This window comes from Streptomyces sp. NPDC037301, from assembly GCF_055602785.1.
Genome location: NZ_JBVJWD010000019.1, coordinates 105,207 through 153,946 on the forward strand (window position 1 = coordinate 105,207; position 48,740 = coordinate 153,946).

General features: G+C 68.1%; 33 protein-coding genes and 5 pseudogenes. 18 read left to right on the plus strand and 20 right to left on the minus strand.

The annotated features are described in order from the left end of the window. Nucleotides 1-142: 142 nt before the first annotated feature. The 3 genes and pseudogenes from ACZ7IB_RS27855 to ACZ7IB_RS27865 form a co-directional block, all read right to left on the minus strand. Nucleotides 143-832 carry a DUF6882 domain-containing protein gene (locus ACZ7IB_RS27855; RefSeq protein ID WP_470916552.1) on the minus strand — a complete coding sequence of 230 codons (690 nt, stop codon included), beginning with the start codon at nt 830-832 and terminating at the stop codon, nt 143-145. A gap of 319 nt (nt 833-1,151) precedes the next feature. Further along, nucleotides 1,152-1,535 (minus strand): annotated as a pseudogene (locus ACZ7IB_RS27860) (transposase family protein); the annotation flags it as partial. Beyond that, the gene (locus ACZ7IB_RS27865) at nt 1,439-1,735 is read right to left on the minus strand and encodes a transposase family protein (RefSeq protein ID WP_470916553.1); all 297 of its coding nucleotides are present in this window, start codon (nt 1,733-1,735) and stop codon (nt 1,439-1,441) included. The gene ACZ7IB_RS27865 and the pseudogene ACZ7IB_RS27860, both read right to left, overlap by 97 nt. On the opposite strand from ACZ7IB_RS27865, the gene ACZ7IB_RS27870 reads away from it, so the two are divergent. Continuing rightward, nucleotides 1,720-2,058 carry a DUF6233 domain-containing protein gene (locus ACZ7IB_RS27870; RefSeq protein ID WP_470916554.1) on the plus strand — a complete coding sequence of 113 codons (339 nt, stop codon included), beginning with the start codon at nt 1,720-1,722 and terminating at the stop codon, nt 2,056-2,058. The genes ACZ7IB_RS27865 and ACZ7IB_RS27870 overlap by 16 nt on opposite strands. Nucleotides 2,059-2,084: 26 nt before the next feature. Next, nucleotides 2,085-2,297 (plus strand): hypothetical protein, encoded by a 213-nt coding sequence (locus ACZ7IB_RS27875; RefSeq protein ID WP_470916555.1) that lies wholly within the window; start codon nt 2,085-2,087, stop codon nt 2,295-2,297. Nucleotides 2,298-2,309: 12 nt separating this feature from the next. Here the strand turns inward: ACZ7IB_RS27875 and ACZ7IB_RS27880 are convergent, their stop codons facing one another. The 3 genes and pseudogenes from ACZ7IB_RS27880 to ACZ7IB_RS27890 all read right to left on the minus strand — a co-directional run. After that, nucleotides 2,310-2,846 carry a hypothetical protein gene (locus tag ACZ7IB_RS27880; RefSeq protein ID WP_470916556.1) on the minus strand — a complete coding sequence of 179 codons (537 nt, stop codon included), beginning with the start codon at nt 2,844-2,846 and terminating at the stop codon, nt 2,310-2,312. Between the two features lie 326 nt (nt 2,847-3,172). Further along, entirely contained in the window at nt 3,173-3,826 is a 654-nt protein-coding gene (locus ACZ7IB_RS27885) for a hypothetical protein (protein ID WP_470916557.1), read from the minus strand. Between the two features lie 381 nt (nt 3,827-4,207). After that, nucleotides 4,208-4,464 (minus strand): annotated as a pseudogene (locus ACZ7IB_RS27890) (GlsB/YeaQ/YmgE family stress response membrane protein); the annotation flags it as partial. 478 nt (nt 4,465-4,942) lie between these two features. Here ACZ7IB_RS27890 and ACZ7IB_RS27895 point away from each other — a divergent pair. Both ACZ7IB_RS27895 and ACZ7IB_RS27900 read left to right on the plus strand, forming a co-directional pair. Beyond that, nucleotides 4,943-5,776 (plus strand): PIG-L family deacetylase, encoded by an 834-nt coding sequence (locus tag ACZ7IB_RS27895; RefSeq protein ID WP_470916558.1) that lies wholly within the window; start codon nt 4,943-4,945, stop codon nt 5,774-5,776. 1,038 nt (nt 5,777-6,814) lie between these two features. Then, entirely contained in the window at nt 6,815-6,955 is a 141-nt protein-coding gene (locus ACZ7IB_RS27900) for a DUF8094 domain-containing protein (RefSeq protein WP_470916559.1), read from the plus strand. Between the two features lie 1,446 nt (nt 6,956-8,401). On the opposite strand, the gene ACZ7IB_RS27905 is transcribed toward ACZ7IB_RS27900, so the two are convergent. Further along, entirely contained in the window at nt 8,402-8,650 is a 249-nt protein-coding gene (locus ACZ7IB_RS27905) for an RHS repeat domain-containing protein (protein ID WP_470916560.1), read from the minus strand. 154 nt (nt 8,651-8,804) lie between these two features. On the opposite strand from ACZ7IB_RS27905, the gene ACZ7IB_RS27910 reads away from it, so the two are divergent. Then, nucleotides 8,805-9,986 (plus strand): PucR family transcriptional regulator, encoded by a 1,182-nt coding sequence (locus tag ACZ7IB_RS27910; RefSeq protein WP_470916561.1) that lies wholly within the window; start codon nt 8,805-8,807, stop codon nt 9,984-9,986. A 39-nt stretch (nt 9,987-10,025) separates the two neighbouring features. Here ACZ7IB_RS27910 and ACZ7IB_RS27915 read toward each other — a convergent pair whose 3' ends face one another. From ACZ7IB_RS27915 to ACZ7IB_RS27925, 3 genes are all read right to left on the minus strand, one after another. Continuing rightward, a complete protein-coding gene (locus tag ACZ7IB_RS27915) occupies nt 10,026-11,426 on the minus strand; it encodes a carboxylesterase/lipase family protein (RefSeq protein ID WP_470916562.1) in 1,401 nt (466 codons plus the stop codon). A 118-nt stretch (nt 11,427-11,544) separates the two neighbouring features. After that, entirely contained in the window at nt 11,545-12,399 is an 855-nt protein-coding gene (locus tag ACZ7IB_RS27920; protein ID WP_470916563.1) for an alpha/beta hydrolase family protein, read from the minus strand. Between the two features lie 1,294 nt (nt 12,400-13,693). Further along, nucleotides 13,694-15,157: an RNA-binding domain-containing protein gene (locus ACZ7IB_RS27925; RefSeq protein WP_470916564.1), complete on the minus strand. Its 1,464-nt coding sequence runs from the start codon at nt 15,155-15,157 to the stop codon at nt 13,694-13,696. Nucleotides 15,158-15,784: 627 nt separating this feature from the next. Between ACZ7IB_RS27925 and ACZ7IB_RS27930 the strand changes: the two are divergent. After that, nucleotides 15,785-16,132, plus strand: a pseudogene (locus tag ACZ7IB_RS27930) (sporulation protein); the annotation flags it as partial. 36 nt (nt 16,133-16,168) lie between these two features. Here the strand turns inward: ACZ7IB_RS27930 and ACZ7IB_RS27935 are convergent. The 3 genes and pseudogenes from ACZ7IB_RS27935 to ACZ7IB_RS27945 form a co-directional block, all read right to left on the minus strand. Further along, nucleotides 16,169-16,849, minus strand: coding sequence for a hypothetical protein (locus tag ACZ7IB_RS27935; protein ID WP_470916565.1), 681 nt, complete (start codon nt 16,847-16,849; stop codon nt 16,169-16,171). Nucleotides 16,850-17,079: 230 nt separating this feature from the next. Then, nucleotides 17,080-17,375, minus strand: a pseudogene (locus ACZ7IB_RS27940) (M56 family peptidase); the annotation flags it as partial. Nucleotides 17,376-17,465: 90 nt separating this feature from the next. Next, nucleotides 17,466-17,612: a twin-arginine translocase TatA/TatE family subunit gene (locus tag ACZ7IB_RS27945; protein WP_470916566.1), complete on the minus strand. Its 147-nt coding sequence runs from the start codon at nt 17,610-17,612 to the stop codon at nt 17,466-17,468. A 164-nt stretch (nt 17,613-17,776) separates the two neighbouring features. Between ACZ7IB_RS27945 and ACZ7IB_RS27950 the strand changes: the two genes are divergently transcribed. Beyond that, nucleotides 17,777-18,715 (plus strand): ion transporter, encoded by a 939-nt coding sequence (locus tag ACZ7IB_RS27950; RefSeq protein ID WP_470916567.1) that lies wholly within the window; start codon nt 17,777-17,779, stop codon nt 18,713-18,715. 284 nt (nt 18,716-18,999) lie between these two features. Here ACZ7IB_RS27950 and ACZ7IB_RS27955 read toward each other — a convergent pair whose 3' ends face one another. The 4 genes from ACZ7IB_RS27955 to ACZ7IB_RS27970 all read right to left on the minus strand — a co-directional run bounded on the left by ACZ7IB_RS27955 (nt 19,000) and on the right by ACZ7IB_RS27970 (nt 26,549). Further along, the gene (locus ACZ7IB_RS27955) at nt 19,000-20,376 is read right to left on the minus strand and encodes an ATP-binding protein (RefSeq protein ID WP_470916568.1); all 1,377 of its coding nucleotides are present in this window, start codon (nt 20,374-20,376) and stop codon (nt 19,000-19,002) included. 12 nt (nt 20,377-20,388) lie between these two features. Continuing rightward, nucleotides 20,389-21,057 carry a response regulator transcription factor gene (locus tag ACZ7IB_RS27960; RefSeq protein WP_329831654.1) on the minus strand — a complete coding sequence of 223 codons (669 nt, stop codon included), beginning with the start codon at nt 21,055-21,057 and terminating at the stop codon, nt 20,389-20,391. A gap of 650 nt (nt 21,058-21,707) precedes the next feature. Continuing rightward, entirely contained in the window at nt 21,708-22,388 is a 681-nt protein-coding gene (locus ACZ7IB_RS27965; protein WP_470916569.1) for a BPL-N domain-containing protein, read from the minus strand. Nucleotides 22,389-22,415: 27 nt separating this feature from the next. Next, entirely contained in the window at nt 22,416-26,549 is a 4,134-nt protein-coding gene (locus ACZ7IB_RS27970) for a Pls/PosA family non-ribosomal peptide synthetase (RefSeq protein ID WP_470916570.1), read from the minus strand. A gap of 524 nt (nt 26,550-27,073) precedes the next feature. Between ACZ7IB_RS27970 and ACZ7IB_RS27975 the strand changes: the two genes are divergently transcribed. Both ACZ7IB_RS27975 and ACZ7IB_RS27980 read left to right on the plus strand, forming a co-directional pair. Beyond that, a complete protein-coding gene (locus ACZ7IB_RS27975; protein ID WP_470916571.1) occupies nt 27,074-31,822 on the plus strand; it encodes a phage tail protein in 4,749 nt (1,582 codons plus the stop codon). Beyond that, a complete protein-coding gene (locus ACZ7IB_RS27980; RefSeq protein ID WP_470916572.1) occupies nt 31,819-32,466 on the plus strand; it encodes a hypothetical protein in 648 nt (215 codons plus the stop codon). The genes ACZ7IB_RS27975 and ACZ7IB_RS27980 overlap by 4 nt, the downstream gene beginning before the upstream one ends. A gap of 165 nt (nt 32,467-32,631) precedes the next feature. On the opposite strand, the gene ACZ7IB_RS27985 is transcribed toward ACZ7IB_RS27980, so the two are convergent. Continuing rightward, complete coding sequence (locus tag ACZ7IB_RS27985; protein WP_470916573.1) at nt 32,632-33,306, minus strand: ScbR family autoregulator-binding transcription factor; 675 nt, start codon at nt 33,304-33,306, stop codon at nt 32,632-32,634. A 549-nt stretch (nt 33,307-33,855) separates the two neighbouring features. Here ACZ7IB_RS27985 and ACZ7IB_RS27990 point away from each other — a divergent pair. From ACZ7IB_RS27990 to ACZ7IB_RS28025, 8 genes are all read left to right on the plus strand, one after another. After that, nucleotides 33,856-34,554: an HAD family hydrolase gene (locus ACZ7IB_RS27990; protein ID WP_470916574.1), complete on the plus strand. Its 699-nt coding sequence runs from the start codon at nt 33,856-33,858 to the stop codon at nt 34,552-34,554. Nucleotides 34,555-35,040: 486 nt separating this feature from the next. After that, nucleotides 35,041-36,030, plus strand: coding sequence for a pyridoxal-phosphate dependent enzyme (locus tag ACZ7IB_RS27995; RefSeq protein WP_470916575.1), 990 nt, complete (start codon nt 35,041-35,043; stop codon nt 36,028-36,030). 367 nt (nt 36,031-36,397) lie between these two features. Next, on the plus strand, nt 36,398-37,138 hold the full coding sequence (locus ACZ7IB_RS28000; protein WP_470916576.1) for a DUF1684 domain-containing protein: 741 nt from the start codon (nt 36,398-36,400) through the stop codon (nt 37,136-37,138). Between the two features lie 47 nt (nt 37,139-37,185). Beyond that, nucleotides 37,186-38,703, plus strand: coding sequence for an ABC transporter substrate-binding protein (locus ACZ7IB_RS28005; RefSeq protein ID WP_470916577.1), 1,518 nt, complete (start codon nt 37,186-37,188; stop codon nt 38,701-38,703). Then, a complete protein-coding gene (locus ACZ7IB_RS28010; RefSeq protein WP_470916578.1) occupies nt 38,703-39,668 on the plus strand; it encodes an ABC transporter permease in 966 nt (321 codons plus the stop codon). Before ACZ7IB_RS28005 ends, ACZ7IB_RS28010 begins: the two co-directional genes overlap by 1 nt. After that, nucleotides 39,665-40,492, plus strand: a complete 828-nt coding sequence (locus ACZ7IB_RS28015; protein WP_266355508.1) for an ABC transporter permease — start codon at nt 39,665-39,667, stop codon at nt 40,490-40,492. Before ACZ7IB_RS28010 ends, ACZ7IB_RS28015 begins: the two co-directional genes overlap by 4 nt. Beyond that, on the plus strand, nt 40,489-41,289 hold the full coding sequence (locus ACZ7IB_RS28020) for an ATP-binding cassette domain-containing protein (protein ID WP_470916579.1): 801 nt from the start codon (nt 40,489-40,491) through the stop codon (nt 41,287-41,289). The genes ACZ7IB_RS28015 and ACZ7IB_RS28020 overlap by 4 nt, the downstream gene beginning before the upstream one ends. Beyond that, on the plus strand, nt 41,286-42,050 hold the full coding sequence (locus tag ACZ7IB_RS28025; protein ID WP_470916580.1) for an ABC transporter ATP-binding protein: 765 nt from the start codon (nt 41,286-41,288) through the stop codon (nt 42,048-42,050). The genes ACZ7IB_RS28020 and ACZ7IB_RS28025 overlap by 4 nt, the downstream gene beginning before the upstream one ends. 270 nt (nt 42,051-42,320) lie before the next feature. On the opposite strand, the gene ACZ7IB_RS28030 is transcribed toward ACZ7IB_RS28025, so the two are convergent. Then, on the minus strand, nt 42,321-43,517 hold the full coding sequence (locus ACZ7IB_RS28030; RefSeq protein ID WP_470916581.1) for a HupE/UreJ family protein: 1,197 nt from the start codon (nt 43,515-43,517) through the stop codon (nt 42,321-42,323). Between the two features lie 117 nt (nt 43,518-43,634). Further along, the gene (locus tag ACZ7IB_RS28035; protein ID WP_470916582.1) at nt 43,635-47,549 is read right to left on the minus strand and encodes a metallophosphoesterase; all 3,915 of its coding nucleotides are present in this window, start codon (nt 47,547-47,549) and stop codon (nt 43,635-43,637) included. Nucleotides 47,550-47,802: 253 nt separating this feature from the next. Between ACZ7IB_RS28035 and ACZ7IB_RS28040 the strand changes: the two are divergent. Further along, nucleotides 47,803-48,452 (plus strand): annotated as a pseudogene (locus tag ACZ7IB_RS28040) (SDR family NAD(P)-dependent oxidoreductase). The last annotated feature ends 288 nt before the right edge of the window (nt 48,453-48,740 follow it).

Sequence of the window (48,740 nt, forward strand, 5' to 3'; positions counted from 1 at the left end):
CGGCGCCGGTTGTGGGGCGTGATGCGCTCGGCTGCCGAGTGCCTTGCGATGGAGCGCGTCATTTGCCTGACGGTCGCCGCCACGGTTGAGGCGATGGTACTGCCGGCGTCCCGAGGAAACGTTCGACGGCACTGCCCCCGGGTCAGCCGCTGACCGTGAGCCGGATGTTGCCGATCCGCCCCATCCGGTCGAAGGAGACAACGGCGGCGTTCCCGGTCGGCAGATCGGCGATCAGCCGGTCGCCTTCCACGCGCTGCGGCACCCCGTGGTGCTCGAAGTACCCCGTGACGGCCTGCCGCGGCGAACGCCCGATGAGTGAGACCCCGGCCATGAGCACGCGCGGCAGGGCGACCGGATCGAGCTCGGCGCTCGGCACCTTCGGGTCGTCGGGCAGGAAGTACACCTGGGTGCCGGGCCCGGCGGGCTGCCCGATGTACCCGGGAGTGTTGGCTACCCCCATCCCCGCGAAGGCCAGCATCTCGGCGGCCCGCCGAGGATCGTCGAACCCGGACAGATCGAGTTCCTCAGTGGTGAACTCAGGAATCCCGTGCGCCCGCCCGTACCGTGCCACGGCAGCGGACAACGCCACGACCTCACTCCCACCGAGCCCCGGATTTGCCCAGCCCCACAGCCAGGACCCCCCCTCCATGTCGTACGTCCCAAGGACACCGACCCGTAGCTGCACCTCCCCCTGCTGGTACGAACACGTCGGCAGGTCCGCGCTCCACGGCGCCTCGGGCAGGAACTCCATGAGCGCCTCGAGCTGAGCGGCGCCCCAGACGGAGTGCCGTTCCGCCTCGAGCAGGAACTGGTCGCTGAATCCGTTTGTCATGATCACGAGCGTAGGGGGCGAGACCCAACGACAGGTAGCCCGGGCTCCGTCCCCCCGTCACCTTTTTCGTGGCTCCGCAATGGGGCCTCCGGCCTTCGGGCCCGGCATGACTTCCCCCTCCTGTTGTTGATGACCCGGAGGGTGGTGTCGCCGGGCGGGGTTTGCCCGCTTTTGTGGAGATCTCTTGAGGACCAGATCGTGGGATCTGGCATGGAGGTGTCGTGGTGGGTGCAGCCCGGTATTCGGAAGAGCGGCGGCCGAGGTGACGGGCCAGTGCCCGCCACCGCCAGTTCTTCAGGTGGGCGATTCCGTGCTCGCCCCGGATTCGTCGGGAGGAGTGTGCCTTGCGCTGACGCTCGCGCATCTCCTCGTACCAGTCCGGGGCATTCTTCTTGAACTTGCGGTGCGGTGGCGTCACGATGCGTCCGCCTGCCTGTGCTCCGAGTCCTTGATAGCGGGCATCGGCAAGGATCTCGACTGCTGGACCATCGGTCAGGAGCCTGACCAGCCCTAACTCTCGGGCGTGGGTGATGTCCGCGCACCTTCCGGGCTTGGTCGGGCTGCAGAACAGCAGCCGCCGGTCCCCGTCGGTGAACACCATTGCCTTCACAGCGTTCTGCTTGTTCTTGCCGGAGATGAAGCGATCCCGATTCTTGCGACCGACGGCCGGGCGGCGGACACGGATCTCGGTGCCGTCGATGATGCCGGTCTTCCCGGTCGCGCCGAGATGGTCAACAACCTCGGCCAGGTTCGCAGCCGCACGTCGAGGCTGATGGTGCATTTTCGCTCGGCGAGCAGGGGCCGCACCTCACCAATGGCCCGGGTGACCGTCGAGCGGTCCACGCCGAACCAGCAGGCCAGCACGTCATGAATGTAGACTCGAACACGTGCCCGAAGAATCATCGACGTCGAGGCCGGAGCGACTCCGCTTCCTGGTGCGGGTGCGCAAGCAGGATTTGGCCCGCGCCCGCAGCTGGTGCTATGCCGAGGAGCGGCGCCTGGCCGAGGTCGCGGCACGCCAGCCGCCATCTCCGCCGCCGGACTGGGTGGTCGAGCAGGGCATCGGCCAGGGGCGGCGGATCGTCGCGGTGCATCAACGGTATTGCCGACCAGCCGGGCCCCGAGTGAAACTGGTGGGGGCGGATGAGGCGCGGCGACTGCTGGCCATGGACACCGGGCTGGCGTGCCAGCTGTGCCGTCCGGACACTGAACTCGGCGTGCTGTGACCGCCGGCGCGTCGGACGATGGATGCATGGCCTCCGCCCCGTTAGTCGTTCACCGCCCTTCCCGGACGGGAGGGCGGCGCGTCACCGCTTACGGGCAGATCCTCGGCCTGGCCTACGACGATCACGACCTGGTCGAGTTCCTTCGGCGGACCGGGCTCCCGGACTCGGAGACCTTGATCGATGATCCGCGGTGGGTGGAGTGGCGGGGCGGCCGCGCCCACCAGTGGGACCCGGCCTGAACCGTCGCGCCCTTACGCACCGTAGTCGTCTCCGCGCACCTTGCCGAGTGCCCTGATCGTCAGATCCACGGCGATGCGAATCCCCACTTCATCACGCAGCGGGCAGTTGACCACGTACTGGTGCCCCGGACGCACATCGCGGAGCTTGATGTGGGTGGGGTCGATGTCTGCGACGTCTTCCTTGGTGAGGCGCAACGTGAGCCCCCCGTTCGCGGGCTTCACGTAGGCCACGGCACCGAAGCGGCGCACGCCGTTGTCGCGGATCATCAGGTAGTCCGTCAGCCCGTCCTTGGTTCGAGCGGACGTGCCGGCGACGATCTCGACGCCGAGTCCATTGACCCCCTTGATGTACTCCAGCACTCGGGCGTTGGTGTCGGCGTTGCGGCCCCTCTCCTCAACGAAGACGGCCACCTCCGCGTAGCCCATAGCGCTGCCGGAGACCAGCGGAACATCAGGGGTTTCGGCATCCGCCTTACCGGCGTCGCCTTCGCTGAGACGCAGGAACTCTGCGATCTCCGCAGGTGTTCCGTGTAGAACCTGAACCTTCATGGCTGCCCCCTTCGTTGCCACTCCCATGAGTGGACGCACACCTAACGTAGCGTCACTCATGCTCGTACACAACAGTTTTCGCGTGAGTGACCTCATACAAGCGCGAGTACACGCCAGTTATGGAGAGGGAGTCGAGAGCTGGAAGCCGAAACACGTCGAGACCGCGGAGGGTCGGATTACCTCGGGCGAGCGCCCCTGGGTCGCCGCCTGACAGGGATATCCACAGGGTCCAACGAGATCGGCGAGCTCGTCGTAGCGTGCTGCTCTGTCGATCACCCGGGGGTACGGGATGCGGAATGTGCGGCTGGAGTGGCTGGCTACGGAGGTCATGGACGGATTGCCGTCCCACGGGGCGAGGGCTGCGGTGCAGGAACTGCTCGTCGACCTCGCGGGGCATCCGGACCGGTGGCCGCAGCCAGGCGGCGAGGAGGTCGCCGCGGTGTTCGGGGCAGGCAGACAGCGTCGAGGAGGGCATGGGTGTAGCCCGCTGACTCGAAGTCGATGAGGCGGGCGTCGGCGGGACCTGACTCGTGGAGCAAGATGTTGTTCGTCTCCGCATCGCCGTTGCTGAGCGCCAAGAACGGGCCAGGCTCGCTCAACTCAGTCAGAACAGCGTTGAGTTCGATCTCAGCTCGTCCGGTGATGGCGGCGCCGTGAACCGCGGTATGTCCGTGCGCCTCGTCCCGAAGCTGGGCGAACCAGCCCACGTGATCGGCTTCCGGGTTGCTCGTCCCGAGAGACGCCCGTCGCGCGCGGTAGGTGTCGGCGAAACCGACAGTGGCGGCGTTGAGTTCGCCGTAGGCACGGGCGAAGACGGCCAGTCGATCGAAATGGGCTGCAGCGCCGTCACGGCGGAGCAGGTGGTCGAGGGCAGTGCGGGGTGCCAGATCTTCCAGAACCATGAGTCCCTCGGAAAGGTCGGCAGCGATAGCGCGAGGGGCAAGCGTCAGACCGAGGTCGTCGGAGAGGAACTGGAGCATGGCCGGCTCGGTACGGAGTCGCCAGGGTTCGGTGCGAGTCTCGCTCGGATGACTCCGCACCCATTTGACGACCACAGTCCTGGGAGCCGCCACGCCGCGGAGTGTCGCACGCGCGACAGCCCAGGGTTCCAGGCGCTCCCAGGCGTCGACCTCGACGGGCGAGGAATAGCGATCCGTCAGGAGGGCTTCGACAGTGGAGCTCCAAGGGCGCGCGTGCGCGGCAGACATCTGGGCACTTTACGGCGTTCGGCGCCTTCTCGTGCCGAGTTGATCAGACATCCCATTCCCAACAGTGAGGATGGGGAACAACGTGAGCAGGGCTGTCCGCCACCTGAGTACGGGGCGGGGAATTTCAAAGAGCGCCATCAGCACTGACGGGCGGCGGTTGCCCATGACGACGCGGTACAGCACGAGAAGAATGAGCGAGCCGACGATGGCGGCGATCCAGGTGGAGAGGTCGAAGAAGCCGTCGATGGAGTCGACGCCGAAGATGACCTTGCCGAGCCAGCCGCCGAGCAGACCGCCCGCGATACCGATGAGCATCGTGATGATGATGCCGCCCGGTCCTTGCCCGGCATGAGCGCCTTGACGAGGAGGCCCGCGAGCAACCCGATGATGATCCAAGCAATGATGCCCATAGCGCCTCTCCTACCTGGTGGTATAAAAACGGTGTCAAGGACCGTCTTTACCGTGCCGGTGCTTTCAAGCGTTGATCACGCAGTCTCTTGTGCGGTGGATGGACGGGGGTGCCGATCAGTGATGGACGGCTCCGCATCCGGGCCGAGCTGGTCGCTGCCCGCGAAGACAGCTGCCGGGGAGTCATCGCCGACCTCGCAGCGCAGGATGTCGGTCCGCAGAGGCCGACGTTGCGCTGAGACGTGCAGATCGCGCCTGTACCTCGTTCGCGTTGAAACTCCGACGCCTGGAAGACCAATGGGCTGCGCCGGGAACAACCGGTCGGGCCGGCACGGTTGCATCGACCGAGGAACCGGCGCCGCACGGGCGGAGAACACGGAGACCACAGGGCCGGCCGCCCCACCAGGGTCCGGACTCCAAGATCGCGGCGCGCCCGCCGCGCACTCGGACCAAGACGTATTTCTGCAGGAGGACTGTTTCATGACTGACCGGCCGTTGACGCTCATGGCAGTGCACGCTCACCCCGACGACGAGGCCACCGGAACCGGAGGGGTCCTCGCGCGGTACGCGGCGGAAGGCATCCGCACCGTTCTCGTGACATGTACCGACGGCGGTTGCGGTGACGGAACGGGGGGCGTCAAGCCGGGCGATCCCGGGCACGATCCGGCGGCCGTCGCCTTGATACGCCGCCAAGAACTCAAGGCGAGCTGTGACGTCCTGAAGGTCAGCGATCTGGAGATGCTGGACTATGCCGACTCCGGGATGACGGGCTGGCCGAGCAACGACGCCCCCGGATCCTTCTGGCAGACCCCCGTGGAAGAAGGCTCTGTCCGACTTGCGGAACTCATGCGGCACTACCGACCCGATGTGGTCGTCACCTACGACGAGAACGGCTTCTACGGCCACCCCGACCACATCCAGGCCAACCGCATCACGATGGCGGCGCTTGAGATGACCGCGCTGACACCGAAGGTGTACTGGACGACGATGCCCCGCTCGATGATGCAGCGGTTCGGGGAGACCTTGCGCGAGTTTCATGAGGACATGCCGGAGCCGGATCCTGCCGAGGCCACCGCGATGGCCGAGATCGGCCTCCCCGACGATGAGATCACCACGTGGGTGGACACCACCGCATTCAGCGGTCAGAAGTTCGATGCGCTGGCCGCGCACGCCAGTCAGGGCGAGAACATCTTCTTCCTCAAGATGGGCAAGGAGAGGTTCGGCGAGTTGATGGGCATGGAGACCTTCGTACGTGTCAAGGACGCCACCGGCGCGGCCGTACCCGAGAACGATCTCTTCGCCGGACTGCGCTGATCCCTTCGTCCGACCGGGGCACGGGAAGCTCATCGGCCGCACGGCGCGATCGAGCGGGTCACGCACGCCTCCGGAACTTTCGGACGATCCAGGTGGTGAGAAGGGCCTGCCTGTGCGAAGCAGTTAGGAGCCAGTCCAAGCTCGATGGCAAGCGGTCCGGATTCCATGTCGGGAGGGAGGAGCAGGTGACGATGGTGCTGCGCCTCGCGACAGGAGCCTTGAGAGCCTGATGGCCATTACTTTCTCGCTGTTGCATGCAGTCGCTGTCGCCAGCGGGCGCCAGTTGGCGAATGGTCGCCGACATCGGTCGGGATTGAATACAGCTTCTAATACGTCATGTTGGGCGGGAGAATTGGTGGGTGCTGTCCTGGGTCCGGGGTCTGACTCATGAGAGGTTTGACTGGGGTGTCTTTCTCACACAGCGTCGGCCGTTGGCCGGGGGTGGTGCGTTGTCGGTGCCGGGCTGGCGGGGTGTGTCTCGATAGGGGCTTGCCGATCAATCAGGCGTCATCACAATTCTGACCGCCCGACGCGGCCCGGTGCCGGCAACGCGATGAGCCATCGGACCGGAAGGCGAACGGGCATGCCCAGACAGAACACGTCCAGTACGTCCCCTGCCCCGCGTGCCCGCCGACGCCGTCCCACGGGGGAGGTGGTTCTGGGGGTGGACACACACCGAGACACTCATGTGGCTGCCGTCCTCTCCCCGCTCGGGGCAGTGTTCGGCACCGAGGAGTTCCCGGCCACCGCGGCGCCGCGTGGTCGACCCGGCCCTGAAGGCTCCCACCAGATCCTTGATCGTCGCATCGGGCTGAGCCGTATTCCTCGTCGCGCAGGGACTCGGTGGTCAAGACGACGGTCAGCTCGTTGAACGGGGGCGCTTCGGTAGGGCGCTCATGGGTCGCGTAGATGACGGCGGTGCCGGAGCCAGCATCGTCAGCTTCGCGAAGAGCCCGTCGTACCCCGGATGAGCTGCTCGGGCCGTGACCCCTTCCACCCCTTGCGCTCCATGCGGGTGATGACCTCGCGGGCGAGCTGGTGCACGACAAGAACGGCAAGCGGTTCGGCGACAAGGGCACCAGCGTCTTCGCCGCCACCAACCGCTACCCGGACGCCTACGCGCTCAAGACCACCGACCGCGGCGCGCTGATCCTCTTCGCATTCGTCTGCCCCATGTAACGACCGCGCCGACGAAGGCCGCTGCCCTCCCACCTGGTCGGCTTCAACTGCGCCGCACCGACGCCTCCGGACCACCAGTGCACTCCGTCCCGCCCACCAACGCATAGCGCGCCTGCCCACCACCGCGCTTCCTGACGGGCACCGCTCAAGTTCGAAGACCCACCATAGATCTGATCAATGTCAGCACCGAGGGATGCGGAAACCCGTCACGAGCCGATAAGAGCGCGACACGGGACCAGCCCTCCGCCTCCGACCATCGCGACGGGTTCGCTGTGTGCCGGCAGGCCACACGTTTGTCCGCTGGAACCCTTGCCGAGCGAGAATAGATCTGATCTACTTCCCGCCACCTTGGACAGGATGCGAAACATCCTCGCATCCCTGGATGCATCGGCGTGAGCAGGAGGGAGGCTGCGATCCCGCGACTTGAGGACGGCTGTGGGGGCGGATGGGCCGCTGATCCCGGCAACCCGCTACGGACGAAGCTCGGGGCGCACATTTCGCGCTCGCCGATATCGCTACAACCCGGACAGCAGACGAGCACTTTACTGAGCGGCGACCTACGGAGCAGCAGCCTCCAGGCCCGTCTGACCTGCACCTAATCGCACATGACGGCCCATCAGAACGAGCGTCAAATGAGCGTCACGAGCGTCGTTTCAGCGGCAAGATATCGCCGGTAACGCCCACAACGCACATAATACCCACCCGAGAAAACGCAGGTCAGACGGCCTTCGCGGCCGGTTCAAGGATCGCCACGCACTCCACGTGGTGCGTCATCGGAAAGACGTCACGTGAATCGACATTCAGAGAACCTGCAGGTCAGACGCGGTGTGACCGCTCCCGAGGAGCTGCCTGCACATGCCCGGAGCGTGCGGAATCACCGGTCGGTGCTCGCCCCTGGGCGCCGGCCACCGTCGAAGCGTGCCCGCACTGCGGGGTCGTCGAGCAGTCGGCACGGGTGACCGTCGGTGCGTACAGATGTGGCCTCGTGACACAGTGGCTCGCCGCAGGTACGGGACATGGGGCTGCGTCCGGTGGAAAACACCCGCACGAAGATGCCCTCCTCACCCACCACCCGTCGTCGTTCGCGACGCCGTCTGCCACGGCATCGACCTGCAGCCTCCGGCCACACTCACGGCGGCCGGCTCCGGCTTACGGACCCGTTCGCCGAGCCGACCAACCTCGACGGTCGCCGGCCTGGAGCATTTCAGCGGTACCCAGTTGTGCGTGAGCCGGAACGCGGTGCCCGGGCCCACCGGCACGCGTGGGCATGCCTTCCGACACCGCTGTTGCATGACTCGCCTCGAAAGAGCTGAAGAACGAGGGGAGCGCCCCCAGGGGGTCGACAACCCGGCGTCTCTGCTCCGGGAGCTCATCGAGCTGGGCTGATGACGCGGCGCACCGACACTGCGATCGACCTGCCCGACGCCCACCGCCTGGCCTTCGGCATCAAACGCGCGGCAGCGTCCCCGCCGACCGACGGCTCCGCGGAGACGTACCACGGGGCGTGGCGAGTCCCTTGCGCCACAGGGCGATCCTCCCGCCAGGAGGCGGGCTTTCGGTCATCCGGTTGGCCGCGTCGTAGGTGTACGTCACGGTGCGACCATCGAAGCCGGACTCGGATATGAGACGTCCGGCCGGATCGTACTCGTAGTGCCACTCCAGGCCCTGGGGATTGATGACACCTGTCATACGCAAGTTGGCATGCTACGGGTGTGCCACGTGACGTCGCCTCTTTCGTCGACGAGTTGGCGGCCGGGAGCGGTTCGGGGACACGCCCGACGCACTGCCCGCGCCGCCGGAGCCGGGGCTCCGATTGACGGCACGGCCGGGGCGGTGTGACGATGCGCCGATGTCGGACCTGCACGCCCGGATGGCCGCCCGGGTCGGTGACCTCACGGCCGTCGTGGTCGCGCGCTGCGCGGCGGAGGCGCCGTTCTACGGGGCGCTGCCCCGCGCCACCCTCCAGGGCGAGGTGGCGCGGTCCATCGCGGCGGTGCACGCACTGTTGCTCAGGGCACTGCGCGACGGCGGCGGGGGCCCGATGGGGCCGGGCGATCTGACCCGGCTCATCGAGTGGTCGGCGCGCCGGGCCGAGGAGCACGTCCCCCTGGAGGCGGTGATCGCCGCGTACCTGATCGGCGCCGAGGTGTGGTGGCAGACGCTGACCGAGGTCGCGGAGCCCGGTGAGCTGGCCGGGGCGGGCGGCAAGCTGCTCGCCTGCCTGCACGCCGCGCTGCCCGCGGTCGTCCTCGCCCACCAGAACGCCCAGGAGGACCTCCACAGCGAGGACAAGCGCGTTCGGCGGGCCCTGCTCGGCGCGCTGCTGGCAGGACGGCCGTACGAGGAGCTGGCGGGCGTGGCGCGGGTGGCCGTGGTGGGTGAGTACGAGGTGGTTGCCTTCGCGTTCGAGTCCGACCCGCCGAGCAGATTGGTGCAGTCCTCGCTCGACGCTTTCACCGGGATCCCTGTGCTGATGGACCACGTCGCTCGGATCGCCTTGTTGCCGGGCAGGTCCGACGTGCCGGGCCTGGTGGCCCGGCTGGAGAAGGACGTGGGGCAGCCCGTGCGCGCCGCCGCCGCCCGCTCCACCGTACCGGCGGCCATCTCCTCGGCGGCGCAGGAGGCCGGCCGCGTGCTGGATCTCGTCCGGCGCCTGGGACGCCCGCCCGGGTGCTACCGCCTCGACGACGTGCTGCTGGAGCACCAGCTCGCGCGCCCCGGGGACGGCCTGGTGCGGCTGGCGGCCAAACTCGACCCCTTGGAGGAGCATCCGTACCTGCTTGAGACGCTGCGCGTGTTCGTGGAGCGGGGGCTCAACCGCCGCCAGACGGCGTTGGAGCTGTGCGTCCACCGCAACACCCTGGACTACCGGTTGCAGCGAGTGAGCGCGCTGACGGGCCTCGACCTCGCGGTTCCCGCGCAGGCGCGGCTGATCCAGGCGGCGCTCGTCGCCAGGGACCTGGCCGGGCCCGCGGATCACCGCGGGGTCACCGGATGGCAGGGATCCGCAGGAGCAGCGGAAAGCGGATGAACCACGGCCGGCGTCGGCGAGCGCTCGGCCTGTCATCTGTCAGAGCCAGGCGCCGAGTTCCTCGTGCCGGGGTGCGAGGACCGGGCCGGCGCCGGGGTGGTCGAAGACCATGACGGGCCGGTCCGCGTTCCAGCCGGACCAGCCCGGCTGTCCGGTAGTGGCGAAGGCGACCCAGGCCCGGTGCATGGCGTCGGCCAGTGGCTGGGGCGCGCCGGGCCCGGTCAGGTCCTCGGCGGCGCGCAGGTTGTCGAAAACGAAGCCGAGTTCCAGCGCATGGCACGCGCCGAGTCCCATCACAGGCGAGCGCCAGCAGAATTCGTAGACGAAGGTGCGGGCGGGCCGGGAGTCGGCGAGGCGGTTGAGCGGCCCCCGCAGCAGCAGGTCGGTGGCCATCTCTCCCAGGATCTCACCGGGTTTGGCGTGCGGCCGGGTGGCTCGGTACAGGCGTGCCACGCGTTGCGGGACACGGATCTTCAGCAGTGCCAGCCGAAGAGTGAGCCGGCTGATCCGGTCCACGGTTCCGCCGGGTACGAACCACAGCCGGTACTCCTCCCGGTTGCAGCCCAGCAGCAGGTCGGCCTCGGGAAGGGGCGGGGCGGCGGGCACCACGTCGCCGTCGACCACGATGTGGAAGCCGGGACCGCCGCCGATGGGGTCGGACCGGTCGACGACGGCGGCCTGCGCGTCCAGCAGCAGGTCTCGGTCCACCGCCGCGAACGCCTCGGCGGTGGCCGGGATCCGCAGTCTCTTCGCCATCGACCGTACGGTCTTCGCGCCCTCTCGACGCGACATCGTGTGCGGCGGGCCGCTCTGCAGGATCGCCCGGTGGAACAGCCCGGCCGCGCCGGGGCTGGTCATGAGGGCCGCGACGCTGATCGCGCCGGCGGACTCCCCGCACACGGTGACGTTCGCCGGATCTCCGCCGAAGGCGGAGATGTTGTCGCGGACCCAGATCAGGGCTGCGATCTGGTCGAGGAGGCCCCGGTTGACGGGGGCGTCGGGGAAGACCCCGAACCCCTCGACGCCGAGCCGGTAGTTGACGGAGACGAGGACCACCCCGTCGCGCGCGAAGGCGCCCCCGTCGTAGAGCGGCAGGTTCGCCGAGCCGTTGCGCAGGGAACCCCCGTGGATCCAGACCATGACAGGCAGCCGGCCCTCGCCGACGGATGGGGTCCAGACGTTGAGGTTGAGACAGTCGTCCCCGGCGATGCTCGGATCGGGTATCAGCCGGTCGAGGGGCGGGCGGTAGGGGCGTTTGGGGGCGGTCGGCCCGTACTCCAGAGCGTCTCGTACCCCTTCCCAGGACTCGACCGGGGCAGGAGCGCGGAAGCGGTGGGCGCCGAAGGGCGGGGCGGCGTAGGGGATGCCGAGGAAGGTGGCGATCCCGTTGTGGAGACGGCCTCGGACCTTGCCCTGCCCGGTGGTCGCGATGAGGTCCATGGCGGTCCTTCCATGTGCGAACGGGGGCCGGCCGCCCCCTGGTCGCGGGAGCGTCAGGGGCGGGCGGCGTGGATCGGGACGGCCGCCGGTCACGGCGGAAGGGATCTCCGGGAGCGGGTCACTGGTTTGCGAGGCCGTTGCGGCGGACGTCGGACCAGGTGCCGCTGTCGGTGCAGATCCCGCAGCCGGCCCCGAAGAACTGTGCCCTCGCCGTCTGGTCACCCATCAGGTGCGCCTTGAACCAGGCGGTGGTGGGCGCGGCGAACGGGCCGGGGTCGCCTACGACCGTGAGGTGATCGGCGCCGCGCAGTTCCCCGTAGATGGCCGGTATGTGGTCGGCGTCGTTGTAGAAGGTCTTGACCAGGAAGGGGAAGACGATGCTGTCCTTCTGCCCGGCCAGGAGGAGCGCGGGTACGTGTACGTCGTCGATGTCGGCGAGCGGCCCGGGCTGGATGGGCAGGATGGTGTCGATGCGCGGGTCCGAGCCGACGACGATGGCGGCGGCGCCGCCCTGCGAGTGACCGGACGCGCCGATGTGCTCCAGGTCGACACGGTCGTGGAAGGGGCTGCCGTGGTCGGCGTTGCGACGGGTGAGCAGGTCGATCCCGGCGCGCATGGAGATGCCGAGGTTGGACTGCGGGGTGTTGGCGGCGGCGACGATGAAGCCCTGACTGGCCCAGTGGAGCAACAGGTCGCGGTAGACGACCGGGAAGGCGAAGGTGCCGTTTCCCCACACGATCACGGGGTGGCGGCGGTCGCTGGTCGCGATGTCACGCGGGTAGTACAGGGTGGTCACCGCCCCGACCTCCACCGCGGTGGCGTAGGGGCCGGGAGCGCCGTAGTCGGCCGCGGCCGCCTCGGCACTGGCACCGGCGGGGGAACCGGTGGACGCCGCTGCCGCTCCCGCGCCGGCAGAAGCCGTCAGCAGGAGCAGGAGCGAGGTCAGGGGGACGAGCAGTTTTCTCCAGAGCACAGCGGACTCCCGATGTCGTCACGGTGAACTGGATGTTTCATCCGGCTCACGCCTTGTCTGATCGCACATCCTGAAGCACGGTTCGAGACCCGTCTCTGCGCAATCGCGGCAAGCAGCGACGCCGGAGTTTGTGCAACATTCCGAGAGGCCTGAGCGCGGTGAGGGTGCCATGCTCGGTTCCGCCGCTACGACAGAGAGCCCGCCGCCCGGTCCCGAGAGGAGAACGCCGGGAACGGAGAAAGCCCCGCGCACCGTCCGCCCCGCATGACCTGCACGGTCAATCAGGTGATGCTCCATCAGAACGAGCGTCACATGAGCCACGGTGCTGCGCACCGAATATCGTCCGGCGGAGCGCGAGCCGCTGGGGCCAATCCGCCAGGCCCGCGGGGTCGGGCTGCCCGCACAGGCACAGGCGACGAGGCCCCCGTCCAGGCAGGTCCTCTTGAGAGGGACTCGGGAGGCCCGGACGGGGGCCGGGCAGCGGGAAGCGGTGCGGGTGGCTGTGAACGACCTTTCTTGGCTCAGAGGAATCGTCGAGGACGGAGTCCATGCCGCTCGCGGCACGATCGGTCGCTGAGCCCTGCCCCGCCGATCTCTTCCGCTGACACCATCTGCCCAGGGGAAAGACGGCATGGGCGGCAGACGACCATGCGGGCCAGAGGGCTACTCGTCTGACGCTCCATCGGGACCAGCGTCAGGACGGTTTCCCATACGCCCTGCGGAGTAGGGGCACCGCGTCCACCGCCTCGCACGACGTTCACGAAGCCGCAGGCCAATCCCTCTCCCTGGTCCCCCGACACGTTCCACGTCGTGCACACGCGGAAACAGGTCAACGACCATCCAGCAGCCTGAAGAACCAGAGGAAACAGCAGGTCAGACGCCCTTGCGGCAAGCTCCAGAATCGCCACGCACTCCACGTGCGAGGTCATCGGTATGACGTCGGTCTGAGCCGGTTACGGAAAAGCGCAGGTCACAGCAACCTCATCGGTTCTCGCCCCGGCTTGCTGGCGTCCAGAGCGCCAAACGAGCGTCACGGCCGACAGCCTGCGCTTGCTGCTTGGGGACCGCCCCGCAGTGCGCGGGCCATTGTGTGTTCAAGCTGGTCGACGAGGAGGCCGAGAAGACGGACCGGACTCCACCGGCGCCATCCGTCGATGTGCCCAAATGTGTAGGCCGCCCACACCGTCTGGTGAGTGCGACTCCCAAGGCTCTCGGCAGCAACCGGACCGTGGTCTAGACCAGTGACAGGCCCGAGGTCATTCCCCTCTGGTCGGAGGGCTAGCCATAAGGACGCTCATCCCCAGTGTTCCTCCTGGTAGCGCAGGAGGTCATCGCCGTGGAGTTGCTTGGTGGCGTTGCCGATCCGGACCCAGAAGTCGGTGGCGCCGTTGCCGCCCTTGGCGGGCTTGGCGAACACCGGCCTACCTGCCGCGGCGACGCTGATCTGACAGACGACGTTGCCGGAAATTTCGGGGAAGCGTACGCGGACGGTGGTCGCTGTCGGGGTCGACAGGCTGCTGTCGAGGAGTTGGCGTACGAAGAGCTCGTACCCGTCGACGCTGGCCTGCGACTCCAGAGTGGTGAGGTCGTTCTCGATGCCGAGGACAGTCCCGTCGTCGGCGACGCCGATGTACAGGTTTCCGCCCTCGCCGTTCAGAAAGCCGCAGACGGCCTTGACGATGTTGTGCCGTAGGGACTTGTCGGCCTGCCGGGTGTGCACGTTCCAGCGGGCGCTGGCCTTGAACTCGGTGCCCTGGGACTCGCCGGCGGCGATCATGTCGGCCGGGGTGGTTGGGACGTACGCAGGGCGTTCCCCCGTGAGGGTTTCGAACGCTTCCCGCACGACCTTGGCGATTAGCTGGCGCCGCCGTTCCAGGAAGGTGAAATAGTCGAGCTGTTCCCAGCCCACCGGGAGCGCGTGCCATCGTACCTGCCGCTCGAGCACCTCCGGGTCCATCGCGTCCGTGATTCTCGGCCAGTAGTCATGTGGTGCGTCGGTGTTGGACAGCTCGCCTGCTGGCCACGTCACGTAGGCCATGTTGGCGATGGCATTGACTTGGCGCCGGTCGGTGATACCCAGTCTGGCGAGCGTCTTGCGGTGGAACAGGTTGTCCCGGTCGACAGCCTTGGCGGGTTTGACTGAGGGGTCCAGCAGATCACGGATTCGTTGGTCGCCGAGGAGCATTTCGGCGTCGAGGATGTTGAGCGCCGCCTGGAAGGCGAACAGCACCGGTGAACGCGACGAGGATGTGTCCAACCGGTTCGGCAGGGAGATGTCCCAGTAGTCGCCGGTGAAGTTCGCTGCGATGATCCGGTCGAGTTCCGCGGTGAAGGCTCGGCCGTCACCTGGCGGCAGACTGCCGATCCGTCCCAGGTCGAACTCCATCTGTGACTCCGGCGAGTTGGAGTACCGGCCGGTGGTGTGCGCCATGAAGAACCACCGTCCGATCACGGGACGGAGTTCATCGGCCGTCAGCCCGAAGTCGTGGCGTCCGATCAGCCAGATCGTGTAGCTGTACAGCAGGGCGTTGTCGGAGGTGATCATCTTGCGGCTGCGGAAGCCGGCCGCCGTGACGCACTGGAAGAACTCGTGCCAGCTGGTCAGGTCCAGGACCTTCGTGTGCGCTTGGGCGAGCCGGTCGAACTGCTCCTGTCGTCGAGCGGCGGTGACCTTGCCGGTTTCGAGGTCCTTTCCTCGTAGGACGCTATATACGTGCTGCAGCCGGGCGCGCCGGAAGGCGAAAGCGACGGCAGTCAAGGAGCGACACAAACGCAACCACGCCCGCGGCTACGACAAGAACCTGGCTAAGAAGGCACGCCGCACTCGGTCCCGAAACCCCGGGGATGGACAGGAGCCACTGTTCGGACCGTGAGACGGTGATGCTGTTCGACTGCCGGCAGTGCTCTACCGCCCGTCGCCGTCGCACTCTCATGGGGCAGGGCGGAATCGTGGTCAACGCACTGCAGACGCGAGGCGAATCCCTTCTCCCTCTCCGCACACCGGGTGCCCCGGGAAACGCCGATGTAGAGATCCGAGACAAGGCCGGCATCCCCTACCCGAACGCCATTCACATACCCGCCCGCGACGGGAAACGCGCACGGACCGCCGACGGCTTCCAAATAGCCGAGGCCGACCGCGGTTGGTTCGGTCAGCTCCTGGCCCGTACCGGAGCTGCCAACCTGACCGCGCTGGCCGGCGGAGGACCCCAAACCGCGCAGTACCTCACCACGCGTCAGGGACGACAGCACTACGACGTGCCCACCTTCGCCGCCACATCAAGCGTTGACGACGCAGACATCCAAGTCGGCGGCACGAAATTCGTCGGCACGGACCATGTCTTCCGTATGGGGTCCGTACGCATCGAGGCATTCTCCGGTCTCCTCCGGCCACGACGCTCTGACCCGCTTCACGGTCGGTCATCACGAAGCCGCCACCCGCGACTGGAACACGCAAGTCGACGGCTGGATCCGCGAGTTGATCGATCACCGCGCGTCGTACGGCACGCACGACACATACGTACACGGTGATCCGTACGGCGGCACCCACCATGAACACCGTCATGACCATCACGACAGCCACCACCGCTCGGGCCCGGGCATCGGCACGGCGGTCGCAGCCGGTGCGGCGGGTCTCGCCGTCGGTGTCGTCGGCGGCATGGTCGCGGCCGAAGTCGTCGACGAGATCGGGGACTTCTTCGAGACCGACGAGGACGAGGGGGACGACGAGGGCTGAGCACACCACCGGGTGTTCAGCGGCTGCCCGCATGGGTCACGCGCCGACGGCGCGCAGAAAGTGGTCGGCGTCCTCGGCCTCGGCCAGGCGTCCCACTTCCAGCCAGGAGCCGTCGCTGAAGCACAGTCGGAACGTGGCGAAGCCGCGTGGCTGACCGGTCTCGCCGTCGACGTGTACCTGGTGGGACGGGAATTCCGCGACGGTCCGGAAGTCGTCCGCCTTCGTGGGCGACAGCCGACGGCGCGGAGACGCGGCCACGCAGACCCGGTCGTGGGCCAGCATGACGAGACGCTTCGGATTGGGTGAGTGCCCGTACCAGCGCAGGAGCAGTCGGCCGGCGGTCAGGTCCCAGTTCCCGTCGAAGATGCCGTTGGTCGGATCCATGGCCGGGTCGTGGCCCCGCGCCGACCCGCGCGCAACGGAAGCCGTCCCCGCCGCGGCCGGCTGCTGTCCCCGCGACCGCCTCGACGACCGCGGTCGGACGAGGCGGTCGCTGAGCTTGTCGATCAGGATCACCGGGACGACCACGAAGAAGAACACCACGGCTCCGGCATACAGCAGCCAGTGGTGTCCCGGCTTGAGCCGCCCCTTGCCTGCGGCTCGGTGAGTCTCCTCGGGCGGCTTGGGTATGGGCTTGTGGACCTCGCACCAGACCAGAGCCACGGGATCCTCCCCCAGGATCTCGCGTGCCCGTCGCCGCACCTTGCGCTTCGCCATCCCGGGAATCATCAAGCTCGTCGGCCGGGCCGAACTTCTGCGTCTCCTCGCTGGTTTCTGCGTTGCTGCAGACACCGGTGCGGCATCGGGGATGGCCTCCTCGGGGACCGGCCCAGCCTTCGACGACGTATGAAGTTCTCATGGCCCTGGGGGACCGCATCAAGGAGTCCGCACCGACGATGCAGACTCGCTCGTGGCGAAGAGAAAGCCCGCTGGGTCCCGCACCAAAACGCGCAGGAGGCAGCCGCTGCGACGCGCGCGCCGATCGCGGTCTTGCCGACGACCTCGTCGTGCGGTACCGCGGCCCGCACCTCCGGGTCAGCCCAGCCGTCCGGGAGCGGATTGCCGGGAAGCCGGGCCGTGCCGGGCCGTGCCGACGCTCACGAGCAGGCCGAGGCAGAGCGCGCTGCACAGTTCGAGGAGGGCCCCGACGGCGGACAGCGGACGGGTGGCGACGCGCGGATGGGGACGGGGTTCGGCGAGACGGGCAATCGGCCGTCAGCGGCAGGAAGACGAAGACTCCCACGGGGCAGTTCGCCCAGCCTTCCTTGAAGCCGTCAGGGTGTCCGGGAGCCACAGCGGGCGCCGGCCCGTCCTCTCCGGGCGGGCCGGCTCGTCACTCGTCACGCTTGAGCACCTTGGTCTCGCTCTTGAAGATCCGGGCCGCCTTGCCCGCCGAACGCGTCAGCTCGGGCAGCTTCTTGATCCCGAGGACCACGACGACGACGAGGAGGATCAGGGCAAGTTCACTCAAGCCGAACATCAGGTCTGCTCTCTGCCGGGTCGGACGGCGGCCGACCGGCGTACCGGTGACACATCGTCCTCTACATTGCTGTAGAAGTCTCTCCTGGAGCGTGATCATTCAACAAGCCCGCCTTCCGGCCCGGTTGGCCGGGAGCAGTGTGCTGCACGGAGGAACAGAGCAGGATGACCGACGGCATCCCCACGACCCGACTGTCCCTGGCGCGGCGCTGCCGCGCCCTCACGGAGGCGCGCTGGTTCGCCGTCACCGTGTTCACCCTGATCCTCGCCAACGCGGCACTGCTCGGGATCGAGACGTACACCGGGGTCGTCGACGACTGGCAGCGCTGGCTACGCCTGGCCGAGCACACCTGCGTGGCAGCCTTCACCGTCGAGATCCTGCTGCGCCTGGCTGCCCACGCGGACCGTCCGAAAGACTTCTTCCGCGACCCGTGGAACCTCTTCGACCTCGCAGTCGTCCTCAGCGCGTTCCTCCCTGTCGTACGCGAGAACACCACCGTGCTACGGCTGTTGCGCCTGGCCCGCGTCCTGCGCACCGCCCGCTTTCTGCCCCAGTTGCGGATCGTCCTGGTGGCGGTCGGACGCAGTCTGCCCGGCACACTCAGCTTCCTGCTCGTCGGAGCACTGCTGCTGTATGTCTACGCGATGGTGGGCTGGGTCTTCTTCGCCCGCCATGACCCGGAGCACTACGGCTCCATCGGCCGCGCCGTGCTCACTCTCTTCCTCCTGATGACTCTGGACGGCATCGGCGACGCAGTTCGCGCGGGCCTGGAGATCTCACGCTGGAGCATCGTCTACTACGCCTCGTACGTCCTGCTCGCCTCGTTCGTCCTCGTGAACGTCCTGATCGGTGTGGTCATCACCTCGCTCGACGAGGCCCGCGACATGGAAAGAGCGGAGGAATCACCCTCCGTGGCCGCAGGGCCGGTGGACGGCGGCTCACTTCACGAGCGCATCGCCTCGGCCCGCCGCGCCCTGGACGACCTGGATGAGGAACTCGCACGTACGGCCTCGCCCCCTCACCGCACAACTCCTGGCGAAGCCCCGGCAGCCGACGCAGCCCTGCCGCAAGCAGGAACGCTATCGGCGGCACAAGCGCCGTGACCCACGCGCCGACCGCGGATGGCCCGCGGTCGGCCAGGTGCCGCTGTGCGGTCCGGGGTCGCCGCAGCCACCTTCCTCGCACGACCGAGGTATCCGCTTTGCGAGCAACAGGAGCAGCGCGCGATGCCCCCGGAGCCCGGCCGACAGCACGGCGTGCAGCCGGTCCCGCACTCCGGCCTCTCGGTTTCGGCCCCGGCTCCGGCTCCGGCTCCGGCAACAACGGATCGATCAGCAGCCACAGTTCGTCCGAACGATCCACGGACGCGCCCCCACTGACTCGGCCGCTACCGATCACCGACGGGAATCCGTACGACGACCCGAGCACCTGGGTGGTTGGCCTCGATGTGGGCGCTGCCGTGATGGGCGGTGACGATGTCGCGGACGATGGCCAGCCCCAGGCCGCTGCCGCCCGTGTCCCGTGCGCGCGCGTGGTCGAGTCGGGTGAAGCGCTCGAAGACGCGTTGCCGGTCGGCGGCAGGGATGCCGGGCCCGTCGTCGGTTACGACCAGGTTTGCGGTGCCGTCCAGGACGTAGAGGCGGATGTCGATGCGGGTGGCGGCATGGCGAAGCGCGTTGTCCAGCAGGTTCCGTACCACGCGGGCGAGGGCATCCCTGTCACCGTGGACTCGTGCGGCGCTGACGGCGCGCTGGTCGATGACGAGTGAAGTACGCTGACGGGCCTCACCCACCTCGGCGAAGACGATCTCGTCCAGGTCGACGGGGCGTTTGCGCAGGCGTGGGCGGGCGTCGAGGCGGGCCAGCTGTACAAGATCGTCGACGAGCCGGGAAAGCCGTTCGGTCTCTTCGAGCAGGGCTGGGGCGAGTGATCGCCAGTCGGCGGCTTCGGGATGGCTGACTGCGACCTCCAGGCGTGTGTGCAAGGTACTCAGAGGGCTGCGCAGTTCGTGGGCGGCGTCGGCGACGAAACCTCGCTGCCGCCGGGTCGAGGCCTCCAGGCGGCCAAGCAGGTCGTTGAAGGTCTTCGCGAGCCGGCCCAGAGCATCCTCGGCGGGGGGCACGTCGAGTCGGCGCCCCAGGTCCGAGGCAGTGATCTCGGCGGTCTGGGTGCGCAGGGAATCCACAGGGCGCAGCGCGCGCCCGGTGAGCAGCCATACGATGCCGGTGAGCAGGGCCACGACCGATGGCACGGTGATGGCGAGGCCGAACGTCAGCTTGGCCTGGCCACGGTCGATGTCCTCGGTGGACATGGCGACGTACACGGTCATCGGGTCGTGGTGGGTACCGGCCGGGACGGCCACAGCACGCCAGGCACCGCTTTCGCCCACTGGGACGTCGTGGACGGTGCGGGCGTGTGGGGTACCGGATGCGTTCGGCGGGAAGTCGAACAACCGGGGTTTGTTGCGCAGATTCGCCGAGCTGGCTCGCACTGTTCCCTTGGCGTCGACCACTTGGACAGCGGATTCGCCGTGGAAGGTGTTGTGCAGTTCGGTGCCGCGCGGTTCGGCCTCAAGGGTTGCCGCAACCACTTGGGCGTCCTGCAGTGCGGTCTGGTCGAGCTCGCTGACGAGACTTGATTGAAGCCACAGAACGAGCAGCACAGCGGCGCCGGCCAGTCCGAACGCGATCATGAGGGCAGCCGCAATGGTCAGCCGCAGCCGCAGTGACCGGCGGGACCACCAAGCCCGGATGTCGACGTGCATCCGCTGTCCTCCTCAGCTCCGCAGCCGGTAGCCCGCTCCGCGGACGGTCTCGATGGTCTGGCGGTCGAACGGGGTGTCGATCTTGCGCCGCAGGTAGCCGACGTAAACCTCGACAATGTTGGTGTCGCCGTCGAAGTTCTCGTCCCACACGTGCGTGAGGATCTCTGTCTTGCTGACCACTTGGCCGGCACGCCGGAGCAGGAATTCCAGGAGGGTGAACTCCCTTGCAGTCAGGTCGATCTCATGGCTCCCGCGACGGCACCGCCGGCGAGCGGGGTCCAGGGTGAGGTCGTTGACCGCGAGCACCGCGGGCCGGGGTGGTGCGCCTCGGCGCAGAAGCGCCCGCAGATGGGCCACAAGTACCACGTACGAGAACGGCTTGCTCAGGTAGTCGTCGGCGCCGAGGTCCAGGGCGTCCGCCTCGTCGTACTCTCCGTCCTTCGCCGTGAGCATCAGCACAGGGGTCCACACATTTGCTGCCCGCATCCGCTTGAGGACCTCGTACCCGGACAGGCCGGGCAGCATGATGTCCAGCACGATGACATCGTGCGGCTCGTGGAGGACCCGCCAGAGCCCGTCCACACCGTCATATGCGGTGTCGGCGACGAAGCCCTCCGAAGCGAGTCCGTCGGCGATCGCCGCGGCAAGTCCACGCTCGTCCTCGATGATCAGCATCCGCATGGCAGCCTCTCCATCCACCCTAGTGCCGCACCGTACGGACTGTCCCCTGAGAAGCCGCTGAGAGCATGGCGGGTTCTCAGGGTCCTCTCAGTGCCCGCAGCACACGCTGGAGGCCACAAGCAGGTGAGGTGAGGAACAATGACAGACAGTCGAGACAGGCGCCCGGCCCGGGAGGTCCGGCGAGGCGAGCGTGATGCACGCGGGATCGACACGGCGCGAGAGCAGGCACGGCGTGGTGACGAGCGGGAGCGCAGGGACAGGATGCCGGATGACGACAGGCGGTCCGCGAATGACCGGGAGAGGGAGATCGAGGACGCGCGTGAGCGCCTGATCCGCACTTCCCGTGTCGCCGACCACCCGGTCGGCTGGTAAGAGCCAGAGCCACCGACTGCTCCTTGGTAACCAGTCGCACGGCGGCCGGTCGGGTTCTCCGGCCGACCGCCGTGCGCAGTCAGCGGGGGCGGACGGCGATCGCCGCAACGCGGCTCCTGCCCGGGGCGATGTCGGCGATCAGCCAGCCCGGCGAGCATTGGACGGGGACGGGCCCTGTTCCGACGCCGTCGACGGAGAACCCGCGTGTCAGACCTGTTGGACGAGCCACAGTCGCACCGCGATCGTCGGATCGAGGCTTGTCGGTGCGGGCACCGCGGTCATCTCTCCATCACCGCATTCACGAGGTCCACAGCGAGGTCCCGGGTGTGGTGGACCGGGAGGCGGTTGTCGGTGTACCAGTCATCGCCGGCCTCCGGGTGCGGTCCGGTGACCCCCACGCGGCCGGCACCGAACCGGGTCACGACCGCGGCGGGGGCGCCATTGGCGTAGGTGGCCAGGACAGTCGCGTCCGCGTCTCCATCGAGCGCGAAGTACGGTCCGTCCTGGAAGAAGACAGTGCGGGCCCGTCCGCGCCACATCACCCCGACCAGCGTGTTGCCGGTGTCGTGGACTGTGCATCCCGGTGAGCGGATGTACTGGTCGGTGTCGCCGGGCAGCAGGGCGAATCCGGGGGTGGCCCCCGCCAGATAGGCGCCCAGGCAGAAGCCCAGGTAGCGTCCGCCGCCATGGACGAAGCCGCGGATCGCGTCACGTTGCCGCCTCAGCTTCCGGTAGGCGGGCCGGAGCGACATGCCACCCGGCTGGGCGTACACAAGGGCCCTGGACAGCGACTCGGCCGACAGCTTCAGGGCCTCGCGCGGGCCGGCGAAGCGGACATCCAGTTCCCACGGGCCGGCGGCGAGCAGGTCCGCGACCGCCTCCGGGCAACCGGGCAGCGATGCCGGTCCCCGGTAGACGAGCGCGAGCGGGCGGGGTCCGGGCGTCTCGGCCTGAATCATGTCTTCCTCCTCACCGCCGCGTTGTGGTCATGCGTCGCGCACCGCAGTCGACCGCGACCGGTCCCCCCGAACCGGTCGGGGACGGCTCGTCACTCCTTCGGCGGGGAGCCCTCGCCAACTCGTCCCCAGCGGCAGGTGTTCCCCCTTCATGACCAGGGACAACGCCCCGAGCCCGACACGTTCGCCCACCACCGCGTCGTACAGCACGATGGCCCGGGTGCCGATATCCGCACCGGACCGAACAGTCACCGTCGACATCTTCATGACACGATCTTCGAACAAATGTGTCTGCAGTGAGACGTTCCTGTCGACCGCGGCGTCGTCGCCCACCTCCACCAGGTCGAACTCGGTGAGGAAGGTGGTGCCGATCCAGGTACGTCGGCCGATGTGGGCACCGAACATTCGGAGTACCACCGGCAGGAACGGAGTCCCTACCAGCACACCCACCCCCGCCGGGACCGCGGCCGCCTCGAAAAGGCCGGTGACGAACTCCGTACGCCGTACGAACAAACTCCACAGCGGCTCGACACGCGGCCGGTACCTGCCGATGACGACGAGCTTGGCCACCACGCAGTAGGCGATGGCCGCGAACGCCGCGCCGATGGCCAGGAAGGGCGACACCAGCACCGGGACCAGCGGGCCGCCACCACGGGCGAGGCCGGACAGTGCCAGCAGGTACAGGTAGGCACTGGTCGCCAGAACCGAGGCGGGCATGGTGACGCGGAAGAACTCGATACCCAGACGAACGAGCACCGCCCTGCGGGTCGGCCGGTACGTCAGCTCCTCCGGGTACGAACCGCTGCTCTGGCGCACCGGCAGCCGCAACGCGGGGGAGCCGAGCCACGTGGTGCCGTCGGGCACACCGTCGGGTGGCGGGACCGTACCCACGCCGACCAGGGAGCTCGCACCCAGCTCCGTGCCGGCCGCCACCAGCGCCGCATTACCGACGAACGCCCGGCTGCCCACCGTGGTGGGTCCCATGGCCACCTGGCCGGCCGCGAAGACGGCGGCACCGATGCTCGCATTGTCCGCGACGAAGCTTCTTTCCTTGAGGTTCAGCAGGCCCGGCTCGACGTACGCGACGGTGGAGACCTCGGCACCCTGGCCCACGCGCGCGCCGAGCAGCCGCAGCCACGGCACGGTGTAGAGGGTGGCGTAGAGAGAGTTGGTGAAAGTGAGGCTGTACTCCATCAGCTTGTCCACGACCCACTTGCGCACGCCGAGCGAGGAGCGCGCCGAGTGGATGCCCACGGGCACCTCAGGCAGGACCACGCGCTTGCCGACGGCGACCACCAAGCACACCGTACCCACGAAGACCGGGCCGGACAGCGCGGTGGCAGCCAGCCCCGAGCCCGCACCCCAGCGCAGCCATGCGAACCAGAACAACGCGATGCCGGGCAGGACCGTCAGCAGCGGAGCCAGCTCCAGGAACACCAGGCCGAGCAGCGCCGCGAACAGATGTCGCGGCCGCCAGTGATCTGCAACGCCACGTGTGCGAAGCATTGTCTCGACAACCGGGGCGAGGGCCTCGACCCGGCGCGCCGGTGATCCGGTCCAGCGCGCTCCGGCAGCCATCGACGCGTCCTGGCCGATCACGGACTGCTCACCGAGCGCGGACCCCGGCCCCATGCACGCACCGGGTTCAAGCACCGCGTTGGCACCGACGAAGGCCCGCTCGCCCACCGTGATCGGAGCGACGGTGACCCATCCGTCCGCGACCTTCCAGGGGCGAAGTGAAACGCCGTAGCCGACCGCCGCGTCGCTGCCGATCCTCAGTAGAGCCGGCAGACCGATCATGCCGGTAGCGATCGTGGTGCGGGCTCCTACACGTGCACCGAGCAGCCGAAGGTAGGGAGCCATCATGGGAGAGCCGCTGAGTACCCGCAACGGGCTGATCTCCAGCAGCAGGTTCAGCGCCCACAGGCGCAGATAGGTCAGCCCCCACAGTGGGTAGCGGCCGGGTGCGATGCCGTTCTCCAGCAGGCGCGCCAGAGCGAGAGGAACGATCCAGCGCACCGCCAGGTAGCCGGCCAGGACGGCGATCGCCGGCTGCACGACCTCCCCGCCCGAGACCTGGCCGTGGCGTGCGGTGTACGAGACGGCCACAGGCAGCGTCAGCAGAAGGAGCACAAGGTAGAAGGCCCCCGCCTGGGCCAGTCCGGCGAGCGCGATCCGGCAGCGGCTGTGACGGATGAACGGGCGGGGCGGACTGGTGGCCATGGTGGCCGCCGAGGCGCGCATCCGCTCTGCGAACTTCTGCACTGTCGGGTGCTCGTACAGGTCGCGCAGAGTCGGGCCGGTTCCGCCGTCGCGGCCGCGCAAAAGCGATACGGCCTGTGCGGCGAGCAACGAGTGGCCGCCGAGGTCGGTGAAGAAGTTCGCCTCGGCCGACACCTCGTCGGGAGCGAGGCCGAGCACCTGTGCCCAGGCGTCCCGCACCCGCGTCTCCAGCTCACCACGGACGGGCACCATGCGGCCGATCCCCATGAGTCGGCGGCCGGTCGGAGCGGGTAGCAGCCGGCGGTCGACCTTGCCGCTCGGCATGGCGGGAAGGCGGTCGAGGATGTCCAGGAACGACGGCACCATGTAGGCGGGCAGAGTACGTTGCAGGCGCTCGTGGAGGCGGGCGGCGAGGTCGCCGTCGGAGGCTGCGTCCGGACCGGGAGATTCTGTGGCACGTACGACGTAGGCGGCGAGCACCGTGGCGCTCCCGGTCTCGATGTGCCCGGCCGGGTCCAGGTCGTGCCGGGTCTGCGGAGACCTGCCCGTGTCCGGCGCCGCGACGAGCGCGGTGACCGCTTGAGCTACGCCGGGGTCCTCCAGCAGCACGTTGTCGATCTCGTCGAGTGCCACCCTGTATCCCCGGATCTTCACCTCGGCGTCGGCCCGGCCCAGGTACTCGATCTCCCCGTCGACGGTCATCCGGCCGAGGTCACCGGTGCGGTAGAGCCGGCCGCCCCGGGGAGCCAAGGGGTGCTCGATGAAACGGTCGGCGGTCAGGTCCGGCCGGCCCACGTAACCGCGGGCCAGGCCGGGACCGCCCAGGCATATCTCGCCGGCCGAACCGTGGGGCACGGGCCGCCGCTGTTCGTCCAGAAGCACCACCGAGTACGTCGGCAGAGGCCGCCCGATGGTGACGGGCCGGTTTGCACGCAGTTCCTGCCAGGTCGCCGTGACCGTGGCCTCTGTCGGTCCGTACGTGTTGAGGATGCGGCGTCCAGGCCTGCTCCACCGCTCGACGAGCCTCTGCGGGCACGCCTCGCCGCCCACGACGACACTGCGAACCCGCGGCAGGTCGCGCGGGATCGTCGCCAGCAGCGTCGGCACGCAGTACAGCACCGTGACGCGACGCGTCTCCAGGAAGTCGGCGAGCTCGTCACCGAGCCGCGCGGGACCGCTCGGCCCGGCGACGAGCGTGGCGCCTGCCGCCCAGGTCGGCCAGATCTCCTCGATGGAGAAGTCGAACGAGATGGTCATGCCCTGGAACACCCGGTCATCGGGGCGTACGGCGTACACGGGAGTCACGACACCGAGGAAGTTACAAATGCTTGATTGGGCGATCTCCACGCCCTTGGGCCTGCCGCTGGAGCCCGAGGTGTACATGATGTACGCGGTGGGATCGCCTTCGTACCGGCCCGCGGCGGACGTGTCGGCAGGCGGCCGTGTCCTGGGAAGACGAGCGAGTTCACCGGCCCAGGCGTCGGTCCGGATCACCCGGCACGCTCCCGGCTGCTCCGTCTCCGCACGCCCGGTGCACGGCATCAGAACGCCCGTGGTCAGCAGGACGCCGGCCCCTGCGTCGCCCAGGATGTACGCGATGCGTTCGGGTGGGGACGCGGGGTCGAGCGGCACGAACGTCGCCCCGGCCTTGCACACGCCCAGAAGCGAGACGTACATGCCCACAGAACGCGGTAGCAGGACAGCCACGCGAGTACCCGTACCGACGCCCACATGGCGCAGGTAGTGAGCCACCTGGTTGGCGCGTGCGTCGAGATCGGCGTACGTCAGACGCTGCTCATCGCATTCCAGGGCGACGGCGCACGGTGTGCGGTCACAGGCGCCTTGAAAGAAGTGGTGCAGCCGACGGGCCGTGCTCGTAGCGCTCGGGTCGGCGAAGTCTCCAGCCGGAACGACAGGCGGGTCCACGGTGTGGGAGGTCATGGGGAACCTCCTCCTCAACTCGGGTGAAGGACACCCGGTGGTCCGGGAGGACGGTTCCAGCCTGTACGGCGCCCGCTGAGAGGAGGCTGAGACAGAACATCACCTGATCGGTCTGTGCGCCTGCCGTGAGAGCGGCTCCCCACCGATTCGCCCTCCTGTCGGCCCGCTGCCTCGACATGGAAGCCCGCCAGGGCCTGAGACCGCCCGGCCCGCACCGGCGGGACCAGGCACGCCGGAGAGACTGAACGGCATCTTGTCCGGCCGCGGCGGCGACTACGGTGCCGCGATCCGCGCACACTCCGCACCCCGGCCCCCTTGCGGAGCCCGGTTGAACGGCGGCGTGCTCCGGACCCCGCCTGCCGCACCACGACGAGGCTGCTGAGGACGACGTGCCGCGTACTCGCCGCTGTCCGAACGGGCAACACTGCCTGCCCCGAGTACTGCTCCGTCGGCCAGGGACTCGGGATTCGCCTCTCGACATGCTGACACGTCGGGTCCGAGGTGATCGCCAGGAGGGCGGACGGATGAAGGCGGCTCCGGAGAAGGACCCCGCCTCGCCCCGGACCGTTCCCCCCGCCACGATGCCGGAACGTGTGTCGCCGGAACGTGCCCCGGCCGACCGCCCTGCCCCGGGTCGGGCGTTCCCGGGCTCGCGCGACCTGCAGCGCCTGCAGCGAGCGGCGGGCAACAGCGCGGTCGCCCGCCTGGTGGCCCAGCGCTACACGGCCCCCGTGAAACCCTCCCCCGCCCAGGCTCCCGGTTTCCGCAAGGTGAAGGCGGATGTGGCGGCGAAGCGGACGAGGATCGCGGTCCATGCACCCGCCGCGGCCGAGTCGAAGTCGGCGCAGGACGCGGCGGTGGCTCCGCCGGACGACAGGGAGGCGCAGGGCAAGGCGGCGAACGCGGAGAAGATGAACGCGGCGAAGCCCGGCGAGTTCAACAAGCAGGCGTTCATCGACGCGGTGAACAAGGCGATCGACGCGCAGGCCCCGAAGAACCTCGACGACGCCGACAAGTTCTCCAAGTCCGGCAAGGCCGACAAGATCAAGTCAGAGGTCGACGGCAAGGTCTCGGACGGCAAGGAGTCCTCCGCCAAGGACATCGACACCGCGACGAAGGCCCCGCCGGACACGTCCGCCGCCAAGGACAAACCCGTCACGCCGCTCACCCCGGACCAACCCCCGGCCAATCCGGGCGCCCCCTCCGCCACGGACGCGATCCCGGAGAAGCAGCCGGCTGCGGTCACGGACTTCTCCCAAGGCCCGGCCGAAAACGACCAGGCCATGGCCGACGCCGAGGTCACCGAGGAGCAGCTCGCCAAGGGCAACGAGCCGGAGTTCGATCAGGCCCTGTCCGCGAAGAAAACCGCCGAGACGGACTCGGCGAAGGCCCCCGCCAAGGGCAAGGCGGCCGAAACCCAGCAACTCACCACGGCGAAGGCCGGAGCGGCGGCCTCCGGCGCCCAGGCCATGAACGCCCTGACCGCGACCCGTACCTCGGCCGGGAAACAGGTCGACGGCGGGAAGGGCGACACCAAGTCGAAGGACGAGAAGAAACGCGCCGAGGTCACGGCGAAGCTGCAGAAGGTCTACGACGGCACGAAGAAGGACGTCGAGGACACCTTGTCCGGCCTGGACAAGAAGGTCGACACCGCGTTCACGACGGGTGAGAAAGCGGCCCGGGACGCGTTCACCGCGGACCACAAGCGCCGGATGAAGGCCTACAAGGACAAGCGGTACTCGGGCTGGACGGGCAAGGCCCGCTGGGTCAAGGACAAGTTCGCCGGCCTGCCCAAGGAGGCCAACAACCTCTACCAGGAGGCCCGCAAGCTCTACGTCGCAAAGATGCAGACGGTCATCTCGTCCGTCGCCGACATCATCGGCGCGGAACTCGGCAAGGCGAAGGCCCGCATCGCCAAGGGCCGCGCCGAGCTCAAGGCGGAGGTGGACCGACTTCCCGCCGACCTGCGCCAGTTCGGCGAGGACGCGGCCAAGGACTTCGCGGGGAAGTTCGACGACCTGGAAGCCACCGTCAACGAGAAGTCCGAACAACTCGTCCAGGACCTCGCGACGAAGTACACGGCAGCCCTGAACAAGATCGACGAGGAGATCAAGAAGCTCCAGGAAGCCAACAAGGGCCTGATCGACAAGGCGAAGGACGCCATCGTCGGCGCGATCAAGACGATCAACGAACTGAAGAACCTCCTCCTCGGCATCCTCGCCAAGGCCGCCTCCGCCATCATGAAGATCATCAAGGACCCGATCGGCTTCCTGGGCAACCTGGTCAAGGCAGTCGGTGCGGGCCTCAACCTCTTCATCACCAACGTCGCCGACCACCTCAAGACCGGCGTCGTGTCCTGGCTGCTGGGCACCGCGGTCAAGGCAGGCCTCGAACTCCCCCAGAAGTTCGACCTCAAGGGCATCATCCAGCTCATCGCCTCCCTCCTCGGCCTGACCTGGGCCAACATCCGCGCCCGCATCACCCGCAAGGGCATCCCCGACCAGGCCATGACCGCCGTCGAACAATCCGTCCCGGTCGCCCAGACCCTCGCCCGCGAAGGCCCCGCGGGCGCCGCCAAGGAAATCACCGAGGAGGCCGGCGACCTCAAGGCCACCATCCTCGAAAAACTCACCAGCTACCTGATCCCCACCGTCATCATCGCGGGCATCACCTGGATCATCTCCCTCCTCAACCCCGCCTCCGCCTTCGTCCGCGCCGTCAAAGGCATCATCGACATCGTCACGTTCATCGTGAACCAGGGCGCCCAGATCGTTGAATTCGTCAACGCCGTCCTCGACGCCGTCATCGCCATCGCCAACGGCGGCACCGCAGGCGTCCCCAAAATGGTCGAGGCCGCACTCGCCGCCAGCGTCCCCCTCCTCATCGGCTTCCTCGCCTCACTCCTCGGCATCGGCTCCCTCGCCAACAAGGTCAAATCCGTCTTCCACGCCGTCGCCAAACCCGTCAACCGCGCCATCGACAAAATCGTCGACTTCATCGCCAAGAAAGGCAAAGCCCTCTGGGCGAAACTCAAGGGCAAGGACAAGCCGAAGAAGAAGGACCGCGACAAAGACCGGACCGACGCGCCGAGTGATCTGCGCCTGGCCGCCCGGCAGGCCGCTGAGCGCGGGTGGGATGCGGCTGCGCAACGGAGCAGGAACGAGGTCGTGCGGGGGAACGACCTCGAATCGGCACTGCAGGGCGCGGCGAAGGCTCGGGGCGGGGTCCGAATCAAGCTCGATGTCGTCGAGAGCAGCACCACCTGGCGGGTGAAGGCCCTCGCCGAGAAGGCCGGTAAGCGGTCCACCGCCGAGGAGGGGCGGGGCTGGATCGCCCGGGGGGAGCAGAACGAGCGCTGGTACGCGGCCCGCGATCTGTCCGCTTTCAACCGTTCACTGGTGGACGATGCCTTCGCCGAACTGCGCGGGGACACGGGCGGCTCCGACGACGCGGGGGATCTGCACGCGAGTTACGAGCAGAAGATCAAGGCGGGGCGGCGGATCGAACGGACCCAGCAGGATCGTCTGGACGGCCGGATCAGGGGTCTTCGCTTCTCGATTTCGACCGAGTCGTTCTCCGGGGCGGAGAAGGACAAGGAAATCCGCACGACGATGAACGTCAGTCCCAATGAGACGGCGAAGACGGGAAACGTGCCGCTGAGCGGAGAGGTGTTCCCCTACAGGATCGGGGAGGCGGCGGGGCCGGTCGAGCTCGCCAAGGCCCGGCAGCCGATCGAGAACCTGAGCCGCATTCGTATTCCCATGCTCGGGAGAGAGGCGATGACGGGATACGTCGTCAATATGGCGGCGCAGCCGGGAGAGGTGGAGTCGGACATCGCCTCGCGCTATATGGACGAGGCGTGGGCGGGCTCCGAGGAGAAGGACCTGGCGACGGCGAGCACGGCTGTGGTGATCGGCGTCAACACGTACAAACGGCTGGACCCGCAGGAGAACAAGGAGGGCAAGAACACAATCCGGGCTGCCATGGCCGGGATTGACCAGCCGAACCGCCTCCGTATGGCTGCCATGGGCTTTACGTGGACGCCGAGTTGGGAACACATCAGCAAGGGCCGCGTCCCGCTGGCCGAGGTCCGGCAGGCGTATCAGAAGCTGTCCGACGCGGAGAAGAGGCAGGCCATCGCGGCGAACGAGTCGAACTGGCGCGACGGGAAGAAGCTGCCGTACGGGATCTTCCGCGAGGCGGTGCTCGCCTCGTCGCACACGGAGAAGGCCGTGAACGTCCTGTCCGAGGTCAACCAGCAGGTGCACGTGGTGAGTCAGGACGCCGATGGCGGTGTGCGCACGCCGAGCGGACGCGGAGTCTTGGCGGAGTACAGCCAGATCCTCAACGCGATGCGGAACGATCCGGTGCTCACGATCGGCGGGTACACGTTCGCCGGCTTCGACTGGGGCAAGCTGGCCGGTTCGCGAACGGCTCAGCTGACGACGCTCGCAAATGCGGTGGACCGGGCGATCCGGGCGGCCATCGCCGAGGTGCATCCGCAGATGCTGTATCCGACCGAACCGAACGCGTTGATCAAGGCATGGGACAACAGGACCGGCGACGGCATATTCCAGAATCCGCAGATCCGGGCGGGGCTCGACTCCTCCCAGGGCTCCTTCTACGGAATCGGGGCAGCCGAAGGCCGCACTGCCAGGAACCAGATGACGGGTGCTTACGGCAGGGAGAACTTCTCGATGGCCTACACGCCGAGTGCAAGCACCGTGACGAGTCCGCTCCCCGGTGACCCGACGCGCGGTCTCACGGTCACGCCGGAGGACGTGCATGAACTGGCGGCCGGGGAACGGTTCCCGGGGCATGAGCCGGAGGATCTGCGCCGCAGCCATCAGGCGTACGCGCTGGTCATGCAGTCACAGACGACCGCGAGCGCGATGAACCTGGCCCGGGAGTTCCGCAAGGAGAACCCGCAGGGCGTGCGGTCGGGCGACCAGACTCGTTTGCAGAACGCGATATTCATGCACGTCGAGGAAATGGTCAAACTGATGACCGAAAAGCCGTCATTGACCATGGAGAGCGACGAGGTGAAGAGGCATCTGGACGCGCTCGAAACGAGCGCGAAGGAGCTTTCGGAGCAGCGCAGCATGGCCAACAAGGAGAAGCCGCAGGCGGCCATCGAACTGTCCCTCCGTATCACCAGGGAGATCATCGAGGCCCTGACGGCCGAGGACCTCAGGGACACCTGGAACAAGCTGCACACCCTTCTCGACCAGATCATGAAGGACCCGAGGCCGAGCCAAGGAGGCCCGCAGTGACCGGGGACGCCGTGAGCCGGGCGGGCGAGAAGGCGTCGCGCGCGGACTACGCCTCCATGGCCCGTCTGGCGCGAGCGATGTACGAGGCGGGGCTCGGTCCCCGCGAGGTGATCCGCGAGTGCTACGGAACGGAATTCCCCGAAGAGTTCTTCCTCTTCGCCGAGACGGGCCCGTACACGCTGGACCTGACGATGGACTTCACCAACCAGCCCTGGCAGCTGGCCATTCCGCTGTCCCAGGGCGGCCCTCCACCGGAACCGGACACCCTGGACCGGATCGAGCGCAGGGTCTTCGTCCGCGACCCCTGCCTCGTCCCTCTCGCGCTGCCCCTGGACCTCGACGCGGTCCACGGAGGCCGGGTCATCTGCTACCACCTGGACGAACTACGCGCGGGCCGCCCCACCACGTTCGGCATCCGCGTGGCCGTGGGCCCCGACGACGAGGCCGAGCGCTGCGCCGCATCCCTCCTGGACGTCATCCACCAGCACCACGCCGACATCCTCCGCCTCCTCGCCCACCGGAACCACCTGCCGTCGAACCGCGGAACGGGCGCGGTGGACTCGGCGGACGTCGAGGAGGCCCGGGACATCTTGACCCAGATCGAGGACCTGCAACACCAAGTCGTGGCCCGGACACAGAAGTAGAGAACCGAAGTCTGGACACACAACCGGGCTCACCTCGGTCCACGGAGCTCGAGCCTGCAAGTTCGCCCCTTTTTTTTGCGTGGACATGGGCAGAGTCGAAGTGAAGCACGGAGGCAGGCCCGCCGGGCAGCTGAGCAAGCAGTCCGGCCACCTGGCGCCGGACTGTCACTCGGCCCGGGCGAGCGGGTCGTTCACGGGAAACCGTGCTCGCGCTCGTGCGATCAGGGCAGCGGGGTCAGGGCTCGCCTGCAGCGCGTTCAGGACCAGGAGCCACCACTGGTCGAGCCGGGACCCGAGTTCCTGCTCCCTCGCCACCTCGTCGGTGAGGCTGTAGAGACCGAAGAGCGCGCACACGAGTGTCGTGGCGGTGCCCGACGGCTCGATCCCCTCGGCGAGTTCGCCCCTGGACCGGGCCTCGGCGAGAAGCCTCGTGACGGCCGCGGTCCAGGCGGCAAACGGTGCGGGCACGGGCGCGTCGATGCCCCGGCGCTCGGCCCACAGGCGGGCGCCGGCGCGGGCTACGACGTCCTCGCGCAGCACTCTGGCGATTTCAAAGCTCAGAGCGACGAGCTTCTCAAGCGGCGGGACGCCCGGGGCCGTGTAGTGCTGGGCCAATTGCGGCCATGCGGCGAACTGTTCACTGACGACGGCGAGGGCGAGCTTTTCCTTGCTGGAGTAGTGAAAGTAGATGGCTCCACTGGTCTTCCCCGAGCGGCCACTTATGTCGTTGATGCTGGTGCCTGCGTATCCCTGTTCGACAAAGAGTTGCGCTGCGGCTTCCAGTAGGGATCTCCGGGTCGCTCTCGCCCTGTCTTGCACGTATGTTCCACCTTCGTTCATTCATGCAATGAGTTTGATACAGGGGGTAGTGCGCCCGCGCATTGGCGGCACTGCGCCGCCGACCGCGGAGCTTTTATTATTCTTCGACCGTGCGTGCATGTGGGTGACATCGGTGAAATTTGCGACCTCATCCCGATGGCTCCGCGAACGGGACCGCGCTTAGCGGCCGTTACGACACGCCTTGCATCAACGGACCTACTTCGCAACGCAGTTGACCGAACTCGCGGCACTCCACAGTTACCCACCGGCCGTCCCGTCCCTCGCGTCTAACCTGCGACCGACCTGCCGTCAAACACTCGAAGGAGTGATTGCGTCCCTCTTCGGACAAAATTAACGTAGTGACCACGATGTTTTCGGGCTCGACCCATGAGACGGACGATGTCCGGAGCGGTGGGCCCCACGCAGGCGGATCGACCACCTTCGCGCGCGGTCAAGAAAGACCGTTCGGCATCCCAGGCTGAACCGTCGAGCGCACCTCTCCCGCAGTCCGACATCTCACGAACCCGGCGACAGAACGGAGTCGGCGAACTCTCCAAGAACGGCGGAGAAATGACAGCTCATCGCATCCTTGACTGGTCCCCGGCCGCTATCGTCTTCGATTGCGACGGAACTCTGATGGACACCGAACGCCACTGGCAGGACGCACGCAACAGAGTCTTCAGAGAGTTCGGTCTCAAGCCCCCGGCCGGATTCGCCGAGCGAGCCAAGGGGGTGCATTACACCGAGTGCGGGAGCCTCATGGCCGAGGCGACCGGAAAGCCTGACCTCACCGGCGAGATGACCCATTCGCTTCTCCAACACTTCACGGCGTTGGTCGCCGCAGACCCCGTCACCATGCCGGGCGCGGCAGCGCTGGTCCGTCTGGCCGCCCGCCATCTGCCACTCGCGGTTGCCAGCAACTGCCCCCTGGACATGGTGGAGTCCAGCCTGGACCGGGCCGGACTGCTGAGCCACTTCGGCCATATCGTCGTCGCGGGCGGCACATTGCGGCCCAAGCCCCATCCGGACGTCTATGCCGCCGCGGCAGATCTCTGCGGCGTGCAGCCGCAGGACGCGCTGGCGGTGGAGGACTCCGTCACCGGTATCGACTCGGCGCGAAGCGCCGGGCTGCGCGTGCTGGGGGCCGGTCCCCGCCCTGCCGGTCGGGGTGCGGACCGGGTCGATTTATGGGTCAGCACCCTGGGTGACCCGAAGCTGGTGGCCTGGGCCAACACCCGGATCGCCATGGCAGGACCACCCCACGATTGAGGTGCCGGGCGCCTCATTCGAGATCCGCGCGCACGCTCGCCACCCACCGGTATCAGTCCGCACGTACGTGGATGCACCGGTGCGGACAGGGGTCGGCCCGGCGCTCACGCCGGGACCCCGGTAGCCCCGCGCCGCCGGCGCACCGGCGATCCGGACGTACGTGTACGGCTGCTGAGGCTCCGTCATACCGATGAGCTCACCGCCGCCATGCATGCCGGACGGGCGGATGTCGTCCCGCCCACGAGGAGGGAGTTGCACCGAGGCGACGTGCGGACCTTTTTGTCCGGCCCGCAGGCACGAAGTCCTCACGGCAGTGATTTCGGGTGGTGCGAGCGGATCGAAGCCATCCGTCTCGCTCGACCTGAAAGTGCATGAGCCGTAGCCACTGTCCCCGACGCCGAACGCGTCCGGCGTCGGCGCGGTTGCCGCCGTGGCAGCATGATCCGAAGACACACACGACGACAGCGCAGGTGAAGAGTGGTGGCGATGACCTCGGACAGCCGTACCTCGCAGCGAGCAGTACTCGTAGTCCGGCCGACCGCCCTCGAGCCCATGCCACGGCTGGCCCGCGCCATTGGTCTGGGCGCGGGTGACCTGTGGGTCAAACGCGATGACCTCACCGGCCTGGGCGGCGGCGGAAACAAGGTACGCAAACTCGAGTGGACCTGCGGTGCAGCGCTCGCCGCCGGCGCCACGGCCCTCGTGACCTCCGGTGCGCCACAAAGCAATCACGCGCGCCTGACCGCCGCTGCCGGCGCCCGGCTGGGGCTCGACGTCGTCCTCGTGCTGTCCGGCGCGCCCGGATCGTCGACATCCGGCAACCTCGCACTCGACAGTCTCTTCGGTGCCACGGTCGTGTGGGCGGGTGATGCCGACGGCGAGGCGCTCGGCTCCACCGCCGAGCAGGTGGCGGAGCAACTGCGGCGGCACGGCGCTGTCCCGGCGTTGATCCCCTTCGGTGGTTCCAGCGTGCTCGGCGCACGCGGTTACGCCGAGTGCGGACGTGAACTCCTCGTCCAGGCACCCGACCTGGCGACCGTCGTTGTCGCGGTGGGCTCCGGTGGAACGATGGCCGGCCTCCTCGAACCGCTCGGTTCCACGCGCGTGCTCGGCGTCCATTGCGGTGCCGTCACCGATCCTGCCCGGACCGTGTCCGAGCTGGCCTCCGGCCTGTCCGGCACACACTGCAAACCGGAGACGTTGAGGCTGCGGCTCGATCAGGTCGGCGACGGATACGGCACATTGACCGCAGCGGCCTTGGCCGCCCTCACCCTGACCGCCCGCACCGAAGGCATCGTGCTCGACCCGATCTACACCGGACGCGCGATGGCCGGCTTGATCGCGGCGGTCGAGGACGGCGACGTGGTACCTGGGCAGCGCACGGTCTTCCTGCATTCGGGCGGTATGCCCGGTCTCTTCGGTCACGCGGCAACGCTCGCGAAACTGGAGGAGGCACTGACGCCCTCGGCTCCGTAGGCGGCAGGTCACGCTCGCGTTGCCACAGGCCGCGACGGCATCGGGAACCGGCTGCCAGCCCTCGACAAGGCGAGCCTTCTTGCACACCGGTCACGCTGCGCTCCACCAGCCGAGCCCCGTCTGCACACCAAGGAGGCGAGCGCCCAGCGGGCTCCTCCGACGCGGGCCGCGGCCCGGCATCGCACGGCTCGGCCGAGTGCTGCCGCCTGACCACCGGCGGCCGGCTCGGGCCACCGGCTCCGCCCTGGTCTCACTATTCAGCCAAATTTGACATTAGCTTGCCTTATGAAAGATAAAGAAGGTCCTTTGGGCTGAAGCTCACGCAGCGTGACATTCGAGGCGTGGCAGCCGACGAACGTCTACGTGAATGAGTAATGCCGTGTCCCACGCCGCCGTAGCCCCCGACCAGCCGACCGATCCCGCCGGGGACTGGGAGGCATGGCGCGCCGAGCGGCGGCGCTCCGTCACCTCGGCCGCCGGGAATCTCGCCCTCGTCGAGACCCGCTGGACCCCGGCCGGTGAGCGCCCCGACCTCGATGCGGCCCGTTCCGGACAGCCCGATTCTGTGACTGTCACCACAGTGGAGCGCACCGACTTCGTCACCGGCGAGCCCGAGTACGGTCTCCGCTTCTGGGACGCGCAGTCCCCCGCGATCCAGAAATTCGATCGCACCGATGTCTTCCCGTACGACCCGGCCTGGGTGCTGGAGGCCTCGTACACCCCGGTGCCGGGTGCCAGGCGGGTCGGATTCGAGCACATCCGGGACAACGGCGGCACCCGTGACCTCGTCGTGCCGGGTGACATCGAGCTCACCGTGGACGGCCGGGAGTACACGCTGAGCGCCTTCGACGACGACGGCACCCTGCTGCTCGTCTTCGGCGACCTCACCAACGGCGACATCACCTACGGTGCCGGACGCTTCCTCTTCGTCACCCACACCGGCGAAGGCCGCGTCCTGCTCGACTTCAACCGTGCCTTCGTGCCGCCCTGCGGATTCTCCGACCAGTACAACTGTCCGATGCCGCCGCGGCAGAACCGTTTCCACCTGCCCGTAGAGGCCGGAGAGAAGCGGCCCGTCTTCCGCGACGGCTTCCCCGCGCAGCACTGATCAACCCCGCACTCCCCCGCCTCGCAGCACGAAAGCGCGTACTCCTCATGAGCATCAAGAAGACTTCCCTGTACGGCGGAGCCACCGCCGCCGCCCTCGCCCTGACCCTCACGGCCTGCGGCGGGGGCTCCAACGCGGGCGGCGCCACCGGTGGGGCGCACGACAAGAACGCCACAATCAACATCGGTTCGCTCTACGAGCCGCAGAATCTGGACAACACCGCAGGCGGTGGCCAGGGCGTCACCGAGGCACTCAACGGCAATGTGTACGAAGGGCTGTTCAAGCTCACCGACGACGGCAAGGTCGAGAATCTGCTCGCCCAGGACTACAAGGTCAGCGGCGACGGACTCACGTACACCTTCACCCTGCGCGACGGTGTGACGTTCCACAGTGGCAAGAAGCTCACCGGCCAGGATGTCAAGTACAGCCTGGAGAAGGTGATAGCCAAGGACTCGCAGTCCGCGCGCAAGAGCAATCTCGAGGTCATCAAGTCCATCGAGACACCGGACGCGCGCACGGTGAAGGTCCAGCTGTCGAAGAAGTCGATCTCCTTCGTCTACAACCTCTCCTACGTGTGGATCATCAATTCCGACGCGAAGGGCCTCAAGACGACCGAGGACGGCACCGGTCCGTACACACTGGACAAGTGGACCCGCGGCTCCGCTCTCAGCCTCGACCGCTTCGCCGGCTACTGGGGTGACGCGGCCGGCAACAAGCAGGTCGTCTTCCACTACTACAAGGACGCCACGGCGCTGAACAACGCGCTGCTGACCAACGCAGTGGATGTCGTCACGAGCGAGCAGTCGCCCGACGCCCTCGACCAGTTCAAGAGCAACCAGAACTACAAGGTCAACGACGGCAACTCGACGACCAAGCTGCTGCTCGCCTTCAACGACAAGGCCAAGCCCTTCACGGACGTCAAGGTCCGCCAGGCCGTCTCCGCCGCCATCGACGACAAGAAGCTGCTGGAGTCGGTCTGGGGCGGCTACGGCAAGCCCATCGGCTCCATGGTGCCGCCCACCGACCCGTGGTACGAGGATCTCACCGAGGTCAACGCGTACGACACCGCGCGCGCCAAGAAGCTGCTTGCCGAGGCCGGATACGAGAACGGCTTCAGTTTCACCCTCGACACCCCGAACTACGACCCGCACCCGACCGCCGCGACCTTCATCAAGTCGCAGCTCGCCAAGGTCGGCATCACCGTCAAGATCAACACGATCACGCCGGACGAGTGGTACACGAAGGTCTACAAGAACCACGACTTCACGGCCACGCTCCAGGAACACGTCAATGACCGCGACCTGGTCTGGTACGGCAACCCCGACTTCTACTGGGGTTACGACAACAAGCAGGTCACCCAGTGGGTCGAGGAGGCCGAGCAGGCGTCCAGCACCTCCGAGCAGACCGAGCTCCTGAAGAAGGTGAACCGCAAGACCGCCGAGGACGCGGCCGGCGACTGGCTGTACCTGTACCCGCAGATCGTCGTGGCCAACAGCAAGCTGTCCGGCTACCCGGTCAATGGCCTCAACTCCCAGTTCTTCGCCTACGACATCAAGAAGGGCTGATGGGCCGGTATCTCCTGCGCCGTCTCGGCTTCCTGCTGGTGTCGCTGGCGCTCGCGAGCGTGGTCCTGTTCGCGCTGCTGCGGATGCTGCCGGGCGACCCCGCCAACGCACTCACCTCAGTGGGCGCCAGCCCCGAGCAGATTGCGGCGGCGCGGCACTCCATCGGCTCCGACAAGCCGCTGCCCGAGCAGTTCATCCACTGGATCGGGCAGTTGGCGAGCGGTGACCTCGGTACGTCGTTCGTCAGCTCGCTGCCGGTCGGGCCCGAGATCGCCTCTCGGCTGAACGTCACCATCCCGCTCACAGTGGCCGCGTTCGTCCTGGCGGTGCTCATCGCCGTTCCAATCGGCTTCGTGGCCGCGCATCGGCGCCGGACCTGGTACGGCGCGCTGCTCAACGGAGTGTCCCAACTGGGCATCGCCGTCCCCGTGTTCTGGCTCGGCATGATCCTCATAGCCGTCTTCGCCCTGAACGCCGGCTGGCTTCCCGCGGGCGGCTTCCCGCAGGACGGCTGGTCACAGCCGGTCGAGGCGATCCGCTCACTGGCCCTGCCCGTCATCACCATCGCACTCGTGATGAGCGCCTCACTGATCCGCTACGTCAGGTCGGCCGCACTCGACGTACTGAGCAGCGACTACCTGCGCACCGCGCGAGCCATGGGCTCGTCGTTCGGACAGGCCATGTGGCGGCACGGGCTGCGCAACGCCTCCGTACCGGTGATCTCGATCCTCGGTATCGAGCTGGCGTCCACGCTGCTGGGCGCAGTGGTCGTGGAGTCCGTCTATGCGCTACCGGGCCTCGGCTCCCTGCTCGCGACCGGCATCGCGCAGCACGACTATCCGGTGATCCAGGGCGTGCTGTTCGTCTCCACACTCACGGTACTGATCATCGGCTTCGCGGCCGACTTCGCACAGCGGGTCATCGATCCGCGGCTGCGCGGCAGGCTCTCGGGAGGTGCCCGATGAAGCAGTCGACGAAGCGCTCGTACACGTTGACCGTCGGATGCGTCCTGGCCGGCCTGATCGCCGTGCTTGCGCTGGTCTCGCTCTTCTGGCTCCCGTACGCCGCCGACGACACGTCCGGCGGACGGCTCACAGGCCCCGGTGCGGGCCACCTCCTCGGCACCGACAAGCTCGGCCGCGATCTGTTCACCCAGCTGATGACCGGCTCCCGCATCGCCTTCGAAGCGGGCCTGGGATCGGTCCTCATCGCGGCCGCCCTCGGTGGCACGCTGGGTGTGCTGGCCGCGTTCGCGCAGGGCTGGCTCGACGACACGCTCTCCGCGTTCCTCGACATCCTGATCGCCTTCCCGACGCTGCTGCTGGCCATGCTCATCGTCGCCGCCCGCTCGGCCACACTGGGGTCCGCCGTGCTGGCGATCGGCCTCGCGCAGAGCGCGGTCGTGGCACGGCTGGTGCGGATCCTGGTCAAGCGGGTCCTGGCACAGGACTACATCACGGCCGCGCGCACCTCGGGCACGTCGTGGCCGCGGATCGTGGCCGGGCACGTACTGCCCAACATCTGGCCGACGCTCGTGGTGAACCTGGCCCTCCAGTTCGGGCTCGCGGTGCTGGCCGAGGCCGGCCTGTCCTACCTGGGTCTGGGAGCACCGCCGCCCAACGCCTCGTGGGGCCGCATGCTCCAGGAGGCGCAGGCCACCTTCACCACGGCCCCGGCAGGCGCCCTGGCTCCCGGCATCCTTCTCGTCCTGCTCGTCATCGGCGTGAACCTCATCGCCGACGGACTGCGCGACACCCTCGACCCTGCGGCCCGGCGGAGGCGCGCGTGAACATCCTCGACGTACGCGACCTCACGATCCGTACGACCGACGGGCGCGTCCTCGTCGACCGCCTCTCGCTGACCATGGCCCCCGGCGAACGCCTGGGCCTCATCGGAGAGTCGGGCTCCGGGAAGTCGCTGACCACCCTCGCCGTGCTCGGCCTGCTGCCCGACGGCATGACGGCCACCGGCAGCGCCGAGCTCGACGGCACCCAGATCGTGGGCGCGAGCGAGAAACAGCTCACGGGTGTGCGCGGCCAGGACGCCGCCATCGTCTTCCAGGAGCCACTCACCGCGCTCGACCCGCTGATGCGCGTCGGCAGGCAGATCGCCGAACCGCTGAGCAGAAGGCGAGGGCTGAAGGGCGCCGAGCTGAAGCGGGCTGTCGTAGCAGCGCTGGAGCAAGTACGGCTGCCCGAGCCCGACCGCATCGCCCGCGCCTTTCCGCACGAGATCTCCGGCGGACAGCGCCAGCGCGTCGCACTCGCCATGGCACTGGCCTGCGACCCGAAGCTGCTCATCGCGGACGAGCCGACAACCGCCCTCGACGTCACCGTGCAGTCCGACATGCTCGACCTGCTCGACACCCTTGTACGGGAGCGGGACATGGCTGTCCTCTTCGTCAGCCACGACCTCGCGGTCGTCGCGAGGGTCACCGATCGCGTTCTGGTCATGAAGGACGGCCGCGCCGTCGAGGAGGGCGACGTCCGCGAGATCGTGCGCACCCCGCGTGAGGAGTACACCAAGGCGCTGGTGGCAAGCGCGCGGCAGCTGGAATCAGCTCTGGACCTGAGGAGCGCGCGATGACGCCCGTACTGGAGCTGAACGGAGCCTCCTTCAGCTACCGAGGACACGCCGCGCCCGTCGTCGAGGACATCTCCCTCACCGTGGAGACCGGGCAGAGCCTCGCTCTCGTCGGCGAATCGGGCGCGGGCAAGACGACTCTGCTGCGGCTGCTGCTCGGGCTCGCCCGGGCAACCACCGGCACCGTCCGGTTCGACGGCGAGGAGCTGAAACCGCGCAACAGCGAGCAGATGCGGCGTTTCAGGCGCAGTGTGCAGTGCGTCTTCCAGGACCCGTACTCGTCGCTGGACCCGCGTCAGCGCATCGGCAGCATCGTGTCCGAACCACTGCGCTCCCTCGGCATTGACAGCCGGAGCACGGCCGGGCCCAAGGTGGCCGACGCCCTGGAGCGGGTCGGACTCCCGGCCGATGCCGCTGAGCGCTATCCGCACGAGTTCTCCGGCGGCCAGCGCCAGCGCATCGCGATCGCCCGCGCGACCGTGTGCGACCCGCGAGTGCTGCTCGCCGACGAGCCCGTCAGTGCACTCGACGTCACCACTCGCGTCAAGGTCGTCGACCTGCTCAACGAGTTGAAGCAGGAACAGGGCCTGACTCTCGTCATGGTCTCCCACGACTTGTCGGTGGTCGCCTCGCTGTGCGAACGCACCGCCGTCCTGGAGAGCGGCCACATCGTCGAACAGGGCGAGACCGCACAGGTGCTGGGCGCTCCCGCGCACCCGTACACGCGTCGCCTCGTCGAAAGCGTGCCGCGACTGCCCGCTTGACCGGTGGATGCGTGCCTCCGGCGACTCGATCACTTCCATGTCCGGGACCGTATCGAGCAGGCGGCGGTCGGCGGTCGGCGAGCTCGCAACGGGCCGGGCGGAACCCACGCAGTCGACGGAAGTCGTCTGCCATGAACGGTCGCACGGGAAATGCGGTGCGACACGAAGGCCTCCGTACGGTGCGTTCCTGGAAAACTCCACCGCATCGGAGGCTTTCGCCATGTTCAGGGCCCATCGGTGTCAACGACGCCCGTGATCAATACACCCAGGTCACGCCGCGACTGCTACCCGGTCCCAGACCCAGTACAGACTGACGATCACGATGGGCGCGGTCATCGCGGGCAGGGCCCAGCGGTGCGCGGGAGTCCGGCGAAGGAGGGCCAGCAGCGGGAACACTGCGGCGATGATGCCCAACTGCACCGTCTCGATGCCGACGTTGAAGCTCAGCAGCGACAGCAGCAGCTCCCAGGACCAGCTCTCGTCGATGCCGAGCGCGCCCGCGAAGCCCAGACCGTGGACGAGGCCGAACAGGAAGACGGCCGGCAGCCGCCAGCGTCCGGTCCCCTCCCGGTCGCGCAGGACGACGCCCGCGAGTGCCACGACGGCGATGGAGGCCGCGATGACCGGCTCCACGACCGATCCCGGCACGTTCACCACACCGGTGGCCGCCAGCAGGAACGTGACGCTGTGCGCGGCCGTGAAGGCGGTCGCCGTGAGGACGATGTCGCGCAGGCCGCGGGCGCCGATGAGCAGCGACAGCAGGAAGAGGATGTGGTCCAGGCCGAACAGCAGGTGTTCGGTGCCGAGCAGGAAGAACTCCACGATCTGGTGCGACTCGTGGTGCCCGCCGGTCTCCAGGGCCGGTTCGGCGGCCGTCAGTACCTGGGAGCCCCGCTGCCCGTCGACGTCGTAGTGGACAATCGTCTCCGTGCTGTGGACGAAGCTCTCCGAGTCGGGGAACAGGGCGCTGGAGACGGTGTACGTGCCGTCGGCGCCGCCCGCGCAGTCGTAGGCCAGGGTGAGGACGGCGAACGGCCGGGTGCCGCGGGTGCGGACGTCCGCGTCGCCGACGCGGCGGGGTGCGCAGGAGGTGCCGTCGCGGGTGACGGCGAAGCGTCCGGTGACGTATTCCGTCACCGCTTCGGCATGGGTGTCGAGCTGGTGCAGCTGCTCCGTGCGGTCCTTCGCCTCATATGCCTCGGCGTACAGCCAGGCCGACTTCATGAGCAGGTCGTATTCGAGGTCGAGGGTCGCCTCGGCATGGGCTCCGGTGCCCTCCACCTCGACGTACGCGGTCGAGGTCGCGTCGTGCGCGGCGGCGGGGGCCGGGTGGGCAAGGCCGACGGCGAGCACGGCCACCAGGGCCGCGACGGTGGTGAGGAGCGCTGCGGGCAGCCGGCGCGGCCGGAGCCGGGCCGGCCAGGAGGAGGGCAGGGGTGCCGGCAGGAGCAAGGGGGCGGGACACATGGAGGTCTCGGTTCTCGTTGTCGAGGGCCGGGCAGTGGTGGGCCCGCCGTCCCGGACCGCTCGGGTCCGGGACGGCGGGCGTGGGTGCCGGACAGGTGCTACCGGCGGGTCAACCGGTCACCGCCGGTCGGCGGACGACGTGAACCACGGGTAGGCGGGCACGTCCGGTCCCCAGGTTCCGGGCCGGCCGTGGGCGTCCTTGGTCACGAAGGCGCTCGGCGCGGAGGCGCTCACGCCGCCGCCGGTGGAGCGCGCCGTGACGAACCACGCGTGGGTCGTGCCGGGCTTGAGTCCCTTCCAGGTCACCGAGGCGACCTCACCGGAGCCGGCCTTGGTCTTCCCGATGACGCTCACGGGGTTGTAGAGCGCCAGCGAGTCGGTCTTGAAGGTCGTCTTGCGGGTGCTGAGGTCGATCGGGAGGACCATGTTGTCCTCGGTGCCGTCGTAACGGTGGTTCGTGTCGTACTCGGTGGCGCCGAACTCGTCGAGCAGCGGGGAGTAGGTGTCCACGGTCAGCTCGGACCGGTCGACGTCAAACTGGAGCATGCGGAAGAAGCTCGCGCCGAACTGCAGCTGGTCGTCGGGCTGGTAGTCGCCGATCTCGGTGAGCCCGAGCCGGTCCGCGGACACCGTGTAGAACTGGTAGTCCGCGAGCAGCTCGACGACGTCGTGACCGACCTCGCCGACCCTCGGCTTCACGTTGGTGCCGACGCCGTGCTCATGACCTGCGAGGATCAGGAACACGTTGGGGTTGTCCTGGACCACCGTCTTGTACAGCATCGAGCCGTCCGGCGCGGAGAACTTGGCGCCGCGTCCGTCGGGGTTGCTGCTCGGGGCGAGGTAGTCGTGCGAGAGCAGGATGCCGTTGCGGTCGGGGTAGCGTTTGAAGACGGAGTCGGCCCATTCGGCTTCCTCGCGCGTCACCCCGTAGGACAGGCCGACCACCACGAAGTCGAGGCCGCCGGCGGAGAACAGGTCGTAGTGGTTCTGGTTGTCGCCCTGGCGCCAGGGGCCTCCGTACTCGGCGTGCTCCCAGCCCTTCGAGAGCGCCTGGTAGCGCTCGGGCCCGTAGTACTGGTTGTAGATCGCGTCCGGACCGTTCTCGGTGCCGGACTGGTTGTCGTGGTTGCCCGCGATCACACCGTTCGGCACACCCGCGTCGTCCAGGATCTTCTGCTGCTTCGAGGACAACTCCAGCTCGCCGGTGACCTGGCGCCGGGTGGCTTCGTCGGCGGGCTTGCGGATGTTGTTCTCGATGATGTCGCCGGTGTGGGCGACGTACGCGATCTTGCGCTTGTCCTTGTTGTCCGCGATCCAGCGCGAGACGTCTCCGTACGCCTTCTCCCAGACCGCGCGCTCCTCGGGCGTCTCCTGCTCCACCGCGCCCTCGGAGAGGTACTGCGTGTCGGTGTAGTGGACGATCGAGAAGTCGTACGAGTCGGGGTCGGCGAACCCGTTCGGGTCACCGGCGTCGATGTCGTCGGCGAACGGGTCCTCGCCGGTCACCAAGACGTGGGCCTGCTGCCGGTCGACGTACTTCCGGTCGACGACGGCGGTCAGGACGGTGTCGCCGTCGGCGGCGCCGCGGGCGCTGGTCAGGACATCCCACTGCTTCGTCCCGGTGTTCCACACGCGCAGCGCGGCGAGCCGCTCGGGGTCGATGACGCCCTCCCAGCGCAGCACCGGCGCGTCGACATGGCCCTTCACCCGGACGTCGAACCGCTGGTACGTGACGTCCTCGGCGGCCGGCGCGTCGAGCGTCCTGCCGTCGGCGGGTGCGAGGCCGTCGGCCTTCACCTTCTTCTCGCCCTTGACCTTGAGCGTCGTGGGAACGGACGTGGCCGTTCCCACGTACACCTGGTCGGGGGTGAGGATCTCGGCCTCGGAGAAGGTGGCGCTCACCTTGCCGCCGTCGGGCTCGGCCACCTTCGCCGACAGTTCGACATTGCTGCCCGCGTCGGTCGTGCCGGACTTCGGAGTGAGGTCGGCGGGGGTGTCCGGGATGCCGGCGGAGGTGAACTTCACCTCGCGGGTGCCGCTGTTGCCGACGCCGTCGGTGCCGGACACCGACAGCGTGTGCTCGCCGGCGGACAGGTCGGGGCCCACAAAGGCGCCGAGCTGGATCGGTTTGCCGTCGAGCTTCACGTCCGGGCCGTCCACCACGCCGGAGAGGTCCCCCAGCCGGACGTCGAGGACGACCGACGCGGTGATCCTCTGGCCGGTGGCGGGGGTGCTGGCGGAGACCTGGGGCGCCGAGTTGTCGGTGACCAGGACGCGGGTCGCGGTCCTGCCGGTTTTCGAGGTCGCGGCCAGGGTGTGCTTTCCGTCGTCGATCTTCGTGGTGTCGAGATCGGCACGGAGGCCCTGGGCCGGACCCTCGACGAAGAACTCGAGGTCGATCTCGGTCAGCGGATTGACGTTGTCGCCGCAGTTGCCGTCGCCGAAGCTGTACGAACCCTTGACCATCCGGCCGGTGGCGGTGCCGTTCGCCGGAGTGAGGGTGATGTCGGAGACGGCGAAGTCGTCGCGGTTGTCACCGCACGAGGTCGGAAACGTACCGGCGACGAAGTCGACCGTGTTCCAGCCGGGGACCAGCCACTCGTTCGGGAACGTCAGGCCGACGTGCTGACTGACGAAGTCGCTGTCGAGCACGTGCTTCTGACCGTTCACCAGGACGTGGTTCCGGTACCGGGCCTCGATCGAGTTGCTGCCCACGGTGAAGCCGAGGGTCGCGTTGCCGGATCCGAGAGTGTCGGAGACTCGCACGGCCGGGGCGTCGATCGTGTAGTGCAGTTCCACTTCGCGCAGGCGGGCGTCGCTGTTGCCGCAGGTGCCGTCGCCCAGGGCGTACGAATCCGCGATGTCCTGGCCCGTGACGGTCGCGCCGTCGAGAGCGAGGGCGAGCCGCGCGATATCGAAGTCGTCGCGGTTGTTGCCGCAGCTCTCCTTGTACGGACTGGTGACGACGGTGATGGTGTTGTCACCGGGCACCAGGTGGCGCGCCGGGATCGCTATGTCGACCCGCTGACTCACCCAGGTGCCGCCCAGGTCGATGCGCTTGCCGTTGACGAGCAGGTAGTTGTCGTTCCGGTCGTCGATCGAGTTCGACCCGACGTCGAAGGAGAAGGTCGCCGCGCCGTTGCCGAGGTGCGGATCGGTGACGGGCGTGTCACCGTCCACGGTCAGCGACTCGACGTCGCCCTCGGCGCCCGCCGGGAAGTTCGCGAACACCGGCTGCCGGCCCTTCACCAGCGTGCCGTCCTTGGGCAGCAGCCGGGGGGCGCCCGCCGGGGCGTTGTTCACCGTCACGGTGTTCTTGACGGTCTTGCCCGAGACGGTCCTCGCGGTGAGGGCGTGCTCGCCGTTGGCGAACTTCGTGGTGTCCAGGTCGACTTGGAGGCCGGTGGTGCCCTGCGGGTCGCCCAGTACGAAGAAGCTGAGCGTGGCCTTCGTCAGCAGCGAGGTGTTGGAACCGCAACTGCCGTCGCCGAAGGAGTACGTGTACTCGTTCTCCTCGCCGTCCGCGACCTCGCCGAGCAGGTCCAGGCTGATGTCGGACAGCACGAAGTCGTCGTAATTGGTGCCGCACGAGCTGTCGACTGTGCCGGCCAGGATCTCGATCTTGTTCTCGCCCTTGACCAGGTGCTGGTTCGGGATCTCGATCGTGCCCCGCTCGTTGACGAGGTCGCCGATGTCGGCCCGGTACTCGCCGTTGACCAGCACGTGGTTGTGGTAGCGGGCCTCCGTCGAGTTCGACCCGACGTCGAAGCTGAGCCGGGACACCCCGACCGTCCGCTCGGCGTCGATCGCCTGCCCGTCGACCGCGAGCCCCGTCACGGAGTCACCGGCCAGCGTCGGCGTGGCCGCGGCCTTCTCCGTGCCCTCCAGATACGCCCCGTCGCCAGGGGTGAGGACCGGCAGACTCGTGCCGGCCACCGACCCGCTCTGCCCTGCTGTGCGCTGCTTCGAACCGGTATCGGCGTATGCCGTCGTCAGGTTGCCGCTCACGAGGAGCAGCGCGGTGAGAGCCACCCCCGCGAGTCGTCGTCCGCCCGATCTGCCACCCGGCCGTGTTCGCCGCTCTGCTGGCCGCATCAGCAGCCGTCCTTCCTGATCGTTGCAAGGTAAAGGGCACGCCGTGAAGATGTGCGGCATGCCCATGGCGAATCCTGGGTAGCGCAGGTGAACGGAGTTGAATCACCTGTGAACCATCAGCGGAAGGATCCCCGTCCACGGCCACGGCCGGAACAGCCGCACTGCAGCCGGGACGACTTCGGCCCGCTGAATCTCCAGCCCCGCCCCGGGCGGCTCACCGCGTGCGCAATCGATGTCCGGGGTCCGCGGAGACGTCCCGCGCGGGAGTGATGCCATCGACAGACTGCGGCAGGAGACGGACCGTGACGCCTTCATCGCCGCGCCCGGTGACATCACCACCGACGACGGCGCCCGGCAGGCCACCGAGGCGGCTCCGGACGTCGCCATCCTTGTCAACAATCTGGGCATCTTCGGAGCGGCCCCTGCCCTGGAGATCAGCGACGAGGCGTGGCGCCAGTACTTCGACGTGAATGCCCTGTCCGCCGTCAGGTTGATCCGCACCTGCCTCCCGGCCATGAAGGACCGCTCCTGGGGGCGAATCCTGAACATCGCAAGCGATTCGGCGGTGGTCACCCCGGTGGAGATGGTCCACTACGGCGTGTCGAAAACCGCTCCGCTCGCCGTCACGCGGGGCTTCGCCAAGGACGCCGCCGGCACCGGAGTCACCGTCAACTCGATTATCGCCGGGCCGACTCACACCGGCGGCGTCGAGGATTTCGTGTACGAACTCGTCGACCCCCGTCTTCCATGGCCGTATATCTCAGCTCGGTCCTCGCATCCGCCACGACCGGCGGCGCCGTGCGCGCGGACGGTGGATACGTCGACTCCATGCTCCTCTGACAGGTCACGAACGCCAGGAGACCCACAGCAACCATGTCCTTGACGTCGGTGCGTCGACGTACGTCGAATCGCCGCGGCGTCGCCGAGCGGGTGGCGGTGGCCCGAGCGCCGTCCTTGCGATGCCTGGCAGTTGACGGCCGGAGGAACCGGGGGTTGCTGCATCGAGCCCCGCCGGGCGGTCTGCCACACCAGTCGCCGAAGGACCGGCATGGGCAGCGGTGCTGCTGCCTGTGCCGGTCCTGGCTTGCGGTGCGGGTGCTGAGTCTGTGGCTCAGTAGGCGGAGTTGA

Bases quoted from the DNA above. Each gene is read 5' to 3' on its own strand.
- ACZ7IB_RS27855 (WP_470916552.1), bottom strand. From the start codon at position 832: ATGACAAACGGATTCAGCGACCAGTTCCTGCTCGAGGCGGAACGGCAC.
- ACZ7IB_RS27865 (WP_470916553.1), bottom strand. From the start codon at position 1,735: ATGATTCTTCGGGCACGTGTTCGAGTCTACATTCATGACGTGCTGGCC.
- ACZ7IB_RS27875 (WP_470916555.1), top strand. From the start codon at position 2,085: ATGGCCTCCGCCCCGTTAGTCGTTCACCGCCCTTCCCGGACGGGAGGG.
- ACZ7IB_RS27880 (WP_470916556.1), bottom strand. From the start codon at position 2,846: ATGAAGGTTCAGGTTCTACACGGAACACCTGCGGAGATCGCAGAGTTC.
- ACZ7IB_RS27885 (WP_470916557.1), bottom strand. From the start codon at position 3,826: ATGCTCCAGTTCCTCTCCGACGACCTCGGTCTGACGCTTGCCCCTCGC.
- ACZ7IB_RS27895 (WP_470916558.1), top strand. From the start codon at position 4,943: ATGACTGACCGGCCGTTGACGCTCATGGCAGTGCACGCTCACCCCGAC.
- ACZ7IB_RS27910 (WP_470916561.1), top strand. From the start codon at position 8,805: ATGTCGGACCTGCACGCCCGGATGGCCGCCCGGGTCGGTGACCTCACG.
- ACZ7IB_RS27915 (WP_470916562.1), bottom strand. From the start codon at position 11,426: ATGGACCTCATCGCGACCACCGGGCAGGGCAAGGTCCGAGGCCGTCTC.
- ACZ7IB_RS27935 (WP_470916565.1), bottom strand. From the start codon at position 16,849: ATGGCGAAGCGCAAGGTGCGGCGACGGGCACGCGAGATCCTGGGGGAG.
- ACZ7IB_RS27945 (WP_470916566.1), bottom strand. From the start codon at position 17,612: ATGTTCGGCTTGAGTGAACTTGCCCTGATCCTCCTCGTCGTCGTCGTG.
- ACZ7IB_RS27950 (WP_470916567.1), top strand. From the start codon at position 17,777: ATGACCGACGGCATCCCCACGACCCGACTGTCCCTGGCGCGGCGCTGC.
- ACZ7IB_RS27955 (WP_470916568.1), bottom strand. From the start codon at position 20,376: ATGCACGTCGACATCCGGGCTTGGTGGTCCCGCCGGTCACTGCGGCTG.
- ACZ7IB_RS27960 (WP_329831654.1), bottom strand. From the start codon at position 21,057: ATGCGGATGCTGATCATCGAGGACGAGCGTGGACTTGCCGCGGCGATC.
- ACZ7IB_RS27965 (WP_470916569.1), bottom strand. From the start codon at position 22,388: ATGATTCAGGCCGAGACGCCCGGACCCCGCCCGCTCGCGCTCGTCTAC.
- ACZ7IB_RS27970 (WP_470916570.1), bottom strand. From the start codon at position 26,549: ATGACCTCCCACACCGTGGACCCGCCTGTCGTTCCGGCTGGAGACTTC.
- ACZ7IB_RS27975 (WP_470916571.1), top strand. From the start codon at position 27,074: ATGAAGGCGGCTCCGGAGAAGGACCCCGCCTCGCCCCGGACCGTTCCC.
- ACZ7IB_RS27985 (WP_470916573.1), bottom strand. From the start codon at position 33,306: ATGAACGAAGGTGGAACATACGTGCAAGACAGGGCGAGAGCGACCCGG.
- ACZ7IB_RS27990 (WP_470916574.1), top strand. From the start codon at position 33,856: ATGACAGCTCATCGCATCCTTGACTGGTCCCCGGCCGCTATCGTCTTC.
- ACZ7IB_RS27995 (WP_470916575.1), top strand. From the start codon at position 35,041: ATGACCTCGGACAGCCGTACCTCGCAGCGAGCAGTACTCGTAGTCCGG.
- ACZ7IB_RS28000 (WP_470916576.1), top strand. From the start codon at position 36,398: ATGAGTAATGCCGTGTCCCACGCCGCCGTAGCCCCCGACCAGCCGACC.
- ACZ7IB_RS28005 (WP_470916577.1), top strand. From the start codon at position 37,186: ATGAGCATCAAGAAGACTTCCCTGTACGGCGGAGCCACCGCCGCCGCC.
- ACZ7IB_RS28010 (WP_470916578.1), top strand. From the start codon at position 38,703: ATGGGCCGGTATCTCCTGCGCCGTCTCGGCTTCCTGCTGGTGTCGCTG.
- ACZ7IB_RS28015 (WP_266355508.1), top strand. From the start codon at position 39,665: ATGAAGCAGTCGACGAAGCGCTCGTACACGTTGACCGTCGGATGCGTC.
- ACZ7IB_RS28025 (WP_470916580.1), top strand. From the start codon at position 41,286: ATGACGCCCGTACTGGAGCTGAACGGAGCCTCCTTCAGCTACCGAGGA.
- ACZ7IB_RS28030 (WP_470916581.1), bottom strand. From the start codon at position 43,517: ATGTGTCCCGCCCCCTTGCTCCTGCCGGCACCCCTGCCCTCCTCCTGG.